48 protein-coding genes, 2 tRNA genes, 1 other RNA gene and 1 riboswitch (1 of these 52 cut by a window edge) are annotated in these 56,923 nt (G+C 71.1%); of the genes, 15 read left to right on the top strand and 36 right to left on the bottom strand.

Annotation, left to right across the window (positions count from 1 at the left end):
* Window positions 1-675, bottom strand: the 5' portion of a protein-coding gene (locus tag RF645_RS04925; protein WP_368818685.1) for a hypothetical protein. It extends 156 nt beyond the left edge of the window; the window shows 675 of its 831 coding nt (coding positions 1-675); its start codon is at window positions 673-675; its stop codon lies off the left edge, out of view.
* 215 nt (window positions 676-890) lie between these two features.
* Here RF645_RS04925 and ilvD point away from each other — a divergent pair, with 215 nt between their 5' ends.
* Window positions 891-2,729: a dihydroxy-acid dehydratase gene (gene ilvD, locus RF645_RS04920; protein ID WP_058872009.1), complete on the top strand. Its 1,839-nt coding sequence runs from the start codon at window positions 891-893 to the stop codon at window positions 2,727-2,729.
* 141 nt (window positions 2,730-2,870) lie between these two features.
* On the top strand, window positions 2,871-4,358 hold the full coding sequence (locus tag RF645_RS04915; protein ID WP_058872010.1) for a sodium:alanine symporter family protein: 1,488 nt from the start codon (window positions 2,871-2,873) through the stop codon (window positions 4,356-4,358).
* Window positions 4,359-4,453: 95 nt separating this feature from the next.
* Here RF645_RS04915 and RF645_RS04910 read toward each other — a convergent pair whose 3' ends face one another.
* The 12 genes from RF645_RS04910 to RF645_RS04855 all read right to left on the bottom strand — a co-directional run bounded on the left by RF645_RS04910 (window position 4,454) and on the right by RF645_RS04855 (window position 15,961).
* On the bottom strand, window positions 4,454-4,936 hold the full coding sequence (locus RF645_RS04910; protein ID WP_058872011.1) for a hypothetical protein: 483 nt from the start codon (window positions 4,934-4,936) through the stop codon (window positions 4,454-4,456).
* A 34-nt stretch (window positions 4,937-4,970) separates the two neighbouring features.
* A riboswitch (SAM riboswitch) is annotated at window positions 4,971-5,084 on the bottom strand.
* 61 nt (window positions 5,085-5,145) lie between these two features.
* Window positions 5,146-5,568, bottom strand: a complete 423-nt coding sequence (locus RF645_RS04905; protein WP_058872012.1) for a hypothetical protein — start codon at window positions 5,566-5,568, stop codon at window positions 5,146-5,148.
* Window positions 5,569-5,735: 167 nt separating this feature from the next.
* Window positions 5,736-6,428: a 2Fe-2S iron-sulfur cluster-binding protein gene (locus tag RF645_RS04900; protein WP_058872013.1), complete on the bottom strand. Its 693-nt coding sequence runs from the start codon at window positions 6,426-6,428 to the stop codon at window positions 5,736-5,738.
* Between the two features lie 71 nt (window positions 6,429-6,499).
* The gene (locus RF645_RS04895) at window positions 6,500-7,312 is read right to left on the bottom strand and encodes a succinate dehydrogenase (protein ID WP_058872014.1); all 813 of its coding nucleotides are present in this window, start codon (window positions 7,310-7,312) and stop codon (window positions 6,500-6,502) included.
* A gap of 56 nt (window positions 7,313-7,368) precedes the next feature.
* Complete coding sequence (locus RF645_RS04890; protein ID WP_058872015.1) at window positions 7,369-8,790, bottom strand: glycosyltransferase family 39 protein; 1,422 nt, start codon at window positions 8,788-8,790, stop codon at window positions 7,369-7,371.
* Between the two features lie 101 nt (window positions 8,791-8,891).
* Window positions 8,892-9,230: a response regulator transcription factor gene (locus tag RF645_RS04885; RefSeq protein WP_058872016.1), complete on the bottom strand. Its 339-nt coding sequence runs from the start codon at window positions 9,228-9,230 to the stop codon at window positions 8,892-8,894.
* A gap of 80 nt (window positions 9,231-9,310) precedes the next feature.
* Entirely contained in the window at window positions 9,311-9,832 is a 522-nt protein-coding gene (locus RF645_RS04880; protein ID WP_058872017.1) for a GNAT family N-acetyltransferase, read from the bottom strand.
* Window positions 9,833-10,008: 176 nt separating this feature from the next.
* A complete protein-coding gene (gene purL / locus RF645_RS04875; RefSeq protein WP_058872018.1) occupies window positions 10,009-12,312 on the bottom strand; it encodes a phosphoribosylformylglycinamidine synthase subunit PurL in 2,304 nt (767 codons plus the stop codon).
* Window positions 12,309-13,052, bottom strand: coding sequence for a phosphoribosylformylglycinamidine synthase subunit PurQ (gene purQ, locus RF645_RS04870; RefSeq protein ID WP_082331098.1), 744 nt, complete (start codon window positions 13,050-13,052; stop codon window positions 12,309-12,311). The genes purL and purQ overlap by 4 nt, the downstream gene beginning before the upstream one ends.
* Window positions 13,053-13,107: 55 nt before the next feature.
* On the bottom strand, window positions 13,108-13,365 hold the full coding sequence (locus RF645_RS04865; RefSeq protein ID WP_006213974.1) for a phosphoribosylformylglycinamidine synthase subunit PurS: 258 nt from the start codon (window positions 13,363-13,365) through the stop codon (window positions 13,108-13,110).
* Between the two features lie 167 nt (window positions 13,366-13,532).
* Window positions 13,533-14,189, bottom strand: coding sequence for a response regulator (locus RF645_RS04860; RefSeq protein ID WP_006213973.1), 657 nt, complete (start codon window positions 14,187-14,189; stop codon window positions 13,533-13,535).
* Window positions 14,186-15,961, bottom strand: a complete 1,776-nt coding sequence (locus RF645_RS04855) for an ATP-binding protein (protein ID WP_040560447.1) — start codon at window positions 15,959-15,961, stop codon at window positions 14,186-14,188. The genes RF645_RS04860 and RF645_RS04855 overlap by 4 nt, the downstream gene beginning before the upstream one ends.
* A gap of 194 nt (window positions 15,962-16,155) precedes the next feature.
* On the opposite strand from RF645_RS04855, the gene RF645_RS04850 reads away from it, so the two are divergent.
* The gene (locus RF645_RS04850) at window positions 16,156-17,565 is read left to right on the top strand and encodes a CitMHS family transporter (RefSeq protein WP_006213970.1); all 1,410 of its coding nucleotides are present in this window, start codon (window positions 16,156-16,158) and stop codon (window positions 17,563-17,565) included.
* Window positions 17,566-17,689: 124 nt separating this feature from the next.
* Entirely contained in the window at window positions 17,690-18,157 is a 468-nt protein-coding gene (locus tag RF645_RS04845) for a universal stress protein (RefSeq protein WP_006213969.1), read from the top strand.
* Between the two features lie 4 nt (window positions 18,158-18,161).
* Here RF645_RS04845 and RF645_RS04840 read toward each other — a convergent pair whose 3' ends face one another.
* The 6 genes from RF645_RS04840 to ffs all read right to left on the bottom strand — a co-directional run bounded on the left by RF645_RS04840 (window position 18,162) and on the right by ffs (window position 25,416).
* Window positions 18,162-18,518: a Rieske 2Fe-2S domain-containing protein gene (locus RF645_RS04840; RefSeq protein WP_006213967.1), complete on the bottom strand. Its 357-nt coding sequence runs from the start codon at window positions 18,516-18,518 to the stop codon at window positions 18,162-18,164.
* Window positions 18,515-19,546 carry a 3-methyladenine DNA glycosylase gene (locus RF645_RS04835; protein WP_368818683.1) on the bottom strand — a complete coding sequence of 344 codons (1,032 nt, stop codon included), beginning with the start codon at window positions 19,544-19,546 and terminating at the stop codon, window positions 18,515-18,517. The genes RF645_RS04840 and RF645_RS04835 overlap by 4 nt, the downstream gene beginning before the upstream one ends.
* 52 nt (window positions 19,547-19,598) lie before the next feature.
* On the bottom strand, window positions 19,599-20,891 hold the full coding sequence (locus RF645_RS04830) for an aspartate kinase (protein WP_006213964.1): 1,293 nt from the start codon (window positions 20,889-20,891) through the stop codon (window positions 19,599-19,601).
* Window positions 20,892-20,972: 81 nt separating this feature from the next.
* Entirely contained in the window at window positions 20,973-21,569 is a 597-nt protein-coding gene (gene recR, locus RF645_RS04825) for a recombination mediator RecR (RefSeq protein WP_006213963.1), read from the bottom strand.
* 60 nt (window positions 21,570-21,629) lie between these two features.
* Entirely contained in the window at window positions 21,630-25,235 is a 3,606-nt protein-coding gene (locus tag RF645_RS04820; protein WP_058872021.1) for a DNA polymerase III subunit gamma and tau, read from the bottom strand.
* 84 nt (window positions 25,236-25,319) lie between these two features.
* Window positions 25,320-25,416, bottom strand: an RNA gene (gene ffs, locus RF645_RS04815) — signal recognition particle sRNA small type.
* A 130-nt stretch (window positions 25,417-25,546) separates the two neighbouring features.
* Between ffs and RF645_RS04810 the strand changes: the two genes are divergently transcribed.
* The 4 genes from RF645_RS04810 (at window position 25,547) to RF645_RS04795 (ending at window position 30,072) form a co-directional block, all read left to right on the top strand.
* Window positions 25,547-25,631, top strand: a tRNA-Ser gene (locus RF645_RS04810).
* Between the two features lie 195 nt (window positions 25,632-25,826).
* On the top strand, window positions 25,827-27,725 hold the full coding sequence (locus RF645_RS04805) for an LTA synthase family protein (protein ID WP_161937536.1): 1,899 nt from the start codon (window positions 25,827-25,829) through the stop codon (window positions 27,723-27,725).
* A gap of 313 nt (window positions 27,726-28,038) precedes the next feature.
* On the top strand, window positions 28,039-29,271 hold the full coding sequence (locus tag RF645_RS04800; RefSeq protein WP_153005744.1) for a hypothetical protein: 1,233 nt from the start codon (window positions 28,039-28,041) through the stop codon (window positions 29,269-29,271).
* Between the two features lie 324 nt (window positions 29,272-29,595).
* Window positions 29,596-30,072 carry a hypothetical protein gene (locus tag RF645_RS04795; RefSeq protein ID WP_058872025.1) on the top strand — a complete coding sequence of 159 codons (477 nt, stop codon included), beginning with the start codon at window positions 29,596-29,598 and terminating at the stop codon, window positions 30,070-30,072.
* On the opposite strand, the gene RF645_RS04790 is transcribed toward RF645_RS04795, so the two are convergent.
* The 3 genes from RF645_RS04790 to RF645_RS04780 all read right to left on the bottom strand — a co-directional run bounded on the left by RF645_RS04790 (window position 30,073) and on the right by RF645_RS04780 (window position 32,749).
* Window positions 30,073-30,741: a TetR/AcrR family transcriptional regulator gene (locus tag RF645_RS04790; protein ID WP_006213958.1), complete on the bottom strand. Its 669-nt coding sequence runs from the start codon at window positions 30,739-30,741 to the stop codon at window positions 30,073-30,075.
* 140 nt (window positions 30,742-30,881) lie between these two features.
* Window positions 30,882-31,415 carry a type 1 glutamine amidotransferase domain-containing protein gene (locus RF645_RS04785; RefSeq protein ID WP_006213957.1) on the bottom strand — a complete coding sequence of 178 codons (534 nt, stop codon included), beginning with the start codon at window positions 31,413-31,415 and terminating at the stop codon, window positions 30,882-30,884.
* A 500-nt stretch (window positions 31,416-31,915) separates the two neighbouring features.
* Window positions 31,916-32,749 carry a hydroxymethylpyrimidine/phosphomethylpyrimidine kinase gene (locus RF645_RS04780; protein ID WP_058872026.1) on the bottom strand — a complete coding sequence of 278 codons (834 nt, stop codon included), beginning with the start codon at window positions 32,747-32,749 and terminating at the stop codon, window positions 31,916-31,918.
* Between the two features lie 240 nt (window positions 32,750-32,989).
* Here RF645_RS04780 and RF645_RS04775 point away from each other — a divergent pair, with 240 nt between their 5' ends.
* Window positions 32,990-33,691, top strand: a complete 702-nt coding sequence (locus RF645_RS04775) for a queuosine precursor transporter (RefSeq protein ID WP_058872027.1) — start codon at window positions 32,990-32,992, stop codon at window positions 33,689-33,691.
* Between the two features lie 56 nt (window positions 33,692-33,747).
* Here the strand turns inward: RF645_RS04775 and RF645_RS04770 are convergent, their stop codons facing one another.
* Genes RF645_RS04770 through tgt form a run of 3 tightly spaced genes read right to left on the bottom strand, consistent with a single transcriptional unit; the run spans window position 33,748 to window position 36,423 of the window.
* Window positions 33,748-34,545: an MBL fold metallo-hydrolase gene (locus RF645_RS04770; RefSeq protein ID WP_058872028.1), complete on the bottom strand. Its 798-nt coding sequence runs from the start codon at window positions 34,543-34,545 to the stop codon at window positions 33,748-33,750.
* Complete coding sequence (locus tag RF645_RS04765; RefSeq protein ID WP_006213951.1) at window positions 34,545-35,051, bottom strand: SRPBCC domain-containing protein; 507 nt, start codon at window positions 35,049-35,051, stop codon at window positions 34,545-34,547. Before RF645_RS04765 ends, RF645_RS04770 begins: the two co-directional genes overlap by 1 nt.
* 49 nt (window positions 35,052-35,100) lie before the next feature.
* Window positions 35,101-36,423 carry a tRNA guanosine(34) transglycosylase Tgt gene (tgt, locus tag RF645_RS04760; protein ID WP_368818682.1) on the bottom strand — a complete coding sequence of 441 codons (1,323 nt, stop codon included), beginning with the start codon at window positions 36,421-36,423 and terminating at the stop codon, window positions 35,101-35,103.
* 179 nt (window positions 36,424-36,602) lie between these two features.
* On the opposite strand from tgt, the gene RF645_RS04755 reads away from it, so the two are divergent.
* On the top strand, window positions 36,603-37,778 hold the full coding sequence (locus tag RF645_RS04755) for an FUSC family protein (RefSeq protein ID WP_368818681.1): 1,176 nt from the start codon (window positions 36,603-36,605) through the stop codon (window positions 37,776-37,778).
* Window positions 37,779-37,785: 7 nt separating this feature from the next.
* Here the strand turns inward: RF645_RS04755 and RF645_RS04750 are convergent, their stop codons facing one another.
* From RF645_RS04750 to RF645_RS04740, 3 genes are all read right to left on the bottom strand, one after another.
* Window positions 37,786-38,328: an NUDIX hydrolase family protein gene (locus tag RF645_RS04750; protein ID WP_314301713.1), complete on the bottom strand. Its 543-nt coding sequence runs from the start codon at window positions 38,326-38,328 to the stop codon at window positions 37,786-37,788.
* A gap of 59 nt (window positions 38,329-38,387) precedes the next feature.
* Window positions 38,388-39,614: a glycoside hydrolase family 76 protein gene (locus RF645_RS04745; RefSeq protein WP_053447949.1), complete on the bottom strand. Its 1,227-nt coding sequence runs from the start codon at window positions 39,612-39,614 to the stop codon at window positions 38,388-38,390.
* A gap of 122 nt (window positions 39,615-39,736) precedes the next feature.
* The gene (locus RF645_RS04740; protein WP_058872032.1) at window positions 39,737-40,666 is read right to left on the bottom strand and encodes a pseudouridine synthase; all 930 of its coding nucleotides are present in this window, start codon (window positions 40,664-40,666) and stop codon (window positions 39,737-39,739) included.
* 53 nt (window positions 40,667-40,719) lie between these two features.
* Between RF645_RS04740 and idi the strand changes: the two genes are divergently transcribed.
* Window positions 40,720-41,265: an isopentenyl-diphosphate Delta-isomerase gene (gene idi / locus RF645_RS04735; RefSeq protein ID WP_058872033.1), complete on the top strand. Its 546-nt coding sequence runs from the start codon at window positions 40,720-40,722 to the stop codon at window positions 41,263-41,265.
* 37 nt (window positions 41,266-41,302) lie between these two features.
* On the opposite strand, the gene RF645_RS04730 is transcribed toward idi, so the two are convergent.
* From RF645_RS04730 to tadA, 7 genes are all read right to left on the bottom strand, one after another.
* Window positions 41,303-42,214: a DNA-formamidopyrimidine glycosylase family protein gene (locus tag RF645_RS04730; RefSeq protein ID WP_058872034.1), complete on the bottom strand. Its 912-nt coding sequence runs from the start codon at window positions 42,212-42,214 to the stop codon at window positions 41,303-41,305.
* Window positions 42,207-47,246 carry a DEAD/DEAH box helicase gene (locus RF645_RS04725; protein ID WP_058872035.1) on the bottom strand — a complete coding sequence of 1,680 codons (5,040 nt, stop codon included), beginning with the start codon at window positions 47,244-47,246 and terminating at the stop codon, window positions 42,207-42,209. Before RF645_RS04725 ends, RF645_RS04730 begins: the two co-directional genes overlap by 8 nt.
* A complete protein-coding gene (locus RF645_RS04720) occupies window positions 47,239-48,117 on the bottom strand; it encodes a DUF4232 domain-containing protein (protein WP_006213941.1) in 879 nt (292 codons plus the stop codon). Before RF645_RS04720 ends, RF645_RS04725 begins: the two co-directional genes overlap by 8 nt.
* A gap of 155 nt (window positions 48,118-48,272) precedes the next feature.
* On the bottom strand, window positions 48,273-51,161 hold the full coding sequence (locus tag RF645_RS04715) for an FAD-binding and (Fe-S)-binding domain-containing protein (RefSeq protein WP_006213940.1): 2,889 nt from the start codon (window positions 51,159-51,161) through the stop codon (window positions 48,273-48,275).
* 16 nt (window positions 51,162-51,177) lie between these two features.
* A complete protein-coding gene (locus RF645_RS04710) occupies window positions 51,178-51,510 on the bottom strand; it encodes a 2Fe-2S iron-sulfur cluster-binding protein (RefSeq protein WP_006213939.1) in 333 nt (110 codons plus the stop codon).
* A 188-nt stretch (window positions 51,511-51,698) separates the two neighbouring features.
* Window positions 51,699-51,785 (bottom strand) — tRNA-Ser (locus RF645_RS04705).
* Between the two features lie 63 nt (window positions 51,786-51,848).
* Window positions 51,849-52,313, bottom strand: a complete 465-nt coding sequence (gene tadA, locus RF645_RS04700) for a tRNA adenosine(34) deaminase TadA (RefSeq protein WP_040560504.1) — start codon at window positions 52,311-52,313, stop codon at window positions 51,849-51,851.
* Window positions 52,314-52,407: 94 nt separating this feature from the next.
* Between tadA and upp the strand changes: the two genes are divergently transcribed.
* The 3 genes from upp (at window position 52,408) to RF645_RS04685 (ending at window position 54,996) form a co-directional block, all read left to right on the top strand.
* Window positions 52,408-53,043, top strand: coding sequence for a uracil phosphoribosyltransferase (gene upp, locus RF645_RS04695; RefSeq protein WP_006213935.1), 636 nt, complete (start codon window positions 52,408-52,410; stop codon window positions 53,041-53,043).
* Between the two features lie 490 nt (window positions 53,044-53,533).
* A complete protein-coding gene (locus RF645_RS04690) occupies window positions 53,534-54,337 on the top strand; it encodes a winged helix-turn-helix domain-containing protein (protein ID WP_006213934.1) in 804 nt (267 codons plus the stop codon).
* A gap of 116 nt (window positions 54,338-54,453) precedes the next feature.
* A complete protein-coding gene (locus RF645_RS04685) occupies window positions 54,454-54,996 on the top strand; it encodes a histidine phosphatase family protein (protein WP_006213933.1) in 543 nt (180 codons plus the stop codon).
* Between the two features lie 6 nt (window positions 54,997-55,002).
* On the opposite strand, the gene RF645_RS04680 is transcribed toward RF645_RS04685, so the two are convergent.
* The gene (locus RF645_RS04680; protein ID WP_368818680.1) at window positions 55,003-55,464 is read right to left on the bottom strand and encodes a DUF488 family protein; all 462 of its coding nucleotides are present in this window, start codon (window positions 55,462-55,464) and stop codon (window positions 55,003-55,005) included.
* A 225-nt stretch (window positions 55,465-55,689) separates the two neighbouring features.
* Here RF645_RS04680 and RF645_RS04675 point away from each other — a divergent pair, with 225 nt between their 5' ends.
* Window positions 55,690-56,688 carry an aldo/keto reductase gene (locus RF645_RS04675; RefSeq protein ID WP_058872038.1) on the top strand — a complete coding sequence of 333 codons (999 nt, stop codon included), beginning with the start codon at window positions 55,690-55,692 and terminating at the stop codon, window positions 56,686-56,688.
* The last annotated feature ends 235 nt before the right edge of the window (window positions 56,689-56,923 follow it).

The raw sequence follows: 56,923 nt of genomic DNA, 5'->3' as shown, positions 1-56,923 counted from the left end.
GGAGACGTAGGGCGAGCAGCTGAGGCGGTACTCGCCGGCCTCGTTGGTCTCGAACGTGCCGAGCAGGGAGAACTCCTCCCCGTCGGTCGTGGCGGTCTGGTCCGCGCCCGAGGTCTCGAGCTCGAGGGTGTCGAACTCCGGCGTGTAGATCGAGCACTCGTCCACGGAGTCGGTGGTGGTGGCGAACACGTAGTACTCGGTGTCCGCCTCGAGCGTGCGGGTGGTGCCGGACGGGGTGTCGGCGATGTCGTTGGCTCCGCCCACGATGCTGGTGAAGAACACGATGATCGCGATGATCCCGAGCAGTACGCCCAGGCCCAGCGAGACCAGGCCCATCCACAGCGGGGGCTTGCCCTTGCCCGTGGGGCGGCTGCCCTGCGAGCTGCCGTACGACCCGCCCTGGTAGCCGCCGGACGGCGTGAACTGGGGCGAGCTGCCGCTTCCTGCGGGGCGGTACTGCGGTGCGCCGGAGCTCTGGCCCTGCTGCGAGGACGACGGTGCGCCGTAGGACGGGACCTGCTGCGAGGAGCCGGAGCCTCCCTGCGAGGGCTGGGACTGCGGCGCGCCCTGGTTCTGCTGCCAGCCGCCGCCGAAGTTCGGGGCGGAGTGCTGGGAGCCGGAGGAGCTGCCGTTGCTGCCGGAGTCCTGAGGGGATCCGTTGGTGGGAGTGCTCATGGGGAGGGTCCTTTCGCGAGGAAGGGCGGTCGAGCTCGAGTGTTCACTATAGAAAATACCCGGATGGGGCGATACGGCAAGCCCTGCGTCGGAAGATTTCCGCTCCGAGGCGCGTTCACGAGAGAATCGGGGCAGTGCAGGCCGCAGTCCGCCTGCCCGCTCGCATCCGTCGTCCGCCGCGGTCTCCTGCCGCGGCGGCACCAGAGGAGAGAACCGTGCCGCAGCTTCGTTCCGCCACCTCCACCACCGGCCGCAACATGTCGGGCGCCCGCGCGCTGTGGCGCGCCACCGGCATGGGCAGCGAGGACTTCGGCAAGCCGATCGTGGCGATCGCCAACTCCTTCACCCAGTTCGTGCCCGGTCACGTCCACCTCAAGGACATGGGCCAGCTCGTGGCGCGCGCGGTCGAGGAGGCCGGCGGCGTCGCCAAGGAGTTCAACACGATCGCCGTGGACGACGGCATCGCCATGGGCCACGACGGCATGCTCTACTCGCTGCCCAGCCGCGACATCATCGCGGACTCGGTCGAGTACATGGTCAACGCGCACTGCGCCGACGCCCTGGTGTGCATCTCCAACTGCGACAAGATCACCCCGGGCATGCTCATGGCCGCCATGCGCCTGAACATCCCCACGATCTTCGTCTCCGGCGGGCCCATGGAGTCCGGCGAGGGCGTGGAGGGCGTGGTGGAGCACCGCGTGGACCTGGTGGACGCCATGTCCCTGGCCGTGGACGAGTCCGTGACCGATGACCAGCTCGCGCTGATCGAGGAGTCCGCATGCCCCACGTGCGGCTCGTGCTCGGGCATGTTCACGGCCAACTCCATGAACTGCCTCACCGAGGCCCTGGGCCTGTCCCTTCCGGGCAACGGCACCACTCTTGCCACGCACATCAATCGCAAGCGCCTCTTCGAGGAGGCCGGCGCCCGGATCGTGGCCTCGGCCAAGCGCTACTACGAGGACGACGACGACTCCGTCCTGCCGCGCTCGATCGCCACCCCGGAGGCCTTCGCCAACGCCATGACCCTGGATGTGGCCATGGGCGGGTCCACCAACACGGTGCTGCACATCCTGGCCGCCGCGCAGGAGGCCGAGGTCGACTTCACCATGTCGGACATCGACCAGATCTCCCGGCGCGTGCCCTGCCTGGCCAAGGTCGCCCCGAACTCCACGAAGTACCACATCGAGCACGTCCACCGGGCCGGCGGCATCCCCGCGATCCTGGGCGAGCTGCGCCGCGGTGGGCTGCTGGACGAGGACGTCCACACCGTCCACGCCGCCACCATGGGCGAGTGGCTCGATGAGTGGGACATCCGCTCCGGCAAGGCGACCGAGCAGGCGAAGCACCACTTCCTGGCCGCCCCGGGCGGGGTGCGCACCACGCAGGCGTTCTCGCAGGCCAACGAGTACGAGGATCACGACCTCGACGCCCAGGACGGATGCATCCGCTCGGTCGCCCACGCCTACACCAAGGAGGGCGGGCTGTGCGTGCTCTTCGGCAACATCGCCGAGGACGGCGCGATCATCAAGACCGCGGGCATCGACGAGTCCCTGTTCCACTTCAAGGGCTCCGCGTTCGTCGTCGAATCCCAGGACGAAGCCGTGTTCGAGATCCTGTCCAAGAACGTGAAGTCCGGGGACATCGTGGTCATCCAGTACGAGGGCCCCAAGGGCGGGCCCGGCATGCAGGAGATGCTCTACCCGACCTCCTACCTCAAGGGCCTGGGCCTGGGGAAGGAGTGCGCCCTGATCACCGACGGCCGGTTCTCCGGCGGCACCTCGGGGCTGTCGATCGGGCACATCTCCCCGGAGGCCGCCGCCGGCGGTGCCGTGGGCCTGATCGAGCAGGGCGATGAGATCGAGATCGACGTCGAGAACCGCATCCTGCGCGTCAATGTGGACGACGCCGAGCTGGCGCGTCGTCGCTCCGAGAAGGGCGAGGCCCCCTGGAAGCCGACCAAGCCGCGCGAGCGCAAGGTGTCCAAGGCCCTGAAGGCCTACGCCTCCATGGTGACCTCGGCGGACAAGGGGGCGGTGCGGGTCGTCGAGGACTGAGGTCCTCGAGCTCGGCGCTTCGCGTGGGCAGTCGGGGCACCAGCCGCAACTCGCCGGAAACCGGGGTGATGTACATTGCTCCAACTGCTGGGAACGGCCTGTGATCGCTCCGGCAGATTCCTCTGAGAAGCGGGAGTGCACATGGAGCAGCTCACTGAGCTCGTCGGCAGCGTCGGCAATTTCATCTGGAGCTGGATCGTCTTCGCGATCCTGATCGGCACGGGTATCTACCTGACGATCAGGACCAGGGCGGTCCAGTGGCGGTCCGTCCCGGAAATGTTCCGGGTGCTGCGAGACCCTCCCGGTGAGGACCCGGACGGCAAGAAGTCGATCTCGTCGTTCCGCGCGTTCACCGTCTCGGCGGCCTCACGCGTGGGCACGGGTAACATCGCCGGCGTGGCCATCGCGATCAGCGTGGGCGGGCCCGGCGCCGTGTTCTGGATGTGGGCCATCGCGGCCATCGGCGGCGCCAGCGCGTTCGTCGAGTCGCTGCTGGGCCAGCTCTACAAGCGCAAGGGCGAGACCGGCTACTACGGTGGACCGGCCTACTACATGACCTACGGGCTCAAGAAGCACTGGATGGGCATCCTGTTCGCGGTGATCATCACCGTCACCTACGGCCTGGTGTTCAACTCGGTGCAGTCCAACGCGATCGTGGACTCGCTGTCGGGCTCGCTGGACATCGACCCGTCGGCCGCCGGGGCCCTGCCCTTCAAGCTGATCGTGGGCGCAGTGGTCGTCGTGCTGACCGCCTCCATCATCTTCGGCGGCGCCCGCCGCATCTCCGCGGTCACCCAGGCAGTCGTGCCGGTCATGGCCATCCTGTACGTGCTGCTCGGGCTCCTGGTCGTCGTCCTGAACATCGGCGAGGTCCCCGGCATGGTCGCCGACATCGTCCTGGGCGCCTTCGGCATCCGCGAGTTCGTGGTGGGCGGCTTCATGGCCGTGTTCGTCCAGGGCCTGCGCCGCGGACTGTTCTCCAATGAGGCCGGCATGGGCTCCGCGCCGAACGCCGGTGCCTCGGCCTCCGTCTCTCACCCGGCCAAGCAGGGCTTCGTGCAGTCCCTGGGCGTCTACTTCGACACCTGGCTCGTCTGCTCGGTCACGGCGTTCATCGTGCTGCTGTCCAACCCGAGCTTCGGCGACTCTGCCCAGGGCGCCTCGCTCACGCAGACGGCACTGGGTCTGCAGCTGGGCACCTGGGCGGTCCACTTCCTGACCATCGCGATCTTCCTGTTCGCCTTCAGCTCGGTGATCGGCAACTACTTCTACGGCGAGGCGAACATCATGTTCCTCACCCGCTCGCGCGCGGTGATGAACGGCTACCGCCTGCTGGTGCTCCTGTCCGTGATGGTCGGCTCGGTGGTCGCCCTGGATCTTGTGTGGTCTCTGGCCGACGTGATGATGGCGATCATGGCCACGATCAACCTGATCGCCCTGATCCTCCTGGCGCCCGTCGCCGTCAAGGTGATGAAGAACTACGAGGCCCAGCGCCGCCGCGGTGAGGAGCCCACCTTCAACGGCTCCGACATCCCCGGCCTCACCGGGCTGGATGCCTGGGACGGCACCGACGTGATCACCACCGGCGCGTTCTGGACCCAGCAGATGAAGCGCGTGGGCAAGGCCTGACCCGCTTCCGCCGCTGAACGACGACGCAGCCCTCCTCCCAGCCATAGCGGCGGGGAGGAGGGCTGTTTCGTCGGGTCGGTCGCCGAGGGCCCCGATCAGCGCTGACCGACGGCCTTCAAGCAGTGCCTTGCCGCTGTGATCGGGTCCTCCAGGTGGTTCATGCGCTCGATCCACAGGGCCCAGACCCTCAGGTCGTAGGCGACATCCGGGTCGTGCTCCTGGTCCTGGCGCATGACGATCAACGTCACCAGCATCTCCCAGGCGCTCTCCGGGGTGTGTCCGAGAGCGCGGGCGGCCCGAGCCACCTCCGGGGCATTGTTCACGTTGGGCAGGTTGCCGAAGCGCCACACGCTGTGCGCGCAGGCCATGACGGTCGTTGAGTGGCCCTTGCGGGGGAGGAGGAACAGGACTCTGCTCCACTCCCGGGCCTCCCGATCTCCGAAGTCGATCCACCGGTGGTTCGTGCGCGGCGGCACCACGGGTGCCTCCGGTGCGAGGTGCAGCGGCACGTTGTAGGGATGCAGATGCTCGAGATCGGAGCGCTTCGACTCCAGTGCTTGGTGCAGTGCGTCGGACATGAGGTCCTGCCTTCCGGGCCGCGCAGCGCGACCCCGTCGAGTCTTGCCTCAGCGAGTGCGCTGAGGCCCGTTCTGCTCTGGAAGCACCCGGGAATCGAGTTCGGGTTGCTGCGCGGCCGGCCAGGCCCGTGAGGCCGCGCTCTTGAACGTGTCCTGAAATTACAAGAAGGCTCCGACAGCACAAGCCCCATGACGCGGTGGTGCCGTGCTCACAGCACCAGGACCTGCGGCAGGACGCCGAAGATGACGGCGAGCACGAGCGTGAGCAGATGCAAGACCAGGAAGACGGTTGCGGCAGTCTTCACCCCGGAGGACGGGTACATCTCGCGCGGCATGCGGATGCGGGGGTAGATGGCCAGCGCCGCACCCAGGATCGCCGGGGCGCCCAGGGGCAGGAACGCGACGAGCATGGCAGCGACCAGATCGGCGGTGCCGCCGAAGTCGGGCTCCGTGACTGTGGACGCGGCGCCGATCGAGAACAGGATCGTGAGCGGGGAGAGCAACAGTGCACCGGCCAGCACGAGGATCGTGAGCACCAGAGCGGTGACGGCGCTGCCGGGCGCGGAGGGCCTCGGGGACCAGGTGGCCTGCGGGTAGGCGTAGGGCTGAGCCTGCGGGATATAGGGGTGCATCGTGGACTCCTGGTCGAGCGGGAGAGGTGAGTTGCTGATGCAAATATATGACCCCGCCCGAGTGTTCGCAACTGCGAATGCTAAGGGGCGCGCAGGCGTGTAACTACAAGAATCCCGGAGGCGCACTCCGGCGCCGCAGCGCCAGGCCGCCGCCGCGGCCTGGCGACTCAGCGACGACGGCGCAGATGCTCCCTCGCCACTGCCGAGAGATTCTCCAGCGGCAGCCCGGCGGGGCAGACCTCGGTGCAGTCGCCCAGGGTGGAGCACGGCCCGAAGCTCTCCTCGGCGGCGTCGAGCACCTTGCCGGAGCGGGTGCGGCGGTCGTCGTCGTCCTTGGCCAGCGGGGGGAGCTCGGTGAGCAGCGAGCCCACGAACAGCTGGCCGGAGCCGTTGGGGCAGGCGGCCACGCAGGCCCCGCAGCTGATGCACCCGGCCTCGGTCAGTGCCTTCATGCCCACGGGGCCTCCGGCGGCCTTGACCACGGTGCGCAGCGCGGCCTTCTTGTCCACGGACAGGTCCTTCTTCACGGGGAAGGCGGCTGCGCGCAGCGGCTCGATCCGCACGCGCTCGCCGTCAGTGAAGGCCGCAACCTGCTGCTGGCACGAGGCCCGGTTGAGCTGGGGGCCGTGGGCCACGCCGTCGACCGTGACGCCGCACTTGCCGCAGATGCCCTCGCGGCAGCCGTCGTCGTAGGAGATCGGCTCCATGCCCTCGGGCAGCTGCTCGTTGAGCAGGTCGAGCAGCTCCAGCACGGTCGTCTGGGGGCTCACGCCGGTGACGGTGTGGGTCTCGAAACCGCCCTCGGACTCGCCGTCGGCCTGGCGCCAGACCTCGACCTGCAGGGTGCCGGTGATGCGCATGGGACTCCTTCGGTGCCCTCGCGCCGGGACCCGGTCGCGGAAGGCGGTGTTGCAGTGCGGGGGAGGACGGCTCAGCGCACCAGGCGCAGGAGCACGGCCACGGGGATGGAGGCGTTGCCCAGGGCCACGCCGGTGCCGACCAGCCGCCCGGCCAGCTCGAAGCGCTCGCGGGCACCGCGCTGGGCGGACAAGCCGGTGTCATTGCCGATCTGGACCAGGCCCTGGGAGGTGTGGGCGGCCAGCGCCAGCATGGCGGCCAGGTACAGCCCGGCCACGGGCGGGCGGCGCAGGGATGCCACCAGGTTGTCGTAGGCGGCACCGGGCTCGTGACGGCGCGAGGCGGCCGGCCGCGTGCCCAGCGTGAGATCCGCCAGGTGGAAGGCCGTGAACAGCCCCAGGACGGTGCCGGTCGAGCGCATGGAGCGCTTGAGCCTCTGCCAGCGGGTGCGCCGACGACCCTGCGGCAGCGGCCTGGGCTGAGCGGCAGCACGGCGCTCGGAGGCCTGGGCGCGCACGGTCAGCACCGCCGCGCAGCTCAGGTGGGTCAGCGCATCGGCCAGCAGCACGACCCGGAAGGCCCACAGCACGGTGCGCCGCGGCAGGACCGGCGCCCCCAGCGTGCGCAGGTGGTGGGCGTAGGAGTCGAAGCGGCCGCGTCCCAGGTAGACCTGCAGATTGCCCAGCATGTGGATCACGGTGTACCCGGAGAGCACGGCGCCGCTGGAGGCCATGGCGAGCTTCACGTCCGGGGTGGGCGGGAAGCGCTCGGAGGTCTCCAGGGCCCAGGCCCAAAGACGACCGGCGGACTCCTCGAGGGTGCGCCGCGTGGCAGGTGAGACCGCGGAGAGGACTCGCTCGGTCTCGGCACGGAGGTTCTCGGTCATGGGACAACAGCCTAGGGCGAGGGGCGCCTCCGAGGTGACGACGGTATGACGCCGAGTTACCCGGCAGCCGGGGCCGGGCACTCCAGCAGGGTGATCCGGAAGCGGGTGCTGCGGTCCTCCTGCGTCTGCTCGCAGCCGTTGTCCCGCAGGTGGGACAGCACGGTGTCGTGGAACTTGTTCTCCTTGTTGGAGACCACGGAGGTGGCGCCGACGGTGTCGATCTCCCAGGACTCGTAGCCGGGGCGGTTCAGCCCGTAGAGGTTGTCCGCGCTGATCCGGTCCTCCTGGAGCATGGGATCGGCGATCTCGTGCTCCGGCGGATAGGCGAGCAGGACGCCGCGGTTCGACCGGTCCATGAAGATCACGGTCTCGCTCCGGGCGACCAGAGCAGATGCCGTCGCGTAGTTGTCACCGCCCTTGGCGTCCCATGTGTTCTGCCCCAGCAGCGACGGGACGGACAGCCCCAGCAGGCCCGCGCTCAGCACCGCCGCCGCGGGTCGCCATCGGATCGTGGCCAGGGACGCCGTCAGGGCCAGGACCAGGAACGGGGTCGCATAGGTGAAGTAGCGCTCCTGGAACAGCTGCTTGCCCATCATCTGGGCCAGCAGAATGCAGGCCATGGGGAACAGGGGAAAGCTCAGCAGCCACAGGACGAGCCGGCGGCCGGGACCGCGCAGGAGGCCCGCGGCCAGGATCAGCGCGATCAGTCCCATGAACCACGGAGCCAGCTCGAGGGCGACGTCGTTCCACGGCTCACCCCGATTCCCAGGACTGATCGGAACGGTGCGCAGGAGAATCCTCCTGATCACACTGCTCACTGTCAGGTCGATCCAGCTGATCTGGCTGCTCTGGGACAGGGCGCTCAGCCCCAGCGGGAGCACCAGACCGGTGGTGCCTCCTGCCGCGATCAGGACCTTCAGGAACGGACGACGTCCCCAGGCCAGGGCTCGCACGAGGTAGAGCACCACCGCGGAGGCGGCGTACATGGAGAATCCGACGGCGGCGGCCTGCAGCACCGCGAAGCCCACCAGCGCCGCCGTGCCTCCGCGGTCGCGGAAGCGCTCGAAGCACCACAGCGCCGCAACGGAGGCGAGGACGGCCATGGCATAGCCGCGGGCTTCCTGGCCTGCCCAGGACAGACCGGGCAGGACGGCGAAGAGCAGACCGGCGATCAGCCCGCTCAGCAGCACCCGGTCCGGGAACCAGCGGCGGGCATAGGTCATGGCCACCTGGGTGATCAGCGGTGCGGCGAGCGTCAGGGCCAGCGCCGACGGGGTCCGCATGGCCAGCTCGGAGGTCCCGAACAGTGCCACCCACGGGTGCATGAGGACGTAGTACAGGCCGTGGACGGCGTCGACGTCCTGCAGCAGGCGCAGCAGGGAGCCGAAGGGCCTGTTCGTGGCCGAGATGGTCGCGGCCTCGTCGAACCAGAACTGAGGGACGGTCATGCCCCAGAAGGCGACGGCGGCGGTGAGCACGGTCGCCAGGACGGGCGGCAGCAGCAGCGAGCGGTCTGCGGAGGTCTCGGCGGCGATCTGGGGGGTGGTCCTGCGACTTTTCGCGTTGGGGGCCGACGTGCTCAGATCCAGCCCTCCTCGCGGGCGTGCAGCGCGAGCTGGAACCTGTTGCAGGCCCCGAGCTGCGAGCCCAGCTCCATGAGCATCCGCCGCAGCTCCGCCAGCTCCAGGCCCAGGCGACGGGCCGCGAACTCGTCGTCGGCGCCCTCGGCGAGCAGGTGCAGCAGCTCCTGCTGCTGCGGGGTGGGGAAGATGTCGTCCAAGTCGTCGTGATCGACCGGAGGGTGCGCCTCCTCCTTGCGGCCGCGGTGATTCAGGGCCGAGGTGATCGAGACGACGACCTCGTCCTTCGGCGCTCTTCTCCCGTTGGAGGGATGCAGATCACGCGACAGGGGAGTCATGCCTCACATCATGGACCCGGCGGGGTCCGAATGCCATATCGATGACGACGACCCCGGGCAGGCGCGCCGAGCGGCCGAGCTCATGGCTGCGACGGGGCATAGCGGTACTCGGCCTCGGTGCCTGCGGATTCGACCGCTGCGAACCCGCTGCGCTCCAGGAACGGTCCCAGGCTGGCGTGGTTGTCCGGGAGGGAGGCGCGGATCGAGGTGACGCGCGGATCCTGCAGGCCCAGTTCCACCAGGCGGGGCAGGGCCTCGGTCGCGTAGCCCTGTCCGGTGCACGACGGCACCAGGAAGCCCTCGATCTCCAGGGCCTCGTCGATGGGCGGTGCGGACCACCCGGCGATGCCGATGATCAGTCCGGTGCTGCGCTGCACGCATGCCATGGGGGAGTACAGGGACTCCGTGAAGAAGAACTCCCCGGAGTCCTGCACGGCCTGCAGGACGTCGCGGGCGTCCGGAGTGGGGAACTCCGGGTGGAACTGCGGGAGGCGCTCGAACCGGCAGGCCGCCTCGACCTCCTCGCGGGTCAGCGGGCGCAGCTCGAGCCGCTCGGTGGTGATGCTGTGCGCATCCAAGGGGCTCGTGCTCTCGACGGTCACGGCGGCTACCTCCGTTGCCTCGACGGACTCGAGATCTGTCGTCCGGCGTCCGGGACGGACGCGCTGCGACCGGACTCGGAGCGAATCCGTCTCAAGACTGTTTCCTGGGCATGAGTCTACGGCAGCGGCGCCCGGCCGTCCCTTCCCGGGGCGGCCGGGCGCCGCAGGGCACGACCTCAGCCGAAGTGGCGCGGGAGCGTGGCCTCGTGGGCCTCGCGCAGGCGCTCCAGCGGGACCTCGGCGTGGCCCATGAGGTCCAGGGACTTCGACTGCGCGTCCACCACGCCGATGCGCGCGAACTCGTAGCCGCGCATGGTGCACATGTCCTTGAAGCGCACCTCCTCCGAGCGCGGCACGGACACGACGGCGCGGGCCTGCGACTCGGAGAACAGCATCGTGAAGGCATCCAGGCCGTCGCGCTCGCAGACCTCGCCGAGCCCGATCCGCGCACCGGTGCCGAACCGCAGGCACATCTCGGACAGGGTCGCGGCCAGGCCGCCCTCGGAGACGTCGTGGGCGGAGTCGACCATGCCGTCGCGGGACATGTTGATCAGCAGCTCGCCCAAAAGGCGCTCGCGCTTGAGGTCGACCTGCGGGGGCTGCCCGCCCAGGTGGCCGCGCACGCGCGCCCACTCGGAGCCGTCGAGCTCATCGGCGGTGGTACCGAGCAGGTAGATCGCCTGGCCGTCTGCGGTGTCATCCCAGCCCGACGGGGTGCGCCGGCGGACGTCGTCGAGCACGCCCATCATGGCGACCACGGGGGTGGGGTGGATGGCCTCGTCGCCGGTCTGGTTGTACAGCGAGACGTTGCCGCCGGTGACCGGCACGCCGATCTCCAGGCAGCCGTCGGCCAGGCCGCGCACGGCCTCGGCGAACTGCCACATGACCTCGGGATCCTCGGGGGAGCCGAAGTTCAGGCAGTCGGAGACGGCCACCGGGCGGGCGCCTGAGGTGGAGACGTTGCGGTAGGCCTCGGCCAGGGCCAGCTGGGCGCCGCGGTACGGGTCCAAGTAGGCGTAGCGGCCGTTGCAATCGGTGGACAGGGCCACGCCCAGCCCGGTCTGCTCGTCCACGCGGACCACGCCGGCGTCGTCGGGCATGGCCATGGCGGTGTTGCCCTGCACGTAGCGGTCGTACTGATCCGTGATCCATGCCGTGGAGGCCATATTCGGGGAGCTCATCAGCTCCAGGACGGCCTCGCCGAGGGCCTCGCCCTCCGGGCGACCGGTGTCGGCCGAGGAGCCCGTGAAGCGGTCCGCCTGCACGGCGTCCGTGCGCGCGGGGCGCTGCATGGGCCGCTCGTACACGGGGCCCTCGTGGGCCACGGTGCGCGGGTCGACGTCGACGATGACCTCGCCCTGCCAGTCGATGACCAGACGGCCGGTGTCGGTGACCTCGCCGATCCAGGAGTACTCGACCTCCCAGCGCTCGAGCACCTCCTCGAAGGCCGCAGCCTTCTCCGGGGTCACGACAGCCATCATGCGCTCCTGCGACTCCGACATCAGGATCTCGCCCGGGGTCAGCGACGGATCGCGCAGCAGCACCGCGGACAGGTCCACGTGCATGCCGCCGTCGCCGTTGGAGGCCAGCTCGGAGGTCGCGCAGGAGATGCCCGCAGCGCCCAGGTCCTGGATGCCCTCGACCAGGCCGTCGCGGAACAGCTCGAGGCAGCACTCGATGAGCACCTTCTCCGCGAACGGATCGCCCACCTGCACGGCGGGGCGCTTGGACGGCTTGGTGTCGTCGAAGGACTCGGAGGCCAGCACCGAGGCGCCGCCGATGCCGTCGCCGCCGGTGCGCGCGCCGAAGAGCACCACGCGGTTGCCCGCGCCCGAGGCGTTGGCCAGACGCAGGTCCTCGTGGCGCATGACGCCCACGGCCAGGGCGTTGACCAGCGGATTCGCCTGGTAGCAGGCGTCGAACTCGACCTCTCCGCCGATGTTCGGCAGGCCCAGCGAGTTGCCGTAGCCGCCCACGCCGGCCACGATCCCGTGCACCACGCGCTGGGTGTCCGGGTGGTCGATCTCGCCGAAGCGCAGCGGATCCATCACGGCCACCGGGCGGGCGCCCATGGAGATGATGTCGCGCACGATGCCGCCCACGCCCGTGGCCGCGCCCTGGTAGGGCTCCACGTACGACGGGTGGTTGTGCGACTCGATCTTGAAGGTCACGGCCCAGCCGTCGCCGATGTCGGTCACGCCGGCGTTCTCGCCCATGCCGACCATCAGGTCCTTGGTCATCTCCTCGGAGACCTTCTCGCCGAACTGGCGCAGGTGGACCTTGGAGGACTTGTAGGAGCAGTGCTCGGACCACATGACCGAGTACATAGCCAGCTCCGCCGCGGTCGGGCGGCGCCCCAGGATCTCGACGACGCGGTCGAACTCGTCCTGCTTGAGCCCGAGCTCGGCCCAGGGCAGCTCGGTGTCGGGGGTGGATGCTGCGTGCTCGACGGTGTCGAGCTGGAACTGCTGCTCGCTCATGCGCGGGAGCCTCCGTTCACGATCGAGGTCAGCGCGGAGACGAAGATGGCCAGGCCATCGGCCCCTCCGCGCATGGGGACGGTGCCTGCGGCCGAGGAGTCCGGTCCGAAGCCGGGCTCGATCGCGTGCTCCGGGTGCGGCATGAGGCCCACGACATTGCCCGCCGCATTGCGGACGCCGGCGATGTCGTGGCGCGAGCCGTTGGGATTGCCGTCGAGGTAGCGGAAGACAACGCGGCCCTCCTCCTCGAGCATGCGCAGGGTGTCGTCGTCGCAGACGTACTGGCCGTCCTGGTTCTTCAGCGGGACGACGATCTCCTCGCGGGGCTGGTACAGCGAGGTCCACGGGGTGTCGGTGGACTCCACGCGCAGGCGCTGGTCGCGGCACACGAACTTCAGGTGGTCGTTGCGGATCATGGAGCCCGGCAGCAGGTGGGCCTCGGTGAGGACCTGGAAGCCGTTGCAGATCCCGAGGACCGGCAGACCGCCGTTCGCCGCGTCGATCAGACGGGTCATCAGCGGCGCGAAGCGCGAGATCGCTCCGGCGCGCAGGTAGTCGCCGTAGGAGAAGCCGCCCGGCAGGATCACGGCGTCGACGCCCTGGAGGTCGTCGTCGGCGTGCCACAGGCGCACCGGGGTGCCGCCGGCGATCTCCACGGCGCGCATGGCGTCGCGGTCATCGAGCGTGCCGGGGAAGGTGATGACGCCCACGCGGACGTCGCGCAGGCGCTGATCGGGCATGGCCTGGCCGAGATCGGCCACCAAGGGGGTCTCGAAGGAGTTCTGGGTCACCGGCTCAGACCTCCTCGTCGATGACGGCCACGTTCACGACGTCCTCGATCACCGGGTTGGAGAGCATGGTCGCGGCGGCGTGGCGGGCTGCCTCGAGCTGGTCCTCGGTGACCTCGCCGTCGACCTCGAGCTCGAAGCGCTTGCCCTGGCGGACCCCGGTGAAGCCCTGGATCTCCTGGTGGGCGAACGCCCGGATGATCGCCTTGCCCTGGGGGTCCAGGATCTCCGGCTTGGGCATGACGTCGACAACGATACGGGCCACGGGCACTCCTCGTGATGCGGGGCTGATGTGCGGTGCTGCCAGGCAGCGGCGGCAGCGAGGGCGCCGGATCACCCGGATGGGGTGAGGCGACGGCGGCTGCCGGAACGCCTCCGAGTCTATCCGCGCTGCGCGGGCGGGGCGCACGGCGGCGACCGGCGCCTCTCGGCTCAGGCGGGGGCGGCGTAGAGGTGCTCGGGGCGCCCCGCGCTGCCGTAGCGCAGCGACACCGTGACCATGTCCTGCTCGGCCAGCCTGACCAGGTGGCGCTGAGCCGTGGCCCGGGAGACCCCGATCGCCTCGCCCACCTGCACGGCGGGCAGGGGCCCCTGGGCGCGCTGCAGCGCCTCCAGGATGCGGGCGGACGTGCTCCCGGCCCGGCTCTCCGGGGAGGCGCCCGCGCCCCCGGCGTCGTAGAACCCGCGCAGGGCCCGGTCCAGCCCGGCCTGCGAGAGGCGCTCCTGCTCCCACACCCTGCGCAGACGGGCGTAGCGGCGCAGCAGGCTCGTGAGCTGCTCGGAATCGAACGGCTTGAACAGGCAGGTCAGGGCGCCCGCCGACAGCGCCGCGCGGACCACCTGGGCATCCGTCACCGCGGTGAGCAGGGCGGCATCCACCGAGGTCTCCCGGATCAGCTGGGTCCCGGTGCCGTCGGGCAGGACCTCGTCCGCCAGCAGCAGGTCCACGCCGCCGGCGGCGAGCACCTTCCGGGCGCTGCGCAGATCGCGCACCGGCTCGAGCGCGCGGAACCCGGGGGTCTGCTCGACGTACCGGCAGTGCAGCCGCCCGACGTAGACGTCGTCATCGAGGACCAGGACATCGATCATGGCTGCTCTCCTGTGCTGGTCGATCGGCTCTCGGACTCGCCCGCCGACGGACGCAGCACGCCCGGCAGCAGCAGCCCGAAGGCGGCTCCGCCGAGCTCCGCGTCGCGGGCGGCGGCGACCCACAGCTCCCCGCCGCGGCGCCGGGCGGCCCGGCGGCACAGGGCCAGGCCGATGCCGTGGCCGTGGGCCTCGTCCGGCTCCTGTGCTCCGGCCTCGGGGTCTGCGGGGGCGGGTTCCTGTGCCCCCGGGCGGCCGGTGACCCCTTCGGCGAACAGGATGCCGGTGTCCGCCGCCGCGTCCAGGCCCGGGCCCGAGTCGGCGACGGTCGCGTGGAGGTCCTGCCCCGCGCTGAGCAGGTGGACCTCGACGATGCCCTGCAGCTGCTCGGGGAGGTCCTCGGCGGCGGTCGTGGAGCGCGGAGCGTCCACCACGGCCCGCACGGCGTTGTCGATGAGGTTGCCCAGGATCATCGTGACATCCTCCGGCTCGGCCAGCGGGCTGAGCACGAGCGACTCCGGCGAGACCCGCAGCAGGACGCCGGCCTCCGCGCTGAGCGTCCCCTTGGCCTCCAGCAGCGCTCGCAGATAGGGGTCCTCGAGGGCCTCGATGCCCTCGACCGGGGCGGCGATCGGCCCGGAGCGCAGGATGCGGCGCAGGTAGTCGCCGGCCTCCTCGCCGGCCCCCGTGTCCACCAGCCCCAGCACGGTGTGCAGGCGATTGGCGAACTCGTGGCGCTGGGTCCGCAGCGCCTGGGCCATGGCCGTGACCGACTCCAGCTGCCGGCCCATGGTGAGGATCTGCGTCTCGTCCTGCAGCGTCACCACGGCCCCCATCTCCACCGCTCCGCGGCGCACGGGCACCGTGGTGATCAGCAGGATGCGATCGCCCACGCGGTGCCGCCCGCGCACGGGGCTCAGATCCCCGGCATGGGCGGCGTCGATGGCCCGATGCGCGCCCCGGGCGATCGGCTCGGGGACCGGCCCGTCCTGCTCCGCCCACCCGAGCATGCTGCGAGCGCGCGCATTGGACAGCGTCACGGCCCCGGAGGGCGAGAAGCCGAGCACGCCGTCGTCGAGCCCCTGGAGCACGGCCTCCTGGTGGCGGGCCATGTCCGCGAGCTCCTCGGGGCCCACGCCCAGGGTCGCCCGCTCGAGCCGCCGCACCAGCGCCAGGGAGACCGCAGCGCCGATGCCCAGGGCCGCAGCGGCCACGAGTCCCGCCGCGAGGATCTCGCGGCGGATGTCCGCGCCCTGCACCGAGGAGCTGATCCCCACGGAGACCAGGCCGACCACGCTGCCGTCGTCCTCGCTCGAGTAGACCGGCACCTTGGCACGCACCGTGGAGCCGAGCGTGCCCGTCTGCTGGTACACGTTCTCCTCGCCGGCCAGCGCGCGATCGGGGGAGGTGGACAGGTGCTGGCCGATCTCGGCGGGGTCCGGATGGGAGAGGCGGGTTCCGTGGATGTCGGCGACCACCACGAACTCGACCTGGGCGCGGCGGCGCACCTGCTCGGCCTGGGCCTGCACGGGGCCCTCGCGCAGCACCTCGACGTCCAGACGGTCCTGGGCGGAGGCCTCCGTGACCTCCTGGCGCAGCTGGGGGTCCTCGGCCAGGGTGCGTGCTGTGGACAGCGCATGCGTGGCATTGGTCTGGGCCACGGCGCGCGATCCCAGCCAGGCCGAGGTGGTCGCGGACAGTGCCAGGACCAGCACGATCACGCCCAGCTGCGAGACGAGCACCCGTCGCGCGAAGGATCGGGGCTGTCGCGGCATGGGCCCAGCGTAGTGCGCAGCACACCTGCGAGCACAATGCGCAGAAGGCGGGCAATGAGAAGAACGCGGTCTGTGCGCACAACCGCGCCAGGTCGCCGCGGCGATCCCTACGGTGCAACGAGCATCACATCCGACCCCACTGGGTCGGGCCGCACCGAGCGCTGCGCAGCACGCCAGCAGAAGGAGGAGCCCCGGTGACCGTCATCCTCGGCTTCGCCATGATCGTCGTCTTCATGACGCTGATCATGACCAAGAAGCTCTCGCCCATCCTGGCGCTGATCCTGGTCCCCACGATCTTCGGCCTCTTCGCCGGAGCGGGCCTGGGCATCGGCGACATGGTCATGGAGGCCATCGCCTCGATGTCCTCCACGGCGGCGCTGCTGCTGTTCGCCATCATCTACTTCGGCATCATGATCGACGTGGGCCTGTTCGACAGGCTAGTGGACGTCATCCTGCGGCTGGCCGGCCATGACCCGCTGCGCGTGGTCATGGGCACGGCCCTGCTCACCGGCGCGGTCTCCCTGGACGGCGACGGCTCCACGACGTTCATCGTGGTGACCGCTGCCATGCTGCCGATCTACCGCCGGCTCGAGATGTCGCCGGTGGTGCTGACCTGCGTGGCCGGCCTGATCAACGGCACGCTGAACATCGTGCCGTGGGGCGGGCCGACCGCCCGTGCGGCCTCGGCGCTGCAGCTGGACCCCAACGAGATCTTCGCGCCCATGGTCCCGTCGCTGATCGTCGGCCTGCTGCTGGCGCTGGGCTTCGCCTGGTTCATGGGGCTCTCCGAGCGGCGCCGCCTCACCGCCGCCGGCGTGCAGTGGGCCCGCGGGGCCGGCGGCTCGGTCGCCGCCGCCTCCGCCGGGTCGACGGGCGGTCCGGCCACCCGCGCCCTCGTCATCAACCAGACGAGCGAGGAGCCCCAGGCAAGCTCGACCGGCACGTCGCTGGCGGAGACCGCCCTGGACCCGAACCGCCCCACGCTGCGTCCGCACCTGCTGTGGTTCAACCTGGCGCTGACCGTCGTGATCATGGTCCTGCTGGTGATCGACATCATGCCCCTGGCCTACCTGTTCATGCTCGGCACCGTCGTGGCCCTGATGGTCAACTTCCGCACGGTGCGCGAGCAGCACGAGGAGCTGGCCTCGCATGCGTCGTCGGTCATCACCGTGGTCGCCATGGTCATGGCCGCCGGCGTGCTGACCGGCGTCATGAGCGGCACCGGCATGGTCGATGACATGGCGCAGTGGCTCGTGGACGTCATCCCCGCCGCCTGGGGGCCGTACCTGGCGGGCATCACGGGAGTGCTGTCGATCCCCATGACGTTCTTCATGAGCAACGACGCCTTCTACTACGGCATCCTCCCGGTGCTCACCGAGACCGCCTCGCACTACGGCATCTCCTCGGCCGACATGGCGCGGGCCTCCATCACGGGCCAGCCCGTGCACCTGCAGTCCCCGCTCGTCCCGGCCATCCTGCTGCTGGTCTCTCTGGCAGGCGTGGAGCTGGGCGATCACCACAAGAAGGTGCTGTGGCGGGCTCTGTGCGTCTCGCTGGCGATGCTCGCGGTGGGCATCCTCGTGGGCGTCATCGCCTTCGGCTGAGCCGCAGCATGGCTCCGGGGCCGCCGCCCGGCCCGAGTCCCATGCTGCGCCCGAGCCCGTGCGGGTCTCGGACGCAGCGTCCTCGCAGGCCCTTCAGACACATCGCACGAACAGGAGCAGGACCATGGCAGATCTCTACTCGCGCAGCGCACCGGATGCGCCGCAGCCCTCGCTGAGAGTGTCCTCCTCCGAGGGCATCGACCGGGCCGAGCGCACGGTCGTGCTGGCTCACCGGTCGGACTCCTCCCCGGCGGTCCTGCAGGCGGGCATCGATGCCGCGCAGCATCTGGGGGCCGCGCTGCGAGTGGTGCACTACGCCCACGACATGACGGCGGGGCCGACTGCCGAGCCGGAGATGATCCAGCGCATCAAGGAGCTCTCCCGCCCGATCCTGGAGGCTGGGATCGAGTTCGAGATCCAGCGCGCCGGCGACGGCGTGGCCGATCAGGTGCTCGAGCTCGCTGAGGACCACGCCGCCGCGCTGCTCGTGCTGGCGGTGCGGCGCCGCTCGCCGCTGATGAAGCTCTTCCTGGGCTCGAGCGCCCAGCGCATCCTGCTCGAGGCCTCCTGCCCGGTGCTGACGCTGCGCTGAGCGCTCAGCCTCCGGAGGGGTCCTCGATCTCGATCCAGCCCTCGACCAGCTGGTGCGGCACCCGCCGCAGGTCCTTGGCCGGATCCGGAGGGGCCTGCCGCCCGAGAGCCAGGGCCAGGCGGGATCCCTCGAACGTGCCGGCGGGGGAGAAGACCCAGTAGTGATTGGGGCACTCGAAGCTCTCGGCCCGGCCCGAGGCGGCGCGGCAGACGGTCGCGCCCTGGTGCGGGCAGACGTTGTGCAGGACGTGCAGCCCCTGATCGTCGCGCGCCACGAGCAGCGCTGCGCCGCCGGCGCGCAGGGTCACGAAGTCCCCGGGCCGCGCCACGGCGGAGGCCTCGAGCAGGCGGATCGTGGTCATGCGAGCTCTCCCGGGGCGGTGGGCCCGGGACCGCCGGGTGCGTCGGCGCGGTGCGTGCTGGGGCCCTGCGCCTGCGGAGCCGGCAGCTGCTCGCGTGCCGCCAGCAGCCAGGAGGTGGTCTCCAGGAGGCGCTCCCGCAGCGGGGCCGCGCGCTGGGCGAAGGAGCGCTGACGGCGCACGTACTCCGCCTTGCCCTCCGGGGTCTCCACGGCGACCACGCCGTAGCCCCATTCCGAGAGGTCGTACGGGGAGGCCTCCATGTCCGTGGCCCGGACCTCCAGCGCGAGCTCGAAGCAGTCGGCGATCAGCTCGGAGGCCACCGCTGGGGCCAGCTTGTACGCCCACTTGTAGAGGTCCATGGTCGCGTGCAGGCAGCCGGGCTGCTCCAGGTCCCGCTGGGTCTCGCGAGTGGGCTGCAGCTCGTTGAGCGGGGCGGCCTCCGGGGCGAAGAAGCGGAAGGCGTCGATGTGGGTGCACCGCAGCCGTTCGGCCTGCACGACGGCGTCGGTGCCCTCCGCGCCCAGTCGCAGCGGCAGCTGCTCGTGGCGCACTCCGTGCACGCGGGCGTTGTAGGCCATGGCCCATTCATGCATCCCGAAGCACCCGAACTGCCCGGCTCTCGAGGCCGTGCGCCGCACGAGCATGTCCACGAACTCGACCGCGCGTCCGCGCGATTCCAGGAATGCGGCGACGTCGACGGTCGCAGCACCGTCGTCGGCGCTCAGGCCGAGGGCCTCGGCCTCCGTCGCGGTCACGGTGCGCCAGTAGCGCTGCTCGGCCATCTCCGCGGCGTCCAGCAGCACGACGCCCGGGCCAGGATGCCAGCGCTCCAGGCGGCCGGGGGAGTGCGAGTAGTAGGTGAACAGGAAGTCGTCCACCGGGTGCTTGAGCTGCTGGCTGCGGCGCTCGCGGAAAGGCTCCGTCCAGGGGCTGACCCGCTGCAGGTGAGCGGCCTGTCGGGCGTGCCACTGCTGGGGCTCGAGCACCTCCACGGCGCCCAGCAGCCGGCCACGGGAATCAGCGGGCATTCTGGTCCCCGGGGTGCGAGGGCCCGTCGCGGTCACTGCGCAGATGCTGGGCTCAGCGCCCGGTGCCGCCGTAGACGGCGGCGTCCTGCTGGGAGTCCAGACCGAAGGCTGAGTGGACGGCGCGCACGGCCTCGTCCAGGCGGTCGGCGGCGGTCACCACGGAGATCCGCACCTCAGAGGTGGAGATCATGTCGATGTTGATGTCGTGCTCGGCCAGGGCGTCGAAGAACGTGAAGGACACGCCCGGGTTGGACTTCATGCCCGCCCCGACCAGGGAGAGCTTGCCGACCTGGTCGTTGTACTCGAGGCTCGCGTAGCCGATCTTCTCCTCGGCCGCGCGCAGCATGGACATGGCCAGATCGCCCTGGGTCTCCGGGATCGTCACGGACAGGTCCGTGGTCTTCTCGTCCGAGACTGAGACGTTCTGCACGATCATGTCCACGTTGACCTTGGCATCGGCCAGGAGCCGGAAGATGCCGGAGGCGATCCCGGGGCGGTCGGGGACGCCGACGACGGTGATCTTGGCCTGGGTGCGGTCGTGGGCGATTCCTGCGATCAGCGGCTGTTCCAAGGGGATCTCCTGGGTGTGCACAGAGACGGTCGTGTCATCGGGGCTGGGGATGACCCAGGTGCCCTCGTGGTGGGTGAAGGATGAGCGGACGTGCAGCTTCACGCCGAAGCGGCGGGCGTACTCGACGCAGCGCAGGTGCAGGATCTTGGCGCCGTTGGCCGCCATCTCCAGCATCTCCTCGGAGGAGATCTCCTCGAGCTTGTGCGCCTTGGGCGCGATGCGCGGATCCGCGGTGAAGACGCCGTCCACGTCCGAGTAGATCTCGCAGACGTCGGCGTCGAGCGCGGCCGCCAGGGCCACGGCCGTGGTGTCCGAGCCGCCGCGGCCCAGCGTGGTGATGTCCTTGGTGGCCCGGTGCACGCCCTGGAAGCCGGCGACGATCGCGATGTTGCCCTGGTCCAGGGACTCGCGGATGCGCTCGGGATTGACCTCCACGAGCGAGGCCGCCCCGTGGTCGCCGTCCGTGATCATGCCGGCCTGCGAGCCCGTGAAGGACTGGGCCGGTGCGCCGTAGGCGCTCACCGCCATGGCCAGCAGGGACATGGAGATCCGCTCGCCGGAGGTCAGGAGCATGTCCATCTCACGGGCGGGCGGCTTGGGCGCCACCTCGTTGGCCAGGTCGATCAGCTCGTCGGTGGTGTCGCCCATGGCGGAGACCACCACGACGACGTCGTTGCCGGCATCTCGGGTCTCCACCACGCGACGTGCCACTCGACGGATGCTGGCCGCGTCTGCGACCGACGATCCGCCGAACTTCTGCACGATCAGGCTCATCTGTTCTGGCACCCCCGGCTGGTTCTGGCTGCTTGTCTGCCGAGGCTCCTCGGCGGCATTCGTCCCAGTCTATCGGCCAGCTCAGCTGACCGCGGTACGGCCCTCGAACGCCCGGCCCAGCGTGACCTCGTCCGCGTACTCCAGGTCTCCGCCCACGGGCAGCCCCGAGGCCAGGCGGGTCACCGTGATGCCCAGGGTCCGCAGCATGCGCGCCAGGTAGGTGGCGGTCGCCTCGCCCTCGAGGTTCGGGTCGGTGGCCAGGACGATCTCCTGGACGGTCTCGTCCGAGAGCCGGGTCATGAGCTCGCGGATCCGCAGCTGATCAGGGCCGACGCCGCCGATCGGATTGATGGAGCCGCCGAGCACGTGGTACAGCCCGCGGAACGCTCGGGTGCGCTCGATGGCCATGACGTCCTTGGACTCCTCGACCACGCAGATGACGGTGCGGTCGCGACGCGGATCGCGGCAGATGCTGCACTGCTCCTGCTCGGAGACGTTGCCGCAGGTCTCGCAGTGCTGGACCCGCTCCTTGACCGCGATCAGGGCATCGGCCAGCGACTGGACGTCCGAGCGCTCGGCATCGAGCAGGAAGAAGGCGATGCGCTGGGCGGACTTGGGGCCCACACCGGGCAGGCGACCGAGCTCATCGATCAGGTCCTGGACTGCGCCTTCGTACACGGATCACTCGTTTCGACGGTTTCGATGGGGCGGGTGCGCTCCAGGAGGGACGACGGAAGCTCAGATGCCGCTCTGATGCGGGATCTCCTCCAGCAGCCGCCCGCCGAGGATGCGCTCGATCAGCGCCCGCGTGCTCTGGTCCGTGTTCTCCACGGCCTCGTCGTCCTCGCTGGGCGAGAACGTCGCCTCCGAGTCTAGGTCCGGGGCCGACGACGCAGCCCGGCTCGGCTCGGCGCTGCGCTCAGCGGCGGCGAAATGTGCCGCGTGGCGCTCCCGGAAGCTCTGCTTGCGCGGCGCAGCGGGCGCTGCCGATCCCGATGAAGGCGCTGCGGCTCCGCCCGCTGCGGCGCCCGAGGGAGCGGACGCCGAGCGTGCTCCTGCAGAGGGGCGCCACTGCTCCGGCGGGGCATCCTCCTGGGGCGGCTGCTGCGGGGACTGCTCCTCCGATGGAAGGTCCTGCGGCGGCTGCTCCGAGACGGGCTCTGCGGAGTGGCCCGGGGTCTGTGCCGGCGTGCGGAAGGACCCGGGGCGGGCGGAGTCCTGCTGGGAGGTCGGCTCGCCCGGCTCGACGGACGGCGCGAGCGTCTGCGCTGCCGGTCCGCCGGAGGTGTGCTGCGGATCCGTGTCCGCGCCGTGCCCCGCGCCGGAGCCGGCCGCCGCGCGCGACGGTGCCCCGCGGTAGCCGGGGTCCTCGAAGGGCGGCTCCTCCTCGGGGGGAGCCTCATCCGGCCAGGGGATGTCGTCGTACGGGCTGGCGGGCACGATCGGATCCGGCGACGGGTCCTCGCCGCGCCGACGCTGAGCCGACCTCTGTGGCTGCCGCCGGGGTGCAGCCTGGTCCCGGTTCTCGGCCGGCTGGTGGGGAGGGGCCTGTTCGCGCGGTGCTGCCTGCTCCCGGGCCGCTGGCGGCGGCTGGGAGGCTGACGGCTCCTGGGGGTCCTGCGAGGGCGAGAACGGCTCGACGGATTCCGCCCACGCGGCGCGGGCGTCCTGCGTGGACAGCGGTGCGCTCTCGGGCTCCGGCCGAGTCTGCTCCGGGGACTGCGCCGACGGCGGGGCTGAGGCCGCCTCCTGCGACGCCTCAGAGGCCGAGTCCTGGCGGGTGCTCTCCTCCGGTCCGGCCGGTGTCGGGGCAGCTCCCGTGGGAGCCGGATCTGCCGGGGCCTCGGGAACCTCGGGCTCGGTGCCCTGGGCGGGACCATCGGGTCCGGCAGGGGCGGCCTCCACCGGATCCGAGGTGGGGATCGACGCCACAGCCCAGGTCGTCACCTCGGCGGAGTCGTCCTGCTGAGGGGCCGACTGCTCGGCCTCCTCCTGAGGGGCCTCGTCCTGCGGGGTCAGGCTGCCGGGCTGCCGTCGGGGTTCAGCGCGCTGAGACGGCTGCTCGCGCTGGGGCGGTCGCTGACCCTGGGCGGGGAACGGCCGAGGGCCGGTCGCCCGGCCCCCGTCATGCTGCGCTTCCTCCCGGTCATCGCTGGGTCTGCCCCGCGGCTCGCCGCCGTGCTGTGCTGGAGTGCTTCGTCCCGAGCCGCGCTGCTCGGGGCCCTGCTGCCCGGACTCGGTCTGCGCGTTCGCGCTCGGGCGGCCCGGACCACCGGGCCCGTTCGAGCTCGGTCCGCCGGGTCCTGCGCCGCGGGGCCCGGCGGAGCCCGGAGCGCCGGGGGCGGATCCGCCCGGACCGGCAGTGCTGGGGCCGACGCCGCCCGGCCCGCTCGAGCCGGACCCCTGCGGAGCTGCGCCTCGAGGTCCGCCGGAGTCATGCCGGGTCCCCCCTCCGGGACCGACGGCCTCCACGCGGCAGGTCACGCCGATGACCTGCTGGATCGCCTGGACCAGGTTCGGCTCGAAGCGCGGGAAGTTCTTGCGGTCGCCCTCGGCATCGAACATCAGCTGCAGGACGGAGCCGTCGAAGGCGATGGGGGTTCCGCGCATGGTGGTCATCCACGAGACGCGATGGATCTCCGCCAGGGCCGAGATGATCTCGGTCCAGGAGCTGCGGATCATGTCGATCTCGCCGCCGCTGGCGGGGCCGCGGGAGGCGGACTCATCCGCGTGCGGCGGACGCTGAGGCGTCTGATCCGGGGCGCCGGCAGGCTGCTGGGGAGCCTGTGGCTGCGCCTCGGCGCGCCGTGGCCCCGACTGCTGAGACCCTGACAGCTGGGACACCGACTGGGGGCCATCCTGCGCGGGCGCAGAGTTCCCCGAGGATCCGGACGACTCGCCGCGAGTCTCCGGCTGGCGACCGCGGAACTTCCCGAAGCCGCCTTCGGCCGCAGCGAGCGGATCCGATTCCTGCACCTCGGGCTGGGCCGGGGCAGGAGCCTCGGAGGCAGTGTCATGCTCCCCTGCGGGGGTGGAGCCGCTGTGCGCGTCGGTGTCCTCGGCAGCGGGCTGGACGGGCCGGGGCGGCTCGGGCTGAGGAGCCGGTGCCTGCTGCGGGGCGCCGGAGGAGGCCTGCTCCTGCGGCACATCCACCAGGGGCCCGGTGGGAGCGCCGGTGCGCCCGATGTTCAGGCGTCGCTCGAGGCGATCCACGCGCACGCCGACTCCGCGGGTGGTGTTCTCCGCCGAGGGCAGCAGCAGCCGGGCGCACAGCAGCTCCAGGTGCAGCTGCGGGGAGGTGGCCCCCACCATCTCGGTCAGCGCCTCGTTGGTGATGTCCGCGCAGCGCGAGAGCTCCGAGGCGCCCATCTGATGTGCCTGATTGCGCAGGCGGGCGATCTGGTCCTCCGGGGTCCCGTGGAGGATGTTGCCCGCGTTCTCCGGCACGGCGTCCACGATCACGAGGTCGCGGAAGCGCTCGAGCAGATCCTCCACGAACCGCCGCGGATCCTGTCCTGTCTGGATCACGCGGTCGACGGCGCGGAACACCGTGGCGGCGTCGCCGGAGGCGAAGGCGTCGACGACGTCGTCGAGAAGGGCCCCATGGGTGTAGCCGAGCAGCGAGCTGGCCAGGTCGTAGCTGATCTGATCCTGGTCGGTGCCGGCCATGAGCTGATCAAGCACGGAGAGGGAGTCGCGCACGGAGCCGCCGCCGGCGCGGACCACCATCGCCTGCACGCCGGGCTCCACGCCCACGCCCTCCTGCTCGCACAGGGCGCTGAGGTACTCCATGAGCGGCTCGGGCGGGACCAGGCGGAACGGGTAGTGGTGCGTGCGGGAGCGGATGGTCGGCAGGACCTTGTTCGGCTCCGTGGTGGCGAAGATGAACTTGATGTGCTCCGGGGGCTCCTCGACGATCTTCAGCAGCGCGTTGAAGCCGTCGCGCGTGACCATGTGGGCCTCGTCGATGATGAAGATCTTGTACCGGTCCCGGACCGGGGCGAACGTGGCGCGCTCGCGCAGCTGGCGGGCGTCGTCCACGCCGCCGTGGGAGGCGGCGTCCATCTCGATGACGTCCAGGGAGCCGGCGCCGTCGCGGGCCAGATCGCGGCAGGACTCGCACTGCCCGCAGGGCGTGGGCGTGGGGCCCTGAGCGCAGTTGAGGCAGCGCGCCAGGATGCGCGCCGAGGTGGTCTTGCCGCAGCCTCTCGGACCGGAGAACAGGTAGGCGTGGTTCACCTTGTTCTTGCGCAGCGCGGTCATCAGCGGCTCGGTCACATGGGACTGACCGATGACGTCCTCGAACGTCTCAGGGCGGTAGCGGCGGTACAGGGCGGTCGTCACACGGACACTGTAGCGACGGGCTCCGACGTCCTGAGCGGCGGAGTCGGTGCGGTGGATGACTGGGTTCCGGGTGCGATCCGGGCATGAGAAGACCCCTCGTGCACCCGTCAGAGCTCAAGTGCCCTTGCTGCCTTCCGGCCCTGGGGGAGTTCCTCAAGATGACGCCGCACGAGGGGCTGTCGAAGAGTGTATCGGACCGGTGCGGGCGCTGTGAAACCCTGCTTCCCATCCCGAGGATTTCCACCGTCGGGTGCGCATGGTCTAGGATAGTCCCTGCATGTTCGCGCCCTGCGGTGCGACCGTGCAGCCGAGGAGGATTCGCCTAGCGGCCTATGGCGCACGCCTGGAACGCGTGTTGGGTTAACGCCCTCGGGGGTTCAAATCCCCCATCCTCCGCCGTCGGGAAGCCCCTTCGCTCAGCACAAGCGCTGATCGAAGGGGCTTTCTTCATGCTCGATTCCAGCTGGGCTGACCGGCAGGCCCTGAGCTGCCGAGAAAGCATGTGCGAACGCTCAGATGTGATCCACGCCGTCATCGGGTGTGACGAATCCGGTGAAGATGAACGGAGTCTTTACAGATACCGTGTCCTGCATGAACAGCACGACACCCCCCGAAGACGCCCCCGCCCCCCGCCCTCGCTGGACCGGGATCGTCGGCGGAGCGGTCGTGATGCTCGTGCTGTCGGCGATCTGCGCGTTCATGCTGCAGAGCTCGGCGCGTGTGGAGGACGACACCTTCGGGCACCTCGTGGAGCTGACGTCGCCGTTCGACGTCCTGGTGATCTTCGTGCTGATGTCCTTCGTCTGGCTGCTGATCGGACGGTTCTGGTGGTCGGTCGGCATCGTCACCGCGGCCCTGGCGATCCTGGCGGTGGCCAGCAAGCAGAAGCTGATGATCCGGCAGGAGCCCGTGTTCCCCAGCGACATGGAGTTCGTGGGACAAGCGGGCTTCCTGCTGTCGATGGTCACGGGCCAGATGATCGCGGCGGTGGTGATCGGCCTCGTCGTGCTGGTCCTGGTGATCGTCGTGATCGGGAAGCTGATGTCCCGGTGGTTCCCGCGCCCGCGCCTGCGCCGCGCGGAAGGCGGAGTCCACAAGCGCTACTTGGGGCTGCGCATCCTGGGAGTGATCGTGACCGGTGCCCTGCTGATCCACACGGTGAGCTTCAATTCCGAATCCAACATGTGGCGTGCGCTCTACGACACGAATGGAGAGGACTGGGGCAACTCGAGCCAGCTGTACAACTACCGCGTCCACGGCTTCGTGGGCGGGTTCCTCTACAACATGCCGACCGATCCCATGGATGAGCCCGAGGGCTACGACGAGGCCGCCATGTCCGATCTCGCCGAGCGCTACGAGGGCCGTGCGGAGCAGATCAACGCCGACCGCGACGGCTCGCTCGAGGACACCAACGTGGTGGTCATCCTCTCCGAGTCGTTCTCCGATCCCACGCGCATGGACGGCGTCGAGCTCGACGAGGACCCGATCCCGCAGACCCGCGACACCATGGAGGAGACCCTGTCCGGGACCATGTACTCCAACTCCTACGGCGGAGGCACCTCCACCATGGAGTTCGAGTCGATGACCGGTGAGCCCGTGGGGCTGTTCCGCCAGCAGGCGAACTCGCCGTACCAGAACTTCGTCAGCGACCTGGACGGATACCCGTCGGCTGCGGGCGCCTTCGAGGAGATGGGCCACGTCTCCGTGGCGATCCACCCCTACAACCTGCACATGTACAAGCGCCCGGCGGTCTACGAGAACTTCGGCTTCGACCGGGTGATCAACGAGGACAATATCCAGGAAGACGACCACCTGGGGCGCAGCCCGTACATCAGCGATGCCTCGGCCTTCGACGAGGTGCTCCACCAGATGGACACCACCGACGAGCCCGTGTTCACGAACCTGGTGACCATGCAGAACCACGGTCCGTACTTCGACTTCTACGACGACCCGATCGGAGTCGAGGTCGCCGACGGCTCGGACACCGGTCAGCTCAGCCAGTACGCCCGCGGCCTGCACAACACCGATGACGCGATGGCCGAGTTCCTGCAGCAGCTGCGCGAGGGTGACGAGGAGACGATCGTGGTCTTCTACGGCGATCACCTGCCCGGCGTCTACTCGGATGAGCTGCGCGCGCAGAACGACCCGGAGACCAGCCTGCAGACCCCGTACTACGTGTGGAACAGCGAGACGGATCAGACCTCCGAGGGCACCGTGACCACTCCGGCCATGTTCCTGCCCAAGATCTACGAGGTCGCCGACGCTCCCGTCACGCCCTACCTGGCACTGCTCGACGACGTGAACGGGTCCATGCCGGTGATCCAGCGCGAGCGCATGCTGGATCCGCAGGGCGAGGAGCTGGATCCCGAGAACCTGGACGAGACGCGAGCGGATCTGCTCCAGGACCTGAAGCTCGTGCAGTACGACTTCTCGATCGGCGAGAGGTACGTGGTGGATGAGATGTGGCCGGGGGCAGTCCAGCGGCAGTGAGGGGCCATCCCGGCGGCGAATGATTCGGCATCGGGGTGGGGCCACTTCGGGTCACATCGCAGCCGGGTGGAGTGAGGGGCCTGTTTCCCCTGGTCAGAGGCTTGTAGGGTCCGTCGGGGCTCTGTCCAGCCCATTCCCAGCCACTGGCCAGCGTCCCTGCCCGGACGCGGAAGGGGGCCTCTCCCATGCCCACGAACCGATCTCGCGCCCGCCATCGGGCCGCACCTCGAAACCGTCCGCTGCTCCCGGGGGCGCGCAGACTCGCAGCGCTCGCCGCGGCGGCGCCCTCGTGGGTGCGGTCGACTCCGTCGTGGTGGACCCGATCACCGCCTCCGGGAACCTGCCCGCCGGCTCCTGCAACCTGGCCGACATGCGCGGCGCCAACCCCGGAGTGAAGTTCTACGCCTACTTGGACATCGGCGGCATCTCAGACGCCTCGTCGTGGACTCGGGATCCGTTCCACAGCACCTGCCTGTCCCTGAACCGCGACGGCGCGAACTACACGGTGCGGCCCAACAACTCGCGGGTCGCCGTGGACTCCAATGGCCGCGCGGTCTATCCCGGGTTCTCCCACCTGCGCATCGCGAGCCTCTCGAGCTCCTACAACGCCTCGTGCGCCGACCGGGCCGCGGACATCGTGACCACAGACTCCGTGCGCGGCACCACCGGCGCCGCTCCCACGCAGTTCGACGGGGTCTTCCTGGATGACATGGCGATGTCTCCGGCCCAGGGCCAGAACATGCGCGACATCGGAACGTGGGGCCCGTGGGGCTCCGACGACGGCTACGGCCAGGCGATGCTGCGCACCGTGGCGGCGATCGACGACGAGGTCGCCCGTCGCGACGCCGGCGCCAAGATCGCAGGCAACCTCGGGGTCTACGCGGACTACCCGAACCAGCAGGCGCTGGCCAAGCAGCTCGGCTCATCGCGGGATCTGGACTGGATCTTCCGGGAGTCCACCATCGGCGGCGCGAACGGCTCGTCCATGGGCGCCTGGCACGTGACCCAGCAGAACGGCGCCCTGATGGGGCAGGTCGCGGCCCTGGGCACGCCCGTGGTGATGCACAACTTCGCGGTCAACGCCACGACGACTCCTGCAGCCAGCGGGGGCGTCGGGGGAAGCTGCCTGCTCGACTCCACACCGAACGCCGGCGCGCTGCAGGCCGCGGTGGACACCCGACGGGCTCGCGACATGTCGATGGTCCTAGCGACCACGCTGATGTCGCGCACGGGCCCCGGCCAGCTGCAGACGGCCGTCGCCGAGGCGCAGACGACCTGCCGAGAGACCCGGGATACCGGCAAGCAGTTCCGGGAGAGCATCTTCTGGTACTCCCTCGACGAAGACCGCTCGGAGACCGCCGATCTGCGCTATGCCGTGAACTGGAAGGGCCTGTATGCCGTGGGCGACACACAATTTGCCTACGACCGGCACGTGCACTCCCGCAAGCTCAACGACGGCCGCTGGGTGCGGATCAACTTCCTGAACTACGGCGTCACGGTCAATGGGCACTACATCCCGCCGCGCACCGGTGTGCTGACGCGCTGAGCCGCGTCGTCCGTCCACGGCCTGAGCCGGCCTTCTGGCGGCAGATCCCGGTCCTGGGCATCGAACTCGGTGCCCAGGACCGGGATCTGCTGCTGTTCGGGAACTGATCGGGCTTCGCCGCAGGCCTCCAAGCGGCGGTGCTGCGCTCGCAGCCTCCCGTGAGTCGGGGCCTCGTGAAAGAGCCGAGGCGACGGGAGACGAGCAGAGGGAACGGCGAGCGCTTTGGAGTGGAAGTCACTGGTCAGCGGAAAGCTGGAGAGCCTGGATCTGCAGCTGCGGCTGTCTCACGACTGGGATGTCGTGGTGAGGAGGGGAGCTTCTGGCATGCCCTCCGTCGTGGTCGCCTCGCCCGCGCTGGCAGACGGGTGCCAGCTCGAGGGGCACATCCAGGCAGAGGCCCGCGGAGACGTCAATCCTCCCGAGCTCGGGTACTTCCTGGGGGTCTGCGCTGCGGCCGACGAGGCGAACTCCCCGGAGCCGTCGGAGGCGCAGGTCGCCCCGGAGTGGGTCGTGCACCTGAAGCGGCTCTACCACGGGGTGCTGAAGGGCCATGAGGAGCGCCTGCTGGTGAGCACAAGCCACCCGCAGCCCGGAAGGACCGAGCTCAGCGCGCGGAAGCTGCCGCTGGCTGAGAAGTTCCTGCCAGATGACCAGCAGTGGCTGGCCAAGGGCTATACGGATGGCTGGGGCCTGGGCATCCGCTCGCAGAAGCGCGAACTGGACCGCGCCGAGGACCTGGCGGCGCCCTTCGTCAGGATCCTGAGCGAGTGGTACCGGGTCGAGACCGTCCAGGTGAGCTGATCAGCCGGCCAGGCTCAGAGCGGGGGCCGGCTCGCTCAGGCGGACGGGGGAGCCCTCGTCGTCGAAGCGGGCACCCAGCCCGCGCAGGATGAAGGTGACCGTGGCGCGGACGTGGCGCTCGTGGGCGGCGCGGTCCTCCTCCGAGTTGGCCTCCCGGTCGGCCGTGGAGGCCAGGGAGCCGTGGACCAGGCGGCCCATCTCCGGGAGGTCGCCGTCCGGCAGCCAGCCGTCGGCGACGGCCTCGCGGAGGATGTCGATGAGCACGAGTCGCAGAGAGCCCACGTGGGCGCCGAGCTTCTGGAAGTCCTCCGGGGAGAGCACCGTGCGCATGGCCGGCCCCGGGGGGATGTGACGGCGCGAGAGGTCGTCGAGCTGGGCGCGGACGTACACGCCGAGCTTGTCCACGGGATTCTCGACCAGGGCGAGCTCGGCGTGCAGCTCGCGCATGAAGCGATCGGTCTCGTCCATGGTGAAGGCGATGAGCAGCTCGCCCATGTCCGCGAAGTAGTTGTAGACGGCCGTGCGGCCGATGCCGGCGTTGCGGGCCACATGGGTCATGGTGAGCCCGGTCAGGCCCTGCTGGTACAGCAGCTGGCCGAAGGACTCGAGGATGGCGTGCTTGGTGTGCTCGCGCTGCTCGGCGTTGGTGGCCGCTTGGATCTTGGGCATGCTGACACCTTACTACCAGATGTCGCCAAAAGACCCCTGAGTGAGGCGAGACTTACTTGGAATCTCCTGGGCATGAGCTGACAGGGAGGCGCCCCGCCTGCTCCGAGCGGAGCGGGCGGGGCGCAGTACTGCGCGAAGGCTCAGGACAGGGCCTGGGCGATCTCGCGGTTGAAGGCCTCCAGGTCGCCGGGATCGCGCGAGGTGATCAGGTTGCCGTCGACGACGACCTCCTCGTCGACCCAGTCGGCCCCGGCGTTCTTGAGGTCCACCTCGGTGGATGCGAACGAGGTCAGGCGGCGGCCCTTGGCCAGGCCCGCCTGGGCCAGGATCCACGGGGCGTGGCAGATCGCGGCCACGGGCTTGTCCGCGGCGAAGAACGCCTTGACCAGCTCCACCGAGTCCTCGTCCAGACGGAGGGCGTCGGCGTTGAGGGTGCCGCCGGGCAGCACCAGCATGTCGAAGTCCTCGACCCGCGCCTGGCCGACCGGGAGGTCGACGTCGAAGGTGTCGGCGTGGTCCCAGTCGCCCTGCATGGCCTGGAGGGTGCCCTCCGAGGGCGAGATGAGCGTGGTGGTCGCACCGGCCTCGTCGAGGGCCTGGCGGGGGCTGGTCAGCTCGACCTGCTCCACGCCGCGAGTCAGCAGGAAGGCCACCTTCTTATCGGAGACTGCCATGTCGTGCTCCTCTCATTCAGGTTCGTGTACGGCGACGGATTCTTCCGTGCCGCGTCATCCCCCATAACCCGCAGTCTGCGGAGCGTATTCCTTGTGAGAAGTGCCGGGCTGCATCGTCTCGGCAGTGGGCGGCTGTTCGGGCGGCCGCCTCCGGCGTGCCCCGGGCGATGCGGCGCTCGGTGATCCGCTGAGCGATCTGCGCGAAGGACGGATCCCCGACGGAGCCGCGCAGCTCGCGGAGCCCGCGGACGACGTCGTCGATCGACTCACGAGGCGCCGGGCCTGTTGTCGGATCCATTGCGCCTCCTCGCCTCGATCTGCGTCCGCCGTCCAGGACCTTCTGATCCTCAGTCGGGTTCGCATCGGGATTCCGGAGCTCATGACCCCGCGGAAGTGTCCGGGAGCTGCTCGGAGGCGAAAGCCGGCCCCGCACTGCAGCGACTGCAGTGCGGGGCCGCGATCGTCGTATGCCTTGAATGGAATGTATGGGGCTCTGCTGCTCAGGCGCGCTCGGCGGCCAGCCCGCCCTGCCACAGGGAGTCGAACGGGGCGTGGGAGCTCACGCGCTGGCGGATGCCGGCCGAGACGAACTCCTTGGCGGCCTGGGCCGCCTCCAGCGGGGACACGCCCTTGGCCAGCTCGGCGGTGATCGCCGCGGCCAGGGTGCAGCCGGCTCCGGCAACGGCGACGTCGCCGACCTTCGGCGAGGACAGGACCTCGGTCGTGGTGCCGTCGTAGAACACGTCCACGGCGTCCGGACCCTCCAGGCGCACGCCGCCCTTGGCGAGCACTGCTGCCCCGGAGCGCTCGTGGATGCGCTTGGCGGCCTCCTCCAGCTGCTCGACGGTCGTGATGTCGTCCATTCCGGACAGCGAGATCGACTCGAAGTGGTTGGGCGTCACGAACGTGGCCTTCGGCAGGATCTGGGCGGTCAGCGCCTTGTCCGTGTCGAGTGCGGCACCGGGCTCCTGGCCTTTGCAGATCAGCACCGGGTCCAGGACCAGGTGCGGGGTCTTCAGGGACTCGAGGGCCTGGGCGACGACGTCGATGGTCTGCGGCGAGCCGAGCATGCCGATCTTGACGGCGCTGAGGTCGTAGGCCGAGGAGGCGGCGTCGAGCTGATCGGCGATCACCTGCGGATCCACCGGGGAGAAGCGGTGGCCCCAGTCGTTGCTGGGGTCGAAGGACACGATGCAGGTCAGCGCCAGCGAGCCGAAGACGCCGAGCTCCTGGAAGGTCTTGAGATCCGCCTGGGCGCCGGCGCCGCCGGTGGCCTCGTTGCCGGCGATCGTGAGCGCGAACGGGGGAGTCTGAGCAGCGGGTGCAGAAGTCATGGCTCGATTCTGCTCCTGCCGGGCGGGCGGCACCAACATGGCCGTCGTGGGCGGTCATCGCGGCCTGTATCCTGGCGCGGTCGAGACGGTTCGACGCGCTGGGTGGCAGGCAGCGCGTCCGTCGGCCCTGCGCAGCCCCAGGCTCCTGCAGGTCGTGCCGCGCTCGGATCCACGCGCGACGGAGACGGCATCAGCCCGCTCCGCTCGGCGCTGACCACCCCTCCCCAGGAGCCCTGCCGCATGACCAGCGACCCCCGCACGCCGTCGTCGTCCCCGATGACCGCGGCCCAGTACGCCCGCCGCCCCCGCAGCCTGTTCGACCTGTTCGTGGCCGCGACCGCCGTGATCCTGGTGCTGTCCAACATCGGCGCCACCAAGGGCGTGCAGATAGGCCCCATCATCACCGACGGCGGCTTCTTCCTCTTCCCGCTGGCCTACGTGGTGGGCGATGTGGTCTCCGAGGTCTGGGGCTTCCGCGCAGCGCGGCGCTCCACGCTGATGGCCTTCGCCGCCGGCGCCTTCGCGAGCCTGTGCTTCTGGATCATCATCGCGCTGCCAGCCGCACCGTTCTACGAGGGCCAGGGGGCCTTCGCGCAGACCCTGGGCCCGGTGCCGCTGATCGTCCTTGCCTCCCTGCTGGGCTTCCTGGTGGGGCAGCTGCTCAACGCGTACGTGCTGGTCAAGGTCAAGCAGCGCACCCGGGAGCGGCACCTGTGGGCGCGGCTGATGGCCTCCACGCTGGTCGGCGAGCTCGTGGACACGATCATCTTCTGCGCGATCGCCGCCCCCGTGATCGGCATCGAGACGCCGGGGCAGTTCCTGAACTACGTGCTCGTCGGCTACGTCTGGAAGTGCCTGATCGAGGTCGTCATGCTCCCGGTCACCTACGCCGTGGTGGCGCGCGTCAAGAAGATCGAGGACTACGGCGCCGTGACCGCCTGAGGCCTGCTGGCTCCTCGCCATCACGCGCAGAGGCCGCTCGACGACGACGGCGGGGTTCAGTCCCGCTGCAGATGCGCCAGCTGAGCCTCGATCGAGCGGCGGGCCGCGGGGCGGACCTGGGCGGGGACCTCCGGGTAGATGCGCTCGGCGAGCTCGTCGGCGGAGACCCCCTGGGCTGTCGCGCCCATGGACTCGAGGGCTGCGCGGACCTCGTCCAGGCGCTCCAGCCGATGGTCGCGCAGCTCCCGGCAGGTCTTGGCCAGATCCGGCAGCGGCTCACCATGGGCGGGAAGACCCAGGCCACCGGCGGCCTCGAGCTGATCGAGCGAGGCCAGGTAGTCGCCCAGCGTGCCGTCCGGGTGGTCGATCATGGTCGTGCCGCGGCCCAGGACGGTGTCGCCGGTGAGGATGGGGGCGATCGCGGCACCATCGGTCAGCGCGGCATCGTCGAGGATCCGGAAGCTCAGGGAGTCGGAGGTGTGCCCCGGCGTGGCCAGCACCTCGATCGAGACCCCGGCGGCGGTGAGGCGCTCGCCGTCGCGCAGCGGCTGCCCATGGCGGCAGTGCTCCGGCAGCGCGGCCCGCACGGGCGCTGCGGTCAGCTCGCGCAGGGAATCGATCGCCTCGGTGTGATCATTGTGGCGGTGCGTGATCAGCACCAGCTCCACGGGACCCGCCGCGGCGAGAGCCTGCACGTGCTCCGGCAGGTCGGGGCCGGGATCCACCACGACGACGCCGTCGGAGCCCGGCGCGCGCAGCAGCAGGCTGTTCGTGCCCTCGAGCGTCATGGGCCCGGGGTTCTCGGCGCGCAGCACGGAGACCAGGCGGGTCAGCCGACGGATCTGAGGGCTCATCAGGACTCCCGGGAATCCAGCAGCGCGCGCAGTCGATCGAGCGAGGAGTCCCAGGCGCCCTTGGCGGTCGCGTGGACCTCCTTCGGCAGCGGCCCCTGCAGCAGCTCGATCCGGGTCCCGCCGTCGACGGGCACGAGCTCGATGCGCAGCAGGATCAGATGCTCGGTGGGCTCGCCATCGGGCCCCGGCAGCGCCTCCTGGATCTCGAGCATCTCCTCCGGCACGATCGCCGCGTGCCGGCCGTGGGAGGGGGCGCCCATCTGGGGGTCGTCGTCCATGACCATGGCGAAGCGGCGGATGCCGCCCGGCCGCGGATCCAGCTCGAGGGACTCGGGGTGGACGCTCCAGCCCTGCGGCCCGTACCAGTGCGGCAGCAGCTCGGGGTCCATGAGGGCCTGGTAGATCCGCGACGACGGGTGCGGCAGGACCCTATGCAGGCGCCAGCGCTGCTCGGCGGGGACGCGATCCAGGTCGGAGCTGGGGCGGTCGCTGGGGTTCTCGGTCATCTGTGCCTCCTTGTGGCTCACGTGCTCGGGTCGCAGGCGTGGGCGCGGCTCACGGGTGGTCGCCGCTGTAGTAGTCGGCCAGGGTCGCGTCCCGGTAGGCCAGGTAGGACCCGTCCTCCATGGCCTCGCGTGCGCGGTCCACCAGCCGGACGGTGAAGCGCTCATTGTGGATCGAGGCCAGCGTGGCCGCCACCCGCTCCTTGGCCTTGAACAGGTGGTGCACGTAGGCGCGGGTGTAGTGCGTGCAGGTGTAGCAGTCGCAGTCCTCGTCGATGGGGCGGAAGTCCCGCTTGAAGCGCGCCGCCGGGAGGTTGAACCGGCCCTTGGGGTGGTAGCAGGCCCCGGTGCGGGCCACGCGGGTGGGGGAGACGCAGTCGAACGTGTCCGCCCCTGCCTCCAGCGCCACGAAGATGTCGTCCGGCTCGGAGATGCCCAGCAGGTGCCGCGGTCGGTCCTCGGGCAGCTCCTCGGCGCACCAGCCCACGATCGTGCCGAGGTTCTTCTTCTCCAGCGCCCCGCCGATGCCGTAGCCGTCGAAGTCCATGGCTCCCAGGTCGCGGCTGGCCTGTCGGCGCAGGTCCTCGTACTGGGCGCCCTGGATCACGCCGAACAGCGCCTGGTACGGCCGGTGCTGCCGAGCCTGCGTGAGCCGTTCGTGCTCCTCGAGGCAGCGCAGCGCCCACAGCCGGGTCCGCTCGAGGGCGCGCTCCTGGTAGCCGCGGGAGTTGTGCAGGGTGGTCAGCTCGTCGAAGGCGAACATGATGTCCGCGCCGATCCCGTGCTGGACCTGCATGGAGACCTCAGGGGTGAACCGGTGCTTGTCGCCGTTGAGGTGCGAGATGAACGTGACGCCGTCGTCGTCCACGTTCGCCAGGCGCTCCTTGCCCTCGGCCACGTCGTCATCGCCCACGGGGCCCTTGGGGGAGGGGCCATCCATGTCGATCACCTTCTTGAATCCGGAGCCCAGGGACATGACCTGGAAGCCGCCGGAGTCGGTGAAGGTGGGGCCGTCCCAGTTCATGAAGCGGCCGAGCCCGCCGGCCTCGTCGAGCAGATCGTGACCGGGGCGCAGGTACAGGTGGTAGGCATTGGCCAGCAGCGCCTGCGCGCCGAGCTCCTTCATGGCCTCCGGCAGCACGGCCTTGACGGTCGCGGCGGTGGCCACGGGGATGAAGGCGGGCGTGCGGATGGTGCCGTGCGGTGTGGTGATCTCCCCGGTGCGGCCCAGCCACGGGGGCTCGGGGTCGCCGTGCGGATCGGTCCGCGGGGGCTGGGCGACGGTCTCGGTCAGCCGAGTGCGCACCCGGAAGGAGAAGCTGTCCCGCCCGGAGAGCGGGTGGGGCTTGGGCGCGGGGGTCTGCTCGGAGTCCATCCGTCCATTGTCCCCGATGCAGCGGCCCGAGCCGGTCCGCCCGGGGCGGGGATAGCATCGACTGCGGCCCTCGAGCCTCATCGCATCCCCTCCCGCCGCTCGAGCGCGGATGCCCCAGTCCCTCATCGGAGCGCTTCCCGCCCAGGGCAGCCCCGACTCTTCCGCAGGAAGGAGCCCGCGTGTCCGGATCGTCCACCGTCCGCCAGCTGTTCGAGGTGGGCCCCTCCCGCCGGGACCACGTGCCTGCGGTCCGCATCGCCCTGGCCGTGGGGATCCCTCTCGTGCTGCTGATGCTCCTGGGGCGCCCGGACCTGACGATCTACGCGGCCTTCGGCGCCTTCACCTCGATCTACGCCCGGCACGAGCCGCTGCGCCAGCGCCTGGGCCATGAGCTGCAGGCGGGCGCGCTGGTCACGGTCTCGGTGGCCATCGGCGCGCTGCTGTCCTGGTTCGGCGCGCCGGAGCCCCTGGTCCTGGGCATCACCTCCGTGGTCGCCGCGATCGGCGCGGTGCTGGCCGCGGCCTGGAACCTCAAGCCCGCCGGGTCGGTGTTCTTCATCTTCGCCACCGGCGCGATCGGCTCCCTGGGGCCCGATGCCGTGGCGCACCCGCTGCTGGCGATCGCGATCGCAGCCGGCTCCGCCGCCTTCTCCGTCCTGCTGGCGTGGATCTGGTCCCTGGTGGGCGAGGGGCGCGAGGGGAAGTCACCGCCCCCGGCGCCGGTGGTGCGCCTGACCCGCGGCCAGCTGGCCGCGCACGGCGGGCGCTTCCTGGTGGCCACGGGACTGGCCGCCGTGGTGGCCCTGATCGTCTCCCAGGCCGCCGGGCTCAGCCACGTCTACTGGGCGCAGGTGGCCGCCGCCGCTCCGATCGCGGCGCCCACGCACCTGGCGCGGCTGCAGCGCGGCGTCCACCGCATGGTCGGCACGCTGGGCGGCGTGGGCGTGACCGCGTTCGTGCTGGCCTTCGATCTGGGCCCGTGGCAGATGCTGGTCCTGGTGATCCTCTTCCAGCTGCTCGCCGAGCTGTTCGTGGGCCGCAACTACTCGCTGGCACTGCTGTTCATCACGCCGCTGGCGCTGCTGATGACGCAGCTGGCGCATCCGGTCCCGGCCGCGCCGCTGCTGCAGGCCCGCGCGGTGGAGACCGTGCTGGGCGCGCTGAGCGGCATGGTCGTGATCTACTTCTGGCGCAACAGCGAGGAGCGCCGAGCAGACACGCAGGCCATGCCGCGGATCATCGCCGCCTCGCAGGCGGACCGCCGCGGCGGCCCGGCGGACGCGGACCTCGACGGCGCGGCCGCGGGTGAGGACGACGACGGGCGCAGCGCTCCCTCGCAGGATCGCTCGCGCTGAAGGCCGCTCAGCGGCCCCAGCCGACGTGCGCCAGGGCCTGCTCGATCAGCCGGCCCCGGCCGCCGGCGAACTCCGCCTGGATGTCGGCGCTGAGCGCCTCCTCGGGGGTGACCCAGGACAGCTGCAGCGCGTCCTCGCGCGGCTGGCACTCGCCGCGCACGGGCACCACGTAGTTCAGCGCGACCGCGTGCTGGCGGTTGTCCGTGAAGCCCGTCTCCGACGGATGCGGGAAGTACTCAGTGACCGCGAAGGGGACAGTCGAGGGCGGGACCATGGGCATGGCCAGCGGCCCGAGATCCTTCTCCAGGTGCCGCAGCAGCGCCCCGCGGATCGTCTCGCGGTACAGGACGCGCCCCGAGACCACGGCGCGCTCCAGCTCGCCGACGTCATTGGGCTGCAGCAGCAGGCCCACCTCCGAGACGCAGCCCACGGGATCCAGCTGCACGGGGATCGCCTGGACGTAGACGATCGGCAGGCGGGCACGGGCCTCGCGGAGGTCTTCCTCGGACAGCCAGCCGGGATTCGGGTCCGGTGTGCGTATGGAGCTCATGGGATCTGTCTACCTCAGCCGTCGGGTCTCGTGGTGGGTCGGTGCCGGGGTTTCCGCGATCAGCGGAGGCTGCGCTCCAGGCGGGCCGCGGCCTCCAGGATCATCCAGGACTGGATCTGCGTGGACAGATCCACCGGGGCGCCCACGCGCTGGGTCTGATCCGCGTCCTTGAGGGGGTCGGAGGAGAAGATCGCGCGCACGCGCCGGGGCTCCGGGCGGGCGTTGGGGTCGTGGGGGTCCATGCCGGGATCGAACTCGCGACGGCCGTCCCAGAGGGCGTCGGCGGTGTCGAGGACCAGGCGCCGTGCGGTGAGGCGTGAGGCCTCGGGCAGCTGGGGGTCCTCGGCGGCCTCCGCCAGGTTCCGCACGAGGATGCCGGTGAACAGCCCGCCGTCGCCGGTGCCGTGCGTGGACAGGCTCCGACGCCGCCGACCGGCAGCACTGGTCGAGTCGCGCCCGAAGTGCGATTCGGCGCCGGCGATGATCTGTCCCGCCCACTCCAGCCAGGACCGAGCCCGATCCCGGGGCACGACGGCGGCGTGCTCCAGGCATGCCGCCAGCACGGGGCCGGAGTTGTAGGAGTAGACGGCGTCGTCGCGCTGCGTGGTCTCCTGGTCGGAGCCGGCGGCCAGCAGCTTGATCCCGTCCCAGAACACGCCGCGCTGGGCATCCCAGAGGTTCTCACGCAGCCAGCTGAGCAGCCGTTCGGCGGAGTCGTCGGAGGCGGTGCGCGCAGCGATCAGGGCCGCCGGGCCCGTGGTCGCGGCATTCTTGTAGGTGCGCTCGCGGCTCCAGAACATGCCGCCGCCGAGGTCGTCGGTGTGCGCCGAGCGGATCTGGGACAGCAGGAGGCTCCCGGCCCGCAGGACGTCGCCGGAGGAGGCGCCGCAGACCTGATCGAGCTGGCGCAGGCGGCCCAGCGCCAGCATGAGCCAGGACATGTCGTCGAAGAAGCTGTTGATCACGACCGACCCGCCCGAGCGCACGGCGATGCCGCGCAGCAGCTGATGCGCGCGCTTGCGCAGCGGCTCCGGGTCCCCTCCCGAGGAGGCCTCCCGCAGGGCGGCATCCACGAGGGCGTCGAGCAGGTGCGCCTGCCACCAGTAGTGCCAGGTCAGGTTGGTCCGCGACGGCCCCGGGAAGGTGATCGCAGCCAGCCAGGTCCCGGGGATGCCGAGGGCCCGCTGCCCGAACAGCTCCTGCACCGAGCGGGCGGCCAGAGCTGCGCGCACGGCGCGGTCGTCGACGGCATCGGCGAGGATCGAGGCGGCGGGGTCGTGGCTCATGGCTCTCCTGTGCGTGGGGGTCGTGCGCTGCCGTCGAAAGTGCTGCGGGCTGTCGCGGACGGCTGGCCCTCAGCCTAGCGATCCGCCCCGACGCCCCCCCCCCCGCGATCTCCGAGGCGGCATCAGCGGGGGAGGGTCTCCAGGCGGCGACGGCTCCTCAGCTCCAGGGCCTGCCCGGTCACCGGGTGGGTGAGTCGCAGGGTGCGCGCGAGCAGCTGGAGCGGACGCGAGACGTCGCCCGGCTCCCGGGGAAGCACCTGCGGGTAGAGCGGATCCCAGCGGATGGGCGTCCCGAGCGCTGCCAGGTGGACCCGCAGCTGGTGGGTCTGCCCGGTCAAGGGGTGCAGGCGCAGGTGGGCCCAGCGGCCGTCGTCGTCCTCGAAGGCGCTCAGCGGATCGAGGTGCGTCACGGCATTGGGCTCGCCGGGGACCTCGGCGGCCTGCAGGACCCCGCGCTGCTTGAGCAGCCGGCTGCTGCGCCGATCCGGCAGGTCCTCGAGCACCAGACCGCCCAGGCGGGCTACCGCTTCGTACGACTTCTCGGTGCGACGGTCCTGGAACTGGCGCTGCACGGCCCCGCGCGCCCGGGGATCGCGGATCAGCAGCAGCACGCCGGCGGTGTCCCGGTCCAGGCGATGCGCCGGAACCAGGTCGTCCTCGCCGCGGCGGCGACGCAGCACGCTCAGCGCCGTCTGCGCGATGAACCCTCCCCGCGGTGTGGACGGCAGCCCGTGCGGCTTGTCGACCGCCAGCAGCCATTCGTCCTCGTAGAGGACCGGCATGTCATGGGGCAGCTCGGGCTCCACCGGAAGCTCGCGGTGGTACCAGACCCGCTGACCGGCGCACGGGGCGTCGGCGGGCAGCGGGGCGCCGCGGTCGTCGACGATCTCGCCGCCCGACAGCAGCCGCTCGAGCTGCGCGCGCGAGGCGGGGAAGCGCAGCAGCAGGTGCTCGCCGGCCGTGCAGCTGCGGTCGTCCGGGAGCCGGACCGAGACCGGATCGATGCCATCGCGCGGGGAGAGCGGTCTGGGACGTGCGCGGCGGCGGGACATGGGGGCATCCTGGCAGACTCGGGGCAACGACGACGTGAGGAAGTGCGATCACCATGACCACCCCCAGGCGGCCCGAGCAGGTCGTGCTGCTGGACACCGCGCGCCTGCCGATCGGCACGGCGCTGAAATCCGAGGTCCACACCGCGGACACCCCTCTGCACCTGGCCTTCTCCTGCTGGGTCCTGGACGACGACGGGCGGGTGCTGCTCACCCGTCGTGCCCTGAGCAAGCGGACCTGGCCGGGCGTGTGGACGAACAGCTTCTGCGGCCACCCGGGACCGGGCGAATCCATGGCTGCGGCGCTGCGCCGCCGGGCCGAGCAGGAGCTGGGACTCAAGCTGACCGAGCTGCGGGAGGTCGTGCCGGAGTTCGCCTACTGGGCGCGCGATGCCTCGGGCGTGGTCGAGAACGAGTTCTGCCCGGTGTGGACCGCCCGGGCCGAGTCCTCGCCCGTGCCGAATCCCGAGGAGGTCGCGGAGTCCCTCTGGGTCGATCCCGCCGAGCTGCTGCGGGCCAGCCGGGCCGTGCCGCAGCTGCTGAGCCCCTGGCTCAACGAGGAGCTCTCCCAGCCCGGGCTGCTCGCCGCCCTCGACTGCTGAGGAGCCCAGCCCGGGCTGGATCTCGGCTGTCCGGGTCTCAGCGCTGGCAGCGCGGGCAGAGGTAGAAGGGGCGCTCGCGGGCCGGCGCCTGCAGGCCGGTGCGGGGATCGCGCTGACCGGCGGCATCGTCCCAGGTCCGCTTGAGGATCGGCGTCCCGCAGCGTCGGCACGGCCGGCGCTCACGGCCGTAGACCCACAGCTGCCTGCCGGGCCGCGGATCGCCCGTGGTGACTCGGGGGCCGCTGTCGCGGTTGCGCAGCAGCAGCTCGTGCGCATCCTCGACGATCGCCTGCAGATCCGGAACATCGGCCACGGGAGTCTGCGGAGCCAGGCGGTGCAGGAACAGCAGCTCGCAGCGGTAGATGCTGCCGATCCCTGCCAGCCTCGACTGATCCATGAGCGCTGCGGCGATCGGGCGATCGGGGCGCTCCAGCAGACGGCGCACCGCCTCCTGCAGGTGCTGCGCGGACCACTGCGGTGCCAGGAGGTCCGGGCCCAGGTGCCCCACGAGCCGGTCCTCCTGCTCCCGGGCCACGATCACGAGCTGCTGGACGGAGGACGCGGTGGCCCGGGTCCCCGCGGTCTCGAGCACGGCACGGATCGTGTGCTTCGGCCGGGCGCGGCGCTGCGATCGCGCGCTCGAGGCGCCGGGCCGACGACGGCCGGGGGAGTCCGATCCCGCCGCGAGAGGGTCGAGGTCCTCGATCTCCCATCGGCCCTCCATCATCAGATGCGAGTGCAGCGTGACCGCGCGGGCACCGGTGCTCGGATCGGGCCCGATGCGGATCAGCAGGTGCTTGCCGCGCGAGACCACCTCCTGGACGGTGCGCCCGGACAGATCGACGGTGGCCAGCGCGGGGACCCGGAGGTCGCTGCGCAGCAGCTGCCGCCCCGCCAGCCCGGAATGCAGGGCAGCGGCCGCGCGCCAGACGGAATCCCCCTCAGGCACGGCGGATCCGCAGGCCCTTGGGTGTGGTCGAGAACCCGGCGGCGACCAGGGACTCGCGCACCGCGGTCTCCAGCGCGCCGTGCCCGAGGGCGGGCATGCCGTTGACGCGCTCGACCGTGAGCTTCTCTGCGGCCCCTGCGCGCACCACGTCGGCGACCGGCGGGCCGATCATCCGCAGCCGCTCGGGGTCGTCGTCGAAGACCAGGGCGGTGCGCCCGCCGCGCTCCAGGTAGAGCACCGGATCGCCGTCCACGAGCGCGAGGATCGACCCCGCCTTGCGTCCCGGCCGGTGCCGCGCCGCCGTGGTGGACTCGGTGCTGTCGTGCGAGTCGATCGTCTCCGGCCAGGGCAGCGTGGCGCCGTACGGGTTCGCAGGGTCGGTCGCGGCCAGCGCCAGCACGACGGGCTCACGAGGCTCGGTGCGCGCCTGCTCGTCGTCTGCGAAGCCGCGCAGCCGATCCACGGTGCCCGACTGCGCGAACTGCGCGGCCCCCAGACCCTCGATGAAGTAGCCGCGCCGTGCGTGACCGGCCTCCTCGACGGCAGCCAGGACCTTGTACACGGCGGAGAACCCGCCTGCGATGTCCTCGGCCTCCACCGCCCCGCGGGTCACCACGCCGTAGCGGTCCAGCAGCAGCTCGGCCGAGGCGCTCGCGCGCAGCGTGGGCTCGAGCGGCTCGGGGTCCAGCAGCGACCAACGCCCGGACAGCCCGGTGGGATCGCCCGCCTCCGCGGGCCCTGGGGTGCGCTCGGATGACGGCCGCGACAGCGCCGCGTCCCGGGCCCGCAGTCGGGCTGCTCCGCGTCTGCCTGCGGTGCGTCCTCGTGGGGTGCGCGGCTTCTGCCGGTGAGCGGCGGAGCCGCCCGCGACCAGGGAGCGCACCGGGGCGAACGTGTCATTGGTGACCAGCCCGGCCCACACGAGCTCCCACAGGGCGCGGGTGAGGGCAGGCATGTCCAGCCCGGGGATCTGCGAACGATCGTTCTGCTCGAGCACAGCGCTGCGCAGCTGGTGGCCGAACCGCGCGCCGCCATCGCCCATGACGGCCAGCAGCGCGGCCTGGACGGCGTCGTCGATCCCGGCGGCGCGGGCGCGCAGATCCGCTCGCGGAGGCAGGCTGAGCTGCTGCGACTCGGCCAGGTGGAGACTGATCCAGCCGTCGTCGCCGGCCAGCGAGCCCGCCCCGGACCACACGATCTCCCCGGAGGCCAGCAGCTCGTCGAGCAGCTCAGGCCGGTAGTCCTCGAGGCGCTGACGGAGCACGAGCGGCTCCAGCGCCGAGGCCGGCACCGCCACCCCCGCGAGCTGATCCACGACGCTGAGCAGGCCGTCCGCCCCGCGCAGGCGATGCCCCGGCCCGACCGACTGCCACGAGGGCAGGAAGCGGGCGTAGACCTCCGGGGCCACCGGCTCGACCTGCTGGCGCAGCGCGGCCAGCGAGCGTCGCCGGATCCGGTGCAGCACGTCCTTGTCGCACCATTCTGAGCGCGGCCCGCGGTGGTGTTCCTCCTGCCGGTCGGGGCGGAACTCGCCCTCCAGGACGCGGCGCGCAGCGCCCAGGCGCTCGAGGGTCCCGGCGACGACGGCCGGGCCCAATCCGGTGCCCCGGGAGGCCTCGGCCACGGTGAACGGCCCGTGCGTGCGGGCGAAGCGCGCCACGAGGTCCTCGACCGGATTCTCGACCGGCTCCAGGAAGCTGACCGGCACCCCGTGCGGGATCGGCGTGCCCAGTGCGTCGCGCAGCCGGGCGGCATCCTCGACCGCGGCGAGCACCTGCTGCCCCTCGCGCAGCAGCCAGAAGGCGCGCCGCCTGCGCACCAGCTCCTCCGCCCACGCAGAGGCCTGCTCGGGGCTGACGGAGGGCTCGGAGGGGTCGTCCGAGCCCTCGACGGAGGCGTCCGCTCCGGTCGCAGCGGCCGGCCCGCCCGACTCCGGGCGCAGCCGAGCCGCTGCCTCCTCGAGGCCCAGCGGCCCGAGCAGCCGCAGCAGATCGGCCAGCCCCTCCATGCCCAGCAGGCGTCGGGAGGGGGCCAGGTGCTGCAGCTGGGCCTCGGTCTGGGCGATGACCTCGGCGTCGAGCAGCTCGCGCAGCTGGGCCCGGCCCAGCAGCTCGGAGAGCAGGGCGGTGTCCAGGGAGAGGATCGCGGCCTTGCGCTCGGCCAGCGGGGAGTCGCCCTCGTAGATGAACTGCCCCAGGTAGCCGAAGAGCAGGGTGCGGGCGAAGGGCGAGGGCGTCTCGGTGGTCACCTCGACCATGCGCAGCGCGCGGCGGTCGATCTGGCGGTGCAGCTCCTGCAGGGCGGGGACGTCGTAGACATCCTGGAGGCACTCGCGCACCGTCTCCAGCACGATCGGGAACTGGGGGTGCTTGCGGGCGACGTCGAGCAGCTGGGCCGAGCGCTGGCGCTGCTGCCACAGGGGCGTGCGTCGTCCGGGATCCCGGCGCGGCAGCAGCAGCGCGCGGGCCGCGCACTCGCGGAAGCGGGAGGCGAACAGCGCCGAGGACCCCACCCGCTCGGTCACGATCTGCTCGAGCTCCTCCGGGTCGAAGAGGAACAGCTCGGCGCCCGGCGGCTGGTCGTCGGTGGCCGGCAGTCGCAGGACGATGCCGTCGTCGGAGGCCTGCGCGGAGCTGTCCAGGCCCCAGCGCTCCTCGAGCCGCGCCCCGACGGCCAGCGCCCACGGCGCGTGCACGGGCAGCCCGTAGGGGGAGTGCAGGACCACGCGCCAGTCCCCGAGCTCGTCGTGGAATCGCTCGATGACCAGCGTGCGGTCTGAGGGCACGTGCCCGACGGCCTCGCGCATCTCCGTGAGGTAGCGATGAAGGTTGTCCTGCGCCCAGGTGTCCAAGCCGTCGGCGGCCAGCCGCTCGCGCAGCGCGGCCTCCGCAGCACCCGAGGCCTCGCGCAGGAAGCGGCCCTGCGCTCGACCGAGCTCGACGGGCCGCCCGATGCCGTCGCCGTGCCAGAACGGCAGCTTGCCCGCCTGCCCCGGTGCCGGGGTGACGAGCACTCGGTCATGGGTGATCTCCGCGATCCGCCACGACGAGGCGCCCAGGGCGATCACATCGCCGGTGCGGGACTCGTAGACCATCTCCTCGTCGAGCTCGCCCACCCGCTTGGGCGAGGAATCGTCCTGCCCGGCCAGGTGCACGGGGAACAGCCCGCGGTCGGGGATCGTGCCACCGGAGGTCACGGCCAGGCGCTGGGCCCCGGGGCGGCCGGTGAGCGTGCCCTCGTCCCGGTCCCAGACCACGCGCGGGCGCAGCTCCGCGAACTCGTCCGACGGGTAGCGCCCGGAGACCAGGTCCAGCACCGAGTCGAACGCGCTGCGCGGCAGTCCCAGGAACGGCGCGGCCCGGCGCACGGTGTCCCACCAGTCCTCGACGGGCACGGTCTCGGTGGCGCACACCGCGATCGTCTGCTGAGCCAGAATGTCCAGCGGATTCGACGGGATGTGCAGCGGCTCGACCCGCCCGGCCAGCATCTGCTCCACGGTCACGGCCGCGTCCAGCAGATCGCCGCGGTGCTTGGGGAACATCCGCCCGATCGAGATCTCGCCGACCTGGTGGCCGGCGCGGCCCACGCGCTGCAGCCCCGAGGCCGCGGACGGCGGGGACTCGATCTGCACCACCAGGTCCACGAGCCCCATGTCGATGCCGAGCTCGAGCGAGCTGGTGGCCACCACGCAGCGCAGGACACCGGACTTGAGGTCCTCCTCGATCAGGGCGCGCTGATCCTTGGAGACCGAGCCGTGGTGGGCTCGGGCCAGCAGGGGCGCTGCGCCTTCGTAGCGGTTGTGCTGCCGCTCGATCCCGCTGAGCTGGGTCGCCTGGCCGTCATCATCCGGTGCGTGCTCCAGCCGGAACGCGTGGATCTCGTTGAGGCGGGCGGTGAGCTTCTCGGCCAGGCCTCGGGAGTTGGCGAAGACGATCGTGGAGCGATGCGCCTCGACCAGATCGACCACCCGCTCCTCCACGTGCGGCCAGATGGAGGCGACGTTCGCCGGCTCGTCGGCGTCGTAGTCGGACTCCAGCAGCGAGCTCGATGCGGCGGGACCGCCCAGCACCGTCATGTCCGGGATGGGCACGCTGATCTCCAGGTCCCAGCGCTTGGTCGACTCCGGGCGCACGACGGCCACCGGCTCCCGCCCGCCCAGGAAGCGCGTGACCGTCTCGACCGGGTCGACGGTGGCCGAGAGCCCGATGCGCTGGGCCGGGCGCTCGAGAAGGTCGTCCAGGCGCTCGAGCGACACCGACAGATGCGCGCCGCGCTTGGTGCCTGCCACGGCGTGGACCTCATCCAGGATCACGGTCTCCACACCGCGCAGGGACTCGCGGGCCTTGGAGGTGAGCATCAGGTACAGCGATTCGGGCGTGGTGATCAGGATATCCGGCGGGGAGGCCAGCAGCGCGCGCCGCACGGCCTGAGGGGTGTCCCCGGAGCGCACGCCGGTGGAGATCTCGGGCGGCTCCAGCCCCATCCGGCGGGCGGTCTGCGTGATCCCGATCAGGGGCGAGCGCAGGTTGCGCTCCACGTCCACGCCGAGCGCCTTGAGCGGGGAGATGTACAGGACGCGCGTGGTGGCCCTTCGCTTGGACGAGGCGCTCGAGGCCTTCCTGCGCAGGTCGGATCCGGAACGATCGTTCGCAGCAGCAGCTTCGGAGGACGCTTCGGCTGAGGCGGCTGAGGCAGCCGGCGCACCTGGGGCGGCTGAGCCGGAGCGGGGCCCAGCGGGCTGCGGCACGGCCGCTTGCGTGATCAGCCGGTCGATCGCCCAGAGGAAGGCGGCCAGGGTCTTGCCGGAACCGGTGGGAGCGACCACGAGGGCGTGCTCGCCTCCGGCGATCGCCTTCCACGCGCCTTCCTGGGCGGCGGTGGGCGTGGAGAAGGCGCCCGTGAACCAGTCGCGGGCAGCCGGCGAGAACGCCTCGAGCGACGAGCCCGGCGCGGGGCGTCCGTCCGAGGGCTCCTCGTCTGCGGGGAGCCCTCGGACCTGGGCAGGTGCTGCGCGCTCGGCGGGCTCAGGCACCGAAGCCCTTCACCTGCAGCTGCCCGATCTTGGGGTTGCCGCAGGCCTGGGTCGAATGGGCGATGCTCAGCGCCTCCGTGCTGCCCGGCGGGTAGACGATCAGCGCGGAGGTCTCGTGCGGGTTGCAGACCTGGCCGTAGGAGCCGGCTCCGGTCTCCTGCAGACCCGCCGAGGCCGACTGGCCCGGTGCCACGGTCACCGCAGCGCCCGCCTCCGGTGCCCGCGAGGCCGGGATGCCGATGGGCTGTCCCGCGGCGTCCGCGTAGGAGACGCCCGGGTAGCCGGACAGGACGCACGGCTGCGAGCCGGTGTTGGTGAGCACAAGCTGGTAATGCACGGCGCCCATCCCGGCATCCACCGGCTGCAGCGATCCCGACAGGGAGGAGGCGTCGCACGCACCGGCGGCAGCGGGCTGCGCGGCGGCGCTGCCCTGCTCGGCCTGGGCGCCCTGTCCGGTGTCCTGCTGCCCGGTCGCCTGCTCGGCGCCCTGCTGCCCCTCCGTCTGTGCGGAGCCCTGCTGCGCCGAGGATCCGTCGGCCTCTGCCGAGTCCTCCGCGGCCGGGGCCTCCTGCGCGGTCTCCTCCCCGGCAGCGGTCTGCTCGGCGGAGTCGCTGGCTGCGGCCGAATCGTCTGCTGACGGCTCGGAGGGCTCCGTCGAGGGGGAGGCCGAGGGGTCCGCGGCGGACTCGGAGGACGTGGACTGCGAGGCGGAGGAGGAGGCAGAGGGCTGCGCCGAAGCGCTCTGCGAGGCCGACCCGGACGAGCTGTCGGTGCTGTCCTGGTCCTCGCCCGAGCCGCCGCAGGCGCTCAGGGCGAGCAGCGCGGCCAGGGAGAGCGCGCTGAGGGCGAGGGGGCGGGTGCGAGTCGACATGAGGAGCCTCCTGCTGAGGTGTCACGGGTCCGAGCCGACGTGGTCCGGGCCTCTATAGAGCAATCGTAGGCCGGGCCCCGACAGCACAGCGGGCGGCCCCGGCAACCGCGACCATGCCGGTGCGGCTCCCGAGGCGCAGGTGCGCCGCAGGGGCGTCAGCGCGCCTCGGGCAGCGCCGAGCGCATGACCTCGGCCAGGGTCCGGCCGGAGGCGTCGGTCCCCTCGCGGATCTGGGTTCGGCAGGAGAAGCCGTCGGCCACCACCAGGGGGTCGGGCCCCGCCGCGCGGATCTTGGGGAACAGCTCGCGCTCGCCCAGGGTTCGGGAGACCTCCAAGTGGCCGGGTTCGAAGCCGTAGTTCCCGGCCAGACCGCAGCAGCCGCCGCCGACCATGTCCACGTCCACGCCCAGGCGCTGCAGGACCTCGAGCTCGGCGTCGTAGCCGATCATCGACTTCTGGTGGCAGTGCACCTGGCACACGGCGTCGCGGGGGCCGTCGTCGTCGAGGGTCCCGAACGGCCAGTCCCCTCCCTCGGCGAGGTGGCGCGCGGTGAACTGCCCCAGGGTGAGCGTGCGCTGGGCGAGCAGGGCGGCGCGGGGGTCGTCGGGCAGCAGCTCCGTGATCTCGTCCTGAAGCATCACCGTGCAGGAGGGCTCGAGCCCGATCACGGGGTATCCGGCCTCCAGCAGCGGCTCCATGACACCCAGGGTGCGGGTGACCTCTCGCTTGAGGGCCTCGAGCTGGCCGGTCGAGTGCCAGGTCATGCCGCAGCAGACGTTGCCGCCGGGCATGAGCACGCGGTAGCCCATGGCCTCGAGGACCTCCACGGCGGCCTTGCCGGGCCCGTCGTCCATGAAGTTGGTCCAGGAGTCCGGCCACAGCACCACCGACGGCCGCCCGTCCGGCGCGTCGCCGGGCCGGGTCGAGAACCACTTGGTCAGCGGCTGGTCGGCGAAGCGGATCATGTCCCGCTGCGCCTCCACGCCGCCCAGGCGCATGACAGTCTTCTGCAGCGGCCGCACCCGCATGGCCGTGTTGACCAGCGACGGAGCGCCGGGCACCAGGTTCATCAGGCGCACGAGCACGGGCAGCCAGCCCATGGTCAGATGGGCCATGGGGCGTCGCCTGCGGCCCACGAAGCTGCGGATGCCCTCGCCGTAGTGGTGGTGCAGGAACTCGGACTTGTAGGTGGCCACGTCCACGTTGACCGGGCACTCGGCCACGCAGGCCTTGCAGGACAGGCAGCCGTCGAGGGCCTCGAGGGTCTCCTCGGCCTTCCAGCCGTCCTTGAGGTGCTCCCCGCGCAGCATCTCCGCCAGGGAGCGCATGCGCCCGCGGGTCGAGTGGACCTCGTCCCGGGTGGCCTGGAACGACGGGCACATGGCGCCGACATCCGAGCGGCAGGCGCCCACGCCCACGCATCGATTGACCGCGCCTGCGAACGAGCCGTTGTCGTGGCTGAAGGCGTGCACGGGCTTCAGGTCGAAGGTGCGCGCCCCGGGGCCGGGGCGGATGCCCTGGTCGATCGGCTCGGGGTCCACGAGCACGCCGGGGTTGAAGAATCCTGCGGGATCGAACGCGCGCTTGAAGGCGGCGAAGGCCCGCAGGGCCTCGGGGGAGTAGATGATGCCCAGCAGCTCGGAGCGGGCCCGGCCGTCGCCGTGCTCGCCGGAGACCGAGCCGCCGTAGTGCCGCACGAGCTGCGAGGCCCGCTCGATGAACTCGCGGTAGCGGGCCACCCCGGCCTCGGTGCCGAAGTCGAACGAGATGCGGAGGTGCACGCAGCCCTCGCCGAAGTGCCCGAACGGGATGCCGCGCAGCTCGAGCTCGTCGAGCAGCGCATAGAGATCGCGCAGGTAGTCGCCGAGGTTCTCGGGCGGCACGGCGGAGTCCTCCCAGCCGGGCCAGGCCTCGCCGCCGTCCGGCAGGCGGGTGACGATCCCTGCTGAGGCCTCGCGGATCCGCCACAGGCTGCGGGTGCGCGCAGGATCCACCACGACGACGGCCCCCTGAACCTCGGCGCGGCCCGAGGACTCCACGATCCCCTCGAGCTGCTGGGCTCGGGCCTGGGCCGCCTCCACGGTCTCGCCGCCGACCTCGCAGTACAGCCAGCCCCCGCCCGGGGGCAGCTCGGACCCGGCGGTCTCGTTGCCGGGGCGCGAGCGCAGGGCGTCCAGCAGGTCCCCGCCCATGCCCTCGATCGTGGTCACCCCGCGCACGCGCAGCGCCGGGGCTGCGTGGGCCGCGGCGATCGCGTCCGCGAAGCTGAGCACCGCCAGGGCGGTGGCCGCCGGCCTGCGCACGAGCTTCACGGTCATCCGCGTGATGATCCCGCACGTGCCCTCGGTGCCGGCGAAGGCCTTGGCGACGTCGAAGCCGTTCTCCTCGAGCAGGTAGTGCAGGCCGTAGCCCGAGACCTGGCGGGGGAACTGGCCCAGCTCGGTGCGCAGCATGGCGCGGTGCTCATCGCGCAGCGCGCTCAGGGTACGGGTCAGGGCGGGCCCTGAGGTCCCGCCGGCGCGCAGCTCGACCTCTCGGCCGTCGGCCAGCATGACGGTCACCGCCACGAGGTTCTCGGCCGCCGTGCCCCATGCCACCGAATGCGATCCGCAGGCGTTGTTACCGACCATCCCGCCCACGGTGCAGCGCGCGTGCGTGGAGGGGTCCGGCCCGTAGGTCAGCCCGTGCTCGGCAGCCGCGGCGCGGAGGTCGTCGCAGATCACACCGGGCTCGATGTCCGCGGTCTCGGCCTGCGGATCGATCGACAGGACCCGGTTGAAATGCCGCGAGGTGTCGATGACCAGGCCGTCGCCGATCGAGTTGCCGGCCACGGAGGTGCCGCCGCCGCGGCTGATCACGGACCAGCCGCGCTCATGGGCCAGCGCCAGCAGATCGCGGATCTGCTCGACCGTGCGCGGCTCCGCCACGGCGGCGGGGAGGCGACGGTAGATCGAGGCGTCCGAGACGTAGGCGGCGCGGGTCGTGAGGTCCTCGCGCAGCAGGCTCTCCGCGCGAGCCAGCTGATCCTCCGGGGCAGTGGTCATAGTGAGGCCCTCCCGCTCACCACTCCGGGGCGATGGTGATCTCGGCACCCTCGAGCGACTCGGACCACTCGACCTGGCAGGTCAGGCGGGAGTCGTCGTGGCGGGTGTCGTCGAGCATGTCCAGCAGGTCCTCCTCCTCATCTCCGATGGGGGAGTTCTCCTGCGTGGTCTCGAACGCGCCGTCCAGGTAGCAGTGGCACGTGGAGCACGAGGCATTGCCGCCGCAGGTGGCGAGGATGGGGAACTTGTGGCGCGTGAGCGCCTCCATCAGGGACTCGTGGGACTTCCACTCGACACCCTCGGTGCGGGCGCCCTCGCGGTCGGTCACGTTCACGGTGATGCTGCTCAAGGCTCTTCTCCTGGCGGCACGACGGGCCGCGTCGATCTCTGGGACTGCCCTCCAGTCTAGGCCCGGGGCCGACACCTCGGAGGCCGCGGGCCGGTGCGGACAGGATGTGGGCGCAGGTGCGGCCCGGAAATGCCTGAAGGGCCCTGCTTCCCCGAGACCTCGGGGAAGCAGGGCCCTTCAGCTCTGCGCGGTGGCGGAGGGATTTGAACCCTCGTTGGCTTTTACACCAAACATCATTTCGAGTGATGCACCTTCGGCCGCTCGGACACGCCACCAGGCCCAAGATCATACTGGCGGGTGGGCGGTGCGCAAAATCGGCAGGGCCGGGTCGGGGCCGCTCAGTCGCGATGCGCCCGGAAGAACTCGGTGAGCAGTGCGGAGCACTCGCGGGCGAGCACGCCGCCGTGGACCTCGCTCCAGTGGTTGAGCTGCCGGTGGCGCACCACATCCAGGACCGAGCCGCAGGCGCCGGCCTTGGGGTCCCAGGCCCCGAGCACGATCCGCGGGATGCGTGCGAGCACCGCCGCCCCGGCGCACATGGTGCACGGCTCGAGCGTGACCACCAGGGTGCAGTCGTCCAGTCGCCAGCGCCCCAGCTCCTCGGCGGCCTCGCGCATGGCCAGGACCTCGGCGTGGGCCGTGGGGTCGTGGTGGGCCTCGCGCTCATTGCGTCCGCGCCCGATGGCGCGGCCGTCGGGATCCAGCACGACGGCTCCGATGGGGACGTCGCCCGTGGACAGCGCCAGGCGCGCCTGCTCGAGGGCCTGGCGCATCCAGGCCTCGTGGACTCGAGTGCTGTGCATCGGGGGCAGTGCCACGGGCGGGACTCCTCCTCGGGTGCGCTCCGGCGCCTTCTGCGTCTGCGCCGCGGACGCGGCTGAATGCTAATTTTGCGTCATGCGCCTCACAGTTCTCGACCATCCGCTGGTCTCGCACAAGCTCACCGTTCTGCGCGATCGGGAGACCTCGTCCCCCGTGTTCCGCCAGCTCGTGGAGGAGCTCGTCACGCTGATCGCCTACGAGGCCACGCGCGAGGTGCGGGTGGAGCCCATCGAGGTCCGCACCCCCGTGAGCACCACGACCGGCACGGCGCTGAGTACGCCGCGACCGCTCGTGGTCCCGATCCTGCGCGCCGGTCTGGGCATGCTCGAGGGCATGACCCGTCTGGTGCCCACGGCGGAGGTCGGCTTCCTGGGCATGGCCCGCAATGAGCAGACCCTGGACATCGTCACGTATGCCGAGCGGCTGCCGGATGATCTCACCGGCCGACAGGTCTACGTCCTCGATCCCATGCTCGCCACCGGAGGCACTCTGATCGAGGCCATCCGCTTCCTGCGCCGGCGCGGGGCTCAGGACATCACCTGCCTGTGCCTTCTCGCGGCGCCCGAGGGGCTTGCCGCCATGGAGCAGGAGCTGGGCGACGACGACGTCCACGTGGTCCTCGCGACCGTCGACGAGCGCCTGGATGAGAACTCCTACATCGTCCCCGGTCTGGGGGATGCCGGCGATCGCCTGTACGGCGTCGTCGACTGATTCCCTGCGCCCGCCGCCCGGCGGCACCTGGGGTGATGCCCCGAACGCCCCTCGATGCCGAGCATCGAGGGGCGTCTCATTATCTGAGACTCGGTTGCCGATGTGGCAATAGGTCTTGACAGAGAGGGGTGGGTGAAAACACGAATACCGGTGAGTAAGTTGGCGCGAATGTCTCCCCCGGTCGCGCCGGAAGGCTGAAGTTGCTCCAGGAAATGCGCCAGACGGGGGTTGCGGGCGCACATAGGTGCGTTTACAAGTTATTAATCTCGGATAGTGAGACACAAGTCGGTATGTGTCTTGCGCAGAAGCTTGGAGCTGGCTGAGTATGGAGCCATTGCAGGAGCGCGCGACGCCGCCTGCCGGTCTCTCCGGCAGGTCAGCCGGGTCAGGGGAGAGAGCCTCTCGGTGCGGCGTCGGGCGTGCAGGCCCGGTCGAGACTCGGCCCGGCAGCGGCCCGTGGCAGGGTCGTTTCACAGCATGAGGAGCAGTCATGGCCGGAGCACCCGGGTATGTCCACATCTCGCAGCGAGCACGCACCGCCGCCGCGAGCCAGATGGCCGCCGGAGCAGGGGGCGCGGCGCCCAGGCGCCGTCGCCCCGGAGTGCGTCGCCCCGGCGCCGTGGAGGCGGGCGGTGCGCCCCAGCAGGTGCGCGCCGATCGACGACTGAACCCCCAGGATCCGGGCGTGAGCTCGGAGGCCCGCGGCTTCGTCCTGTACGTCGGCCTGGGCGAGGCCAAGGCGGCCGCCAACGGCACCACGCTGGTGGAGATCGTGCAGCAGCTGCGTCGGTCGGTGGCCCAGATCGCCCCGGAGGCGGAGAGCTACGCGGCCGTGGCGCTGGCCCAGGCCGGTGCCCCGGGCGGGGACCTGCAGGTCGTGCGCAACGCCCTCGGCGATCCGACCGCGGTCGAGCCCGCCGCGGAGGCTGCCACGGCCCCGGTCTCGGCTCGCGACACCCGCACCACCCAGTCGGTCGGCGTGCTGATCGACCTCTCGCGCCGCGAGGTCATGCTGGACGGGGCGGTGCTGAACCTGACCTACAAGGAGTTCGAGCTGCTGAACTACCTCGTGGAGAACGGCAGCCGCACCGTGGGGCGCACCGAGCTGATCTCGAGCCTCTGGTCGGATGCCGACGAGACCCCCAACGAGCGCACCATCGACGTCCACATCCGGCGCCTGCGCTCCAAGCTGGGTCGCCTGGCCAACACGGTGCGCACGGTCCGCGGCCAGGGCTACCGGTTCTACGACCACCCCGAGGTCATCGTCTGGGCCGCGCCCGAGTACTCCATCTGAGTCGCGGCCGCATCCCGCGGCCCCCTCGAGCCCCCTCGAGCCCCGTCCTGCCGGATCAGGACGGGGCTCGACTTCTGCCCGAGGCCTCCTTCCGCGGTGCGTGAGACCATGAGCCCATGACGAGCACCTCGGAGACCACGGGCCCGGACGAGCGCACTCTGATTCTCATGCGCCATGCTCAGGCGGACGCCGGGTGGGGCGTGGCGGACTTCGACCGCCCGCTGGGCAAGCAGGGTCAGGCCGAGGCGCCGGCGGCGGGGCAGTGGCTGCTCGACAGCGGCGAGCTGCCGGAGATGGTCCTGTGCTCGTCCGCGCTGCGCACCAGGCAGACTTGCACCTGGGTCTCGAGCGTGCTGGGCGATCGGGCGCCCACCGCGAGCCTGTCCGACCGGCTCTACGAGGCCTCCGATCGGCAGGTTCTCGCAGAGATCTGCGCGACTCCCGAGCGGGTCCGCAGCCTCCTGGTGATCTGCCACCAGCCGGCGGTGCAGGAGGTCGCCATGCGCCTGGCCGCCCCGGATTCGGACATGGACTCGGTCATGGACCTCTCGGCGGGCTTCCCCACCGCGGGGCTGGCCGTCTTCCGGCTGCAGAAGCCGTGGGCCGAGCTCGACGGCGCCGATGCCCGCCTGGTCGGCTTCCGCTCGCCCCGCGGCTGATCGGCCTCAGTCGCAGTCCTCGGCGCTCGGCGGGTAGGTGACCACGCCGTCGTCGGAGACCTCCGCGTGCGCGCCCCACATCCCCAGCTCGTGCAGCCGCGGCCCGGCCGTGGTGGACAGATGGCGCACGGTCCAGCCCCGGGCGGTGAGCGTGTTGGCGATCAGGGTCCGATGGCAGCGCCACGGCATCGGCTCTGCGCACATGATCGCCGTGGGGAGCCTGCGCGCGACCTGCACGAGCTGGGCGATGCCGTCCTCGTAGTCGTCGGTGAGCGTGTAGTCCGCGTAGTTCTTGAAGCTGCGGTTCTGCCAGCCGGCATTGAGCTCCTGAGGGATCTCGGGCTGCTTGCGCCGCCGGCCGGTCAGCTCCTGGAGGTGGTGGTACTCGATGCCCGCCTCGCCCAGCCACTCGGGCATCGTGTCCCTGCTGAACTGCGGGCTGCGCCGCGAGCCGGGCTGCGCCCTCACATCTGCGATCGCGCCGATGCCTGCGCTGTCCAGTGCCTCCAGGAAGACCCCTGCTCACAGACCCAGTGCCCGATGGTCCAGATCTCGTCGCCGCTCATGGGCCCACTGTAGGAGCCGCCGGTGCGCTGCAGCGGCGGCTCGGTCGTCGGGGACGTAGCGTGGGTCTTCGAGCAGCGGCGCACGACGACGGCGCCGCTTCCTGCACGGGTGAGAAAGAGGATGAGCATGCGACAGGTGAGCTTGCCCGCGACCGGCGATCAGGTGGGGGTCGTGGGCTTCGGCGCCATGGGCCTGAGCTGGGCCTATGACCGGAAGGAGCTGTCCGAGGCGGCCAAGAGGGACGCCCTGCGCGCTGCCGTGGACGGCGGCATGGACTTCATCGACACGGCCACGCTCTACGGCGGCGGCGCCAACGAGGAGATCGTGGGGGCCGCGCTGCACGACCGGCGGGATGAGATCTTCCTGTGCTCCAAGGCCGTGCTGCTCGCCGAGCAGCTGGAGCCGCCCAGGACCGGACGCTGCGGGCGCCCGGACTACCTCCGCCAGGCGATCGACGACAGCCTGCGACGTCTGCGCACCGACGTCCTCGACCTGTACTACGTCCACCGCCTGGACCCGGAGGTCCCTCTCGAGGACACGTGGGGCGCGATGGCCGAGATGGTCCAGGCCGGCAAGGTGCGCTCGATCGGGATGTCGGAGGTGACCGTCGAGCAGCTCGAGCGAGCCCAGCCGATCCATCCGGTGGCCGCCGTGCAGTCCGAGTACTCGCTGTGGACCCGCGACCCGGACGGCTCCGGAGTCGTCTCCGACGGCGATCCCGCCGGGGATGTCATCTCCTGGTGCCGCGACCACGACGCCGCCTTCGTGCCGTTCTCGCCGGTGGGGCGCGGCTACTTCTCCGGTGCGCTGACCGGCAGGACGTTCTCGGACAACGACTTCCGCGCCCGCAACTCCCGGTTCACGCCGGAGGCGCGCGCCGCCAACGATCAGCTGATCCTGCCGGTGCTCGAGGAGATCGCCCGCAAGCACGGCGTCTCGAAGGCCGCGGTGTCGATCGCCTGGTCGCTGCTGCCCGAGCGGCAGGGAGGCTCGGTCATCACCATTCCGGGCACCACGAACCTGGAGCACCTGGCCGAGAACGCGCGCGCCGCCGAGATCGAGTTCGACGACGAGGACGTGGCAGCCCTCAACGGCATACCCGCTCCCGCGCAGCCCCGCTACTGAGCGTCGCGCACCGAGGGGAGGCATCCGACGCGTTTCGAGGCCTAGAAGCCGTCGGACGCGTCCCCTCGGCGGGGAGGGCGCAGCGACGGGCGGGTCGGGATGCGAAAAGGCCCCGCCGGGCGTGCTGCCTGGCGGGGCCTCTGTCTCGTGAAGTGCGCCACGAGGTGTCCTGCGTCACGACATCGTTGACGCCCCTGACCACCACGTTTCCGCATGAGCGTTGACCGATGAGTCC

It is taken from the genome of Kocuria sp. CPCC 205260, assembly GCF_040981045.1.
Classification (GTDB): Bacteria; Actinomycetota; Actinomycetes; order Actinomycetales; family Micrococcaceae; genus Kocuria; species Kocuria palustris.
This window is presented reverse-complemented; position numbering and strand designations above follow the sequence as displayed.

Bases quoted from the DNA above. Each gene is read 5' to 3' on its own strand.
- RF645_RS04915 (WP_058872010.1), top strand. From the start codon at position 2,871: ATGGAGCAGCTCACTGAGCTCGTCGGCAGCGTCGGCAATTTCATCTGG.
- RF645_RS04910 (WP_058872011.1), bottom strand. From the start codon at position 4,936: ATGTCCGACGCACTGCACCAAGCACTGGAGTCGAAGCGCTCCGATCTC.
- RF645_RS04905 (WP_058872012.1), bottom strand. From the start codon at position 5,568: ATGCACCCCTATATCCCGCAGGCTCAGCCCTACGCCTACCCGCAGGCC.
- RF645_RS04900 (WP_058872013.1), bottom strand. From the start codon at position 6,428: ATGCGCATCACCGGCACCCTGCAGGTCGAGGTCTGGCGCCAGGCCGAC.
- RF645_RS04895 (WP_058872014.1), bottom strand. From the start codon at position 7,312: ATGACCGAGAACCTCCGTGCCGAGACCGAGCGAGTCCTCTCCGCGGTC.
- RF645_RS04885 (WP_058872016.1), bottom strand. From the start codon at position 9,230: ATGACTCCCCTGTCGCGTGATCTGCATCCCTCCAACGGGAGAAGAGCG.
- purL (WP_058872018.1), bottom strand. From the start codon at position 12,312: ATGAGCGAGCAGCAGTTCCAGCTCGACACCGTCGAGCACGCAGCATCC.
- purQ (WP_082331098.1), bottom strand. From the start codon at position 13,052: ATGCCCGATCAGCGCCTGCGCGACGTCCGCGTGGGCGTCATCACCTTC.
- RF645_RS04860 (WP_006213973.1), bottom strand. From the start codon at position 14,189: ATGATCGATGTCCTGGTCCTCGATGACGACGTCTACGTCGGGCGGCTG.
- RF645_RS04855 (WP_040560447.1), bottom strand. From the start codon at position 15,961: ATGCCGCGACAGCCCCGATCCTTCGCGCGACGGGTGCTCGTCTCGCAG.
- RF645_RS04845 (WP_006213969.1), top strand. From the start codon at position 17,690: ATGGCAGATCTCTACTCGCGCAGCGCACCGGATGCGCCGCAGCCCTCG.
- RF645_RS04840 (WP_006213967.1), bottom strand. From the start codon at position 18,518: ATGACCACGATCCGCCTGCTCGAGGCCTCCGCCGTGGCGCGGCCCGGG.
- RF645_RS04835 (WP_368818683.1), bottom strand. From the start codon at position 19,546: ATGCCCGCTGATTCCCGTGGCCGGCTGCTGGGCGCCGTGGAGGTGCTC.
- RF645_RS04830 (WP_006213964.1), bottom strand. From the start codon at position 20,891: ATGAGCCTGATCGTGCAGAAGTTCGGCGGATCGTCGGTCGCAGACGCG.
- RF645_RS04805 (WP_161937536.1), top strand. From the start codon at position 25,827: ATGAACAGCACGACACCCCCCGAAGACGCCCCCGCCCCCCGCCCTCGC.
- RF645_RS04795 (WP_058872025.1), top strand. From the start codon at position 29,596: ATGCCCTCCGTCGTGGTCGCCTCGCCCGCGCTGGCAGACGGGTGCCAG.
- RF645_RS04790 (WP_006213958.1), bottom strand. From the start codon at position 30,741: ATGCCCAAGATCCAAGCGGCCACCAACGCCGAGCAGCGCGAGCACACC.
- RF645_RS04785 (WP_006213957.1), bottom strand. From the start codon at position 31,415: ATGGCAGTCTCCGATAAGAAGGTGGCCTTCCTGCTGACTCGCGGCGTG.
- RF645_RS04780 (WP_058872026.1), bottom strand. From the start codon at position 32,749: ATGACTTCTGCACCCGCTGCTCAGACTCCCCCGTTCGCGCTCACGATC.
- RF645_RS04775 (WP_058872027.1), top strand. From the start codon at position 32,990: ATGACCAGCGACCCCCGCACGCCGTCGTCGTCCCCGATGACCGCGGCC.
- RF645_RS04770 (WP_058872028.1), bottom strand. From the start codon at position 34,545: ATGAGCCCTCAGATCCGTCGGCTGACCCGCCTGGTCTCCGTGCTGCGC.
- RF645_RS04765 (WP_006213951.1), bottom strand. From the start codon at position 35,051: ATGACCGAGAACCCCAGCGACCGCCCCAGCTCCGACCTGGATCGCGTC.
- tgt (WP_368818682.1), bottom strand. From the start codon at position 36,423: ATGGACTCCGAGCAGACCCCCGCGCCCAAGCCCCACCCGCTCTCCGGG.
- RF645_RS04750 (WP_314301713.1), bottom strand. From the start codon at position 38,328: ATGAGCTCCATACGCACACCGGACCCGAATCCCGGCTGGCTGTCCGAG.
- RF645_RS04745 (WP_053447949.1), bottom strand. From the start codon at position 39,614: ATGAGCCACGACCCCGCCGCCTCGATCCTCGCCGATGCCGTCGACGAC.
- RF645_RS04740 (WP_058872032.1), bottom strand. From the start codon at position 40,666: ATGTCCCGCCGCCGCGCACGTCCCAGACCGCTCTCCCCGCGCGATGGC.
- idi (WP_058872033.1), top strand. From the start codon at position 40,720: ATGACCACCCCCAGGCGGCCCGAGCAGGTCGTGCTGCTGGACACCGCG.
- RF645_RS04720 (WP_006213941.1), bottom strand. From the start codon at position 48,117: ATGTCGACTCGCACCCGCCCCCTCGCCCTCAGCGCGCTCTCCCTGGCC.
- RF645_RS04715 (WP_006213940.1), bottom strand. From the start codon at position 51,161: ATGACCACTGCCCCGGAGGATCAGCTGGCTCGCGCGGAGAGCCTGCTG.
- tadA (WP_040560504.1), bottom strand. From the start codon at position 52,313: ATGCACAGCACTCGAGTCCACGAGGCCTGGATGCGCCAGGCCCTCGAG.
- upp (WP_006213935.1), top strand. From the start codon at position 52,408: ATGCGCCTCACAGTTCTCGACCATCCGCTGGTCTCGCACAAGCTCACC.
- RF645_RS04690 (WP_006213934.1), top strand. From the start codon at position 53,534: ATGGCCGGAGCACCCGGGTATGTCCACATCTCGCAGCGAGCACGCACC.
- RF645_RS04685 (WP_006213933.1), top strand. From the start codon at position 54,454: ATGACGAGCACCTCGGAGACCACGGGCCCGGACGAGCGCACTCTGATT.
- RF645_RS04675 (WP_058872038.1), top strand. From the start codon at position 55,690: ATGCGACAGGTGAGCTTGCCCGCGACCGGCGATCAGGTGGGGGTCGTG.